This window comes from Paracoccus sp. (in: a-proteobacteria) (genome assembly GCF_030536915.1).
Classification (GTDB): domain Bacteria; phylum Pseudomonadota; class Alphaproteobacteria; order Rhodobacterales; family Rhodobacteraceae; genus Paracoccus.
In genome coordinates this window covers 8180-58152 of record NZ_JAUNPC010000006.1, presented here as the reverse complement: position 1 = coordinate 58152, position 49973 = coordinate 8180, and the positions used below count along the sequence as shown (strand labels likewise).

At 68.3% G+C, this 49973-nt stretch carries 49 protein-coding genes, 3 tRNA genes and 1 pseudogene; 29 read left to right on the top strand and 24 right to left on the bottom strand.

The features are described 5' to 3' along the window. Together xdhB and xdhA are read right to left on the bottom strand one after the other, a co-directional pair. Positions 1-1716 (bottom strand): xanthine dehydrogenase molybdopterin binding subunit (xdhB, locus tag Q4F04_RS02430; RefSeq protein WP_303368241.1); only part of this gene is annotated, 1716 nt, incomplete at its 3' end. A gap of 3 nt (positions 1717-1719) precedes the next feature. Next, complete coding sequence (gene xdhA / locus Q4F04_RS02425) at positions 1720-3159, bottom strand: xanthine dehydrogenase small subunit (RefSeq protein WP_303368240.1); 1440 nt, start codon at positions 3157-3159, stop codon at positions 1720-1722. A 108-nt stretch (positions 3160-3267) separates the two neighbouring features. Between xdhA and Q4F04_RS02420 the strand changes: the two genes are divergently transcribed. Continuing rightward, positions 3268-4164 carry a LysR family transcriptional regulator gene (locus Q4F04_RS02420; protein ID WP_303368239.1) on the top strand — a complete coding sequence of 299 codons (897 nt, stop codon included), beginning with the start codon at positions 3268-3270 and terminating at the stop codon, positions 4162-4164. A gap of 39 nt (positions 4165-4203) precedes the next feature. On the opposite strand, the gene Q4F04_RS02415 is transcribed toward Q4F04_RS02420, so the two are convergent. Beyond that, positions 4204-4277, bottom strand: a tRNA-Gly gene (locus Q4F04_RS02415). A gap of 40 nt (positions 4278-4317) precedes the next feature. Continuing rightward, positions 4318-4722 (bottom strand): DUF1489 family protein, encoded by a 405-nt coding sequence (locus tag Q4F04_RS02410; protein ID WP_303368238.1) that lies wholly within the window; start codon positions 4720-4722, stop codon positions 4318-4320. A gap of 121 nt (positions 4723-4843) precedes the next feature. On the opposite strand from Q4F04_RS02410, the gene Q4F04_RS02405 reads away from it, so the two are divergent. The 5 genes from Q4F04_RS02405 (at position 4844) to Q4F04_RS02385 (ending at position 8599) form a co-directional block, all read left to right on the top strand. Next, positions 4844-6082, top strand: a complete 1239-nt coding sequence (locus Q4F04_RS02405) for a multidrug effflux MFS transporter (RefSeq protein WP_303368237.1) — start codon at positions 4844-4846, stop codon at positions 6080-6082. Between the two features lie 124 nt (positions 6083-6206). Next, a complete protein-coding gene (rpsD, locus tag Q4F04_RS02400; protein WP_303368236.1) occupies positions 6207-6824 on the top strand; it encodes a 30S ribosomal protein S4 in 618 nt (205 codons plus the stop codon). A 153-nt stretch (positions 6825-6977) separates the two neighbouring features. After that, the gene (locus Q4F04_RS02395; RefSeq protein WP_303368235.1) at positions 6978-7742 is read left to right on the top strand and encodes a ScpA family protein; all 765 of its coding nucleotides are present in this window, start codon (positions 6978-6980) and stop codon (positions 7740-7742) included. Then, complete coding sequence (gene scpB / locus Q4F04_RS02390) at positions 7739-8368, top strand: SMC-Scp complex subunit ScpB (RefSeq protein WP_303368234.1); 630 nt, start codon at positions 7739-7741, stop codon at positions 8366-8368. Before Q4F04_RS02395 ends, scpB begins: the two co-directional genes overlap by 4 nt. 9 nt (positions 8369-8377) lie before the next feature. Then, complete coding sequence (locus Q4F04_RS02385; RefSeq protein WP_303368233.1) at positions 8378-8599, top strand: hypothetical protein; 222 nt, start codon at positions 8378-8380, stop codon at positions 8597-8599. A 3-nt stretch (positions 8600-8602) separates the two neighbouring features. On the opposite strand, the gene Q4F04_RS02380 is transcribed toward Q4F04_RS02385, so the two are convergent. From Q4F04_RS02380 to ihfA, 4 genes are all read right to left on the bottom strand, one after another. Then, on the bottom strand, positions 8603-9670 hold the full coding sequence (locus Q4F04_RS02380) for a 2'-deoxycytidine 5'-triphosphate deaminase (protein ID WP_303368232.1): 1068 nt from the start codon (positions 9668-9670) through the stop codon (positions 8603-8605). Positions 9671-9737: 67 nt separating this feature from the next. After that, positions 9738-9815: transfer RNA gene (locus tag Q4F04_RS02375), tRNA-Pro, on the bottom strand. Positions 9816-9882: 67 nt separating this feature from the next. After that, the gene (locus Q4F04_RS02370) at positions 9883-10452 is read right to left on the bottom strand and encodes a MerR family transcriptional regulator (RefSeq protein WP_303368231.1); all 570 of its coding nucleotides are present in this window, start codon (positions 10450-10452) and stop codon (positions 9883-9885) included. Between the two features lie 7 nt (positions 10453-10459). Beyond that, positions 10460-10759: an integration host factor subunit alpha gene (gene ihfA / locus Q4F04_RS02365; RefSeq protein WP_182793015.1), complete on the bottom strand. Its 300-nt coding sequence runs from the start codon at positions 10757-10759 to the stop codon at positions 10460-10462. A 160-nt stretch (positions 10760-10919) separates the two neighbouring features. Between ihfA and Q4F04_RS02360 the strand changes: the two genes are divergently transcribed. Continuing rightward, positions 10920-11189: a DksA/TraR family C4-type zinc finger protein gene (locus Q4F04_RS02360; RefSeq protein ID WP_303368230.1), complete on the top strand. Its 270-nt coding sequence runs from the start codon at positions 10920-10922 to the stop codon at positions 11187-11189. Between the two features lie 9 nt (positions 11190-11198). On the opposite strand, the gene Q4F04_RS02355 is transcribed toward Q4F04_RS02360, so the two are convergent. Further along, positions 11199-11933: a response regulator gene (locus Q4F04_RS02355; protein WP_303368229.1), complete on the bottom strand. Its 735-nt coding sequence runs from the start codon at positions 11931-11933 to the stop codon at positions 11199-11201. Between the two features lie 126 nt (positions 11934-12059). On the opposite strand from Q4F04_RS02355, the gene mce reads away from it, so the two are divergent. After that, positions 12060-12464, top strand: a complete 405-nt coding sequence (gene mce, locus Q4F04_RS02350) for a methylmalonyl-CoA epimerase (protein ID WP_303368228.1) — start codon at positions 12060-12062, stop codon at positions 12462-12464. Further along, a complete protein-coding gene (locus Q4F04_RS02345) occupies positions 12464-12733 on the top strand; it encodes a DUF1467 family protein (protein WP_182793011.1) in 270 nt (89 codons plus the stop codon). Before mce ends, Q4F04_RS02345 begins: the two co-directional genes overlap by 1 nt. On the opposite strand, the gene Q4F04_RS02340 is transcribed toward Q4F04_RS02345, so the two are convergent. Beyond that, positions 12714-13406: an EI24 domain-containing protein gene (locus Q4F04_RS02340; RefSeq protein WP_303368227.1), complete on the bottom strand. Its 693-nt coding sequence runs from the start codon at positions 13404-13406 to the stop codon at positions 12714-12716. The genes Q4F04_RS02345 and Q4F04_RS02340 overlap by 20 nt on opposite strands. Then, entirely contained in the window at positions 13403-13969 is a 567-nt protein-coding gene (locus tag Q4F04_RS02335) for a nitroreductase family protein (protein WP_303368226.1), read from the bottom strand. The genes Q4F04_RS02340 and Q4F04_RS02335 overlap by 4 nt, the downstream gene beginning before the upstream one ends. Positions 13970-14077: 108 nt before the next feature. Here Q4F04_RS02335 and Q4F04_RS02330 point away from each other — a divergent pair, with 108 nt between their 5' ends. Then, positions 14078-14338, top strand: coding sequence for a DUF167 domain-containing protein (locus Q4F04_RS02330; protein WP_303368225.1), 261 nt, complete (start codon positions 14078-14080; stop codon positions 14336-14338). Between the two features lie 2 nt (positions 14339-14340). Here the strand turns inward: Q4F04_RS02330 and Q4F04_RS02325 are convergent, their stop codons facing one another. Next, positions 14341-14583 carry a hypothetical protein gene (locus Q4F04_RS02325; protein WP_303368224.1) on the bottom strand — a complete coding sequence of 81 codons (243 nt, stop codon included), beginning with the start codon at positions 14581-14583 and terminating at the stop codon, positions 14341-14343. Positions 14584-14721: 138 nt separating this feature from the next. Between Q4F04_RS02325 and Q4F04_RS02320 the strand changes: the two genes are divergently transcribed. The 7 genes from Q4F04_RS02320 (at position 14722) to Q4F04_RS02290 (ending at position 20698) form a co-directional block, all read left to right on the top strand. Continuing rightward, entirely contained in the window at positions 14722-15528 is an 807-nt protein-coding gene (locus tag Q4F04_RS02320; protein ID WP_303368223.1) for a M48 family metallopeptidase, read from the top strand. Positions 15529-15610: 82 nt separating this feature from the next. Beyond that, the gene (locus Q4F04_RS02315) at positions 15611-16423 is read left to right on the top strand and encodes a glutamate racemase (protein ID WP_303368222.1); all 813 of its coding nucleotides are present in this window, start codon (positions 15611-15613) and stop codon (positions 16421-16423) included. Positions 16424-16441: 18 nt separating this feature from the next. After that, positions 16442-16885 carry a cytochrome c maturation protein CcmE gene (gene ccmE, locus Q4F04_RS02310; RefSeq protein ID WP_303368221.1) on the top strand — a complete coding sequence of 148 codons (444 nt, stop codon included), beginning with the start codon at positions 16442-16444 and terminating at the stop codon, positions 16883-16885. 75 nt (positions 16886-16960) lie between these two features. After that, positions 16961-17572: a holin-associated N-acetylmuramidase gene (locus Q4F04_RS02305; RefSeq protein WP_303368220.1), complete on the top strand. Its 612-nt coding sequence runs from the start codon at positions 16961-16963 to the stop codon at positions 17570-17572. After that, entirely contained in the window at positions 17569-18174 is a 606-nt protein-coding gene (locus tag Q4F04_RS15990) for a holin family protein (protein ID WP_368660693.1), read from the top strand. The genes Q4F04_RS02305 and Q4F04_RS15990 overlap by 4 nt, the downstream gene beginning before the upstream one ends. Before the next feature lie 92 nt (positions 18175-18266). Next, on the top strand, positions 18267-20228 hold the full coding sequence (locus tag Q4F04_RS02295) for a heme lyase CcmF/NrfE family subunit (protein WP_303368219.1): 1962 nt from the start codon (positions 18267-18269) through the stop codon (positions 20226-20228). 5 nt (positions 20229-20233) lie between these two features. Beyond that, positions 20234-20698: a cytochrome c-type biogenesis protein gene (locus Q4F04_RS02290; RefSeq protein ID WP_303368243.1), complete on the top strand. Its 465-nt coding sequence runs from the start codon at positions 20234-20236 to the stop codon at positions 20696-20698. Here Q4F04_RS02290 and Q4F04_RS02285 read toward each other — a convergent pair. The 5 genes from Q4F04_RS02285 to Q4F04_RS02265 form a co-directional block, all read right to left on the bottom strand. Continuing rightward, entirely contained in the window at positions 20686-21366 is a 681-nt protein-coding gene (locus Q4F04_RS02285; RefSeq protein ID WP_303368218.1) for an NUDIX hydrolase, read from the bottom strand. The genes Q4F04_RS02290 and Q4F04_RS02285 overlap by 13 nt on opposite strands. Beyond that, positions 21363-21776 carry a DUF983 domain-containing protein gene (locus Q4F04_RS02280; RefSeq protein WP_303368217.1) on the bottom strand — a complete coding sequence of 138 codons (414 nt, stop codon included), beginning with the start codon at positions 21774-21776 and terminating at the stop codon, positions 21363-21365. The genes Q4F04_RS02285 and Q4F04_RS02280 overlap by 4 nt, the downstream gene beginning before the upstream one ends. Positions 21777-22054: 278 nt before the next feature. Further along, a complete protein-coding gene (eno, locus tag Q4F04_RS02275) occupies positions 22055-23332 on the bottom strand; it encodes a phosphopyruvate hydratase (RefSeq protein ID WP_303368216.1) in 1278 nt (425 codons plus the stop codon). A 97-nt stretch (positions 23333-23429) separates the two neighbouring features. Continuing rightward, positions 23430-24122 (bottom strand): endonuclease/exonuclease/phosphatase family protein, encoded by a 693-nt coding sequence (locus Q4F04_RS02270; RefSeq protein ID WP_303368215.1) that lies wholly within the window; start codon positions 24120-24122, stop codon positions 23430-23432. A gap of 46 nt (positions 24123-24168) precedes the next feature. Then, on the bottom strand, positions 24169-25581 hold the full coding sequence (locus tag Q4F04_RS02265) for a YdiU family protein (protein WP_303368214.1): 1413 nt from the start codon (positions 25579-25581) through the stop codon (positions 24169-24171). Between the two features lie 168 nt (positions 25582-25749). Between Q4F04_RS02265 and obgE the strand changes: the two genes are divergently transcribed. The 12 genes from obgE to Q4F04_RS02205 all read left to right on the top strand — a co-directional run bounded on the left by obgE (position 25750) and on the right by Q4F04_RS02205 (position 42354). Then, entirely contained in the window at positions 25750-26778 is a 1029-nt protein-coding gene (gene obgE, locus Q4F04_RS02260; protein ID WP_303368213.1) for a GTPase ObgE, read from the top strand. Beyond that, a complete protein-coding gene (gene proB / locus Q4F04_RS02255) occupies positions 26766-27884 on the top strand; it encodes a glutamate 5-kinase (protein ID WP_303368212.1) in 1119 nt (372 codons plus the stop codon). Before obgE ends, proB begins: the two co-directional genes overlap by 13 nt. A gap of 334 nt (positions 27885-28218) precedes the next feature. After that, complete coding sequence (locus tag Q4F04_RS02250; RefSeq protein ID WP_303368211.1) at positions 28219-30813, top strand: calcium-binding protein; 2595 nt, start codon at positions 28219-28221, stop codon at positions 30811-30813. Between the two features lie 133 nt (positions 30814-30946). Beyond that, entirely contained in the window at positions 30947-34678 is a 3732-nt protein-coding gene (metH, locus tag Q4F04_RS02245; RefSeq protein ID WP_303368210.1) for a methionine synthase, read from the top strand. A 49-nt stretch (positions 34679-34727) separates the two neighbouring features. After that, a tRNA-Leu gene (locus tag Q4F04_RS02240) sits at positions 34728-34814 on the top strand. Positions 34815-35013: 199 nt separating this feature from the next. Continuing rightward, positions 35014-36114, top strand: coding sequence for an ABC transporter ATP-binding protein (locus tag Q4F04_RS02235; RefSeq protein ID WP_303368209.1), 1101 nt, complete (start codon positions 35014-35016; stop codon positions 36112-36114). Between the two features lie 27 nt (positions 36115-36141). After that, positions 36142-37224 carry an ABC transporter substrate-binding protein gene (locus Q4F04_RS02230; protein WP_303368208.1) on the top strand — a complete coding sequence of 361 codons (1083 nt, stop codon included), beginning with the start codon at positions 36142-36144 and terminating at the stop codon, positions 37222-37224. A gap of 62 nt (positions 37225-37286) precedes the next feature. Continuing rightward, entirely contained in the window at positions 37287-38366 is a 1080-nt protein-coding gene (locus Q4F04_RS02225; protein WP_303368207.1) for an ABC transporter substrate-binding protein, read from the top strand. Between the two features lie 54 nt (positions 38367-38420). Next, positions 38421-39494 (top strand): ABC transporter substrate-binding protein, encoded by a 1074-nt coding sequence (locus Q4F04_RS02220; protein ID WP_303368206.1) that lies wholly within the window; start codon positions 38421-38423, stop codon positions 39492-39494. A gap of 33 nt (positions 39495-39527) precedes the next feature. After that, positions 39528-40823, top strand: a complete 1296-nt coding sequence (locus Q4F04_RS02215) for an ABC transporter permease (protein ID WP_303368205.1) — start codon at positions 39528-39530, stop codon at positions 40821-40823. A gap of 5 nt (positions 40824-40828) precedes the next feature. After that, a complete protein-coding gene (locus tag Q4F04_RS02210) occupies positions 40829-41800 on the top strand; it encodes an ABC transporter permease (RefSeq protein WP_303368204.1) in 972 nt (323 codons plus the stop codon). Further along, positions 41797-42354, top strand: a complete 558-nt coding sequence (locus Q4F04_RS02205; protein ID WP_303368203.1) for a hemerythrin domain-containing protein — start codon at positions 41797-41799, stop codon at positions 42352-42354. The genes Q4F04_RS02210 and Q4F04_RS02205 overlap by 4 nt, the downstream gene beginning before the upstream one ends. Here the strand turns inward: Q4F04_RS02205 and Q4F04_RS02200 are convergent. The 7 genes and pseudogenes from Q4F04_RS02200 to Q4F04_RS02170 all read right to left on the bottom strand — a co-directional run bounded on the left by Q4F04_RS02200 (position 42351) and on the right by Q4F04_RS02170 (position 49411). Beyond that, positions 42351-43295: an AEC family transporter gene (locus Q4F04_RS02200; RefSeq protein WP_303368202.1), complete on the bottom strand. Its 945-nt coding sequence runs from the start codon at positions 43293-43295 to the stop codon at positions 42351-42353. The two genes, Q4F04_RS02205 and Q4F04_RS02200, sit on opposite strands and share 4 nt — an antisense overlap. After that, positions 43292-44092 carry an MBL fold metallo-hydrolase gene (locus tag Q4F04_RS02195; protein WP_303368201.1) on the bottom strand — a complete coding sequence of 267 codons (801 nt, stop codon included), beginning with the start codon at positions 44090-44092 and terminating at the stop codon, positions 43292-43294. The genes Q4F04_RS02200 and Q4F04_RS02195 overlap by 4 nt, the downstream gene beginning before the upstream one ends. Next, a complete protein-coding gene (locus tag Q4F04_RS02190) occupies positions 44089-44892 on the bottom strand; it encodes a TatD family hydrolase (protein WP_303368200.1) in 804 nt (267 codons plus the stop codon). Before Q4F04_RS02190 ends, Q4F04_RS02195 begins: the two co-directional genes overlap by 4 nt. 4 nt (positions 44893-44896) lie before the next feature. Further along, positions 44897-46000, bottom strand: coding sequence for a DNA polymerase III subunit delta' (locus tag Q4F04_RS02185; protein WP_303368199.1), 1104 nt, complete (start codon positions 45998-46000; stop codon positions 44897-44899). 320 nt (positions 46001-46320) lie between these two features. After that, positions 46321-46746, bottom strand: a pseudogene (gene tmk / locus Q4F04_RS02180) (dTMP kinase); the annotation flags it as partial. Positions 46747-46758: 12 nt separating this feature from the next. Beyond that, complete coding sequence (locus tag Q4F04_RS02175) at positions 46759-47925, bottom strand: D-alanyl-D-alanine carboxypeptidase family protein (protein ID WP_303368198.1); 1167 nt, start codon at positions 47923-47925, stop codon at positions 46759-46761. A gap of 250 nt (positions 47926-48175) precedes the next feature. After that, on the bottom strand, positions 48176-49411 hold the full coding sequence (locus Q4F04_RS02170) for a DEAD/DEAH box helicase (protein WP_303368242.1): 1236 nt from the start codon (positions 49409-49411) through the stop codon (positions 48176-48178). Positions 49412-49973 lie beyond the last annotated feature (562 nt).

Below are 49973 nucleotides of genomic sequence, written 5' to 3'. Positions count from 1 at the left end.
CGTCTCGTCGCGCACGACCACATGGTCGGGGACGAAGCGGATTTCCTCGGGCGCGGCGTCCTTGGCCGTGCAGAGGAAATCGACCAGCCGCGCCTTGATCTGGTTGGCGGCGTCCAAGGCCGCCATGCCGTTGAGGTCGGTCCCGGACGAGGCCGCCGTAGCCGAGGTGTTCGGCACCTTCTCGGTCGTGGTCTTGGTGACCTTGATCCGGTCCAGCCCCACGTTGAAGGCCTCGGCCACGATCTGGGCGATCTTGGTGTGCAGGCCCTGGCCCATCTCGCAGCCGCCGTGGTTCAGCTGGATCGAGCCGTCGGTGTAGATATGTACCAGCGCGCCTGCCTGGTTGAAATGCGTGGCGGTGAAGCTGATGCCGAACTTGACCGGGGTCAGGGCGACGCCCTTGCGGATCGGCCCGCCCGCCGCCTGCATCCGCGCGTTCCAGTCCAGCACCGCCTGCCGGCGCCGGGCATAGTCGCAGGACTCCTCCAGCTCCGCGAAGATGCGCGGCAGGATCATGTCCTCGACCGGCTGGTGATAGGGGGTGAGTTGCCCATTCCGGTAAAGGTTCGCCTTGCGGACGGCGAGCGTGTCTTGGCCGGTGGCATAGGCGATCTCCTCGATGATCCGCTCGGCCACGATCACGCCCTGCGGGCCGCCGAAGCCCCGGAAGGCGGTGTTCGACACCGTGTTCGTCCGAAGGGGATGCGAGCGGACCTCGACATCGGGGTAGAAATAGGCGTTGTCGGCATGGAACAGTGCCCGGTCGGTCACGGCCATGCTGAGGTCGGCCGAAAAGCCGCAGCGGGCATACCAGTCGCCCTGAACGGCGAGGATGCGGCCCGCGTCGTCGAAGCCGACGCTGTAGTCCACGACGAAGTCATGGCGCTTGCCGGTGGCGATCATGTCGTCGTCGCGGTCGGGGCGCAGCTTGACGGCGCGGTTCCATTTCTTGGCGGCGATGGCGGCCACGCAGCAGAAGAGGTTCATCTGCGTTTCCTTGCCGCCGAAGCCGCCGCCTATGCGGCGCACGTTCACGACGACCGCGTTCGCGGGCACACCCAGCGCATGGGCGACCATGTGCTGCACCTCGGTCGGGTGCTGGGTCGAGGTGAAGATCACCACCTCATCATCCTCGCCCGGGATCGCCAGCGCGATCTGGCCCTCAAGATAGAAATGGTCCTGCCCGCCGATGGTGAAGCGGCCGTCGATCCGGCGCGGCGCCTTCGGCAGCGCCGCCTGAGGGTCGCCCCGGCGCAGGGTCATGCCGGGGACGGCAAGCGCGCCGCCTGCGTCCAGCGCGGCAACTGGGTCCAGCACATGGGGCAGGGGCTCATAGTCGATCCTCGCCAGCCTTGCGGCGCGGCGGGCGTGTTCGCGCGTCTCGGCGATCACCGCAAAGACCGGCTGGCCATGAAACATTACCTTGCCGTCCGCGAGGATCGGGTCGTCGTTCCTGCTTATGGGACTCACGTCGTTCTTGCCGGGAATGTCGGCGGCGGTCAGCACGTCAATCACGCCCGGCGCGGCGCGCACTGCGTCGAGGTCCATCGACCGGATACGCCCGTGCGCGACGGTGGAGAGGCCAAGATAGGCGTGCAGAGCCCCCTGCGGCAGAACCAGATCGTCGGTGTAATCCGCCCGGCCGGTGACATGCTTTTCCGCCGATTCATGCGGCGTCTCGGGCGTGACGGGTGGGGCGAGCGTTTCGTGCTTCATGGCTTATTCCCCAACGGCGCGGTTCAGGCGGACGGGAACGTCGGTCCCCGAGTTTTCCAGCCAGAACCGGCGGAAGAAGTTGGCGGCGACCGCATGGCGATAGTCGGCACTCGCCCGGAAATCGGTGAGCGGGGTGAAGTCGTTCTTCACGGCACGGGCCGCAGTCTCGAAGCTTGCGGCGGTGAAGGGCTGGCCTTGCAGCGCGGCCTCGGCCTTGCGGGCACGGGCGGGTATGCCGGCCATGCCGCCGAAGGCGACGCGGGCGCTTGTGACGGTGCCGTTCTCGACCTCGATACGGAAGCCTGCCGAGATGGCCGAGATGTCGGCGGACTGGCGCTTGGACATCTTGTAGGCGGCGATCATCGCGTCCCCTTTCCGGGGGATGATCACGGTTTCCACGAACTCGCCCGGGCGGCGGTCCTGGCGGCCGTAGTCGAGGAAGAACTGCTCCAGCGGCAGTTCGCGCCGTTTGTCGCCCAAGCGCAGGACGATGTGCGCGCCCAGCGCGATCAGCAGGGGCGGCGTTTCCCCGATGGGCGAGCCGTTGGCGATGTTGCCGCCGAGGGTGCCGGCGTTCCTGATCTGCCAGCCGCCGATGCGGAGGAAATAGTCCTCGACCTCGGGGAAATGGTCGTCGATCACGGGGGCGAACTCGGAATATGTCACGCCCGCGCCGATGCGGATTTCCTCCGCGCCGACCTCGATCCCTTTCATCAGGTGGCCGATGAACACGCCGGGCGAGATCGGGCGTAATTGTTTCGTCACCCACAGCCCCACGTCGGTGGCCCCTGCGACGATGGTGGCTTGGGGATGCTGGACCAGCACGCGGGCCAGTTCGTCCGTGTCGGCGGGCAGGATGGTGCGTTCGTCGTCCCGGCTGACCTCGGCGCCTGCGGGCATGGCGGCAAGCTTCGCCACCACCTCGGCGCGTTCGAGGGTCAGGAAGTCCTGCAACTGCCCGCCCGCGCGGCCCGCGGCCAACGCCGCCTTGACGATCGGCTCATAGCCCGTGCAGCGGCAGAGGTTCCCCTGCAGCGCGGTCTCGATCTGCACCACATCGGGATTTTCGTGCGTCATCCACAGCCCGTAAAGCGCCATGACGAAGCCCGGCGTGCAGAAGCCGCACTGGCTGCCGTGGTGGTCCACCATCGCCGCCTGGAGGGGGTGCAGCCCGCCGTCCGGGCCGCGCAGATGCTCGATGGTGACGACATGGCAGCGGTGGCAGGCGGCGAGGAAGCGGATGCAGGCGTTCACCGGCTCATAGACCAGCGCGCCGTCGTGCAACCGGCCGACCAGCACCGTGCAGGCGCCGCAGTCGCCCTCGGCGCAGCCTTCCTTCGTGCCGGTGAGGCCCCGGCCGAGGCGCAAAAAGTCCAGCAGCGTGTCGCCGGGTCCGGCCTCGGTCAGCCGGATTTCGGTGTCGTTGAGAAGGAAACGGATCATGGGGGTGACGCCCTCGCCTGGGTGGCCCGCAGCATGACGCAACTTCGCGCTTGCACAAAACGCCGTGGCGCGTGAACAGTTTACGCCGTTTGTGAAGAATACGCCGTGATGTCCTATCTGGAAAGCCTCAGGGTCTTCGTGCGCGTGGTCGAGCTGGGCTCGATCACGGCCGGAGGGCGCGACATGCGGCTGTCGCCCGCCGCTGCCTCGACCCGCATCCGCGACCTGGAAGCGAAGTTCGGCGCGCGGCTTCTGAACCGCACCACCCGGACGCTGACGCCGACCGAGATCGGGCAGGTGCTTTACGAGAACGCCCGTCGGGTGCTGGCGACGCTGGACGAGGCCGAGGCCGCGGTGGCGAGCCTGTCGGGCACGCCGCAGGGGGCGCTTCGCGTGGCGGCCCCCCTGGGCGCGGGACGGCGGCTGGTCGCGCCGCTGGTGCCTCGCTTCGTGGCTGGGAACCCCGAGGTTCAGGTGCGCCTGCGCCTGTCCGACCGCGCGGTGAACATCGTCGAGGACGGGATCGACCTGGCCTTCTATCTGGGCCAGCCCGAGGACTCGACGCTGATCCGCCGCAAGATCGCGGATTGCCCGCGCGTGCTGGTGGCCGCGCCCGCCTATCTGGCGCAGCACGGCACGCCCGAGGCGCCCGAGGACCTCAAGCGTCATAACTGCCTGCTGCTGCGCTTTCCGCGCTCGCCCGAGTATTTCTGGATGCTCACGACTCCCGAGGGGCCGAGAAAGCTGGCCGTCGCCGGAGCCTTCGATTCCGATGATGGCGAGGTGCTGCTGAACTGGGCGCTGGACGGGACAGGGATCGCCAACCGGCCCCGCTACGAGGTGGCCGGGGCGCTGGCTGACGGGCGGCTGGCCGAGGTGCTGCCTGAAACGCCGCCAGTTGCCGCCGAGTTCGGCGTGCTGACGCCCCACCGCGAGTTGCAGGATCCCAAGGTGCGGCTCTTCATCGACTTCGCGGCGCGGGAACTGAAGGGCGCGCTGGGGTAAGTCGGTTCAACAGCCTGCAGCGACCGGGAAGAAGGGGATTGGAGCGGGTGAAGGGAATCGAACCCTCGTCGTAAGCTTGGGAAGCTTCTGCTCTACCATTGAGCTACACCCGCGACGCGTTTCCGATAGCGCGGGCCGCGCCGACGGTCAAGGCTAGAGCAGCCCCATCTCTGCCAGTTCGCGGGCGAGCCTAGGAGGCAGGGGGGACTCGGCCGCGCGGCCGGCGGGCAGGTCGGGGGGCGCGTCGGCGGGGGCAAGGTAGCGCCAGCCCTGGAAGGCGCGGCGGGGGACGGCCGAGACGCGCACGACCTCGCGGTCGAGGATCAGGGCGCAGCGGGTTATGCCGTCGGCCCCGACCCGCTGCTGCAGGTCCAGCAGGCGCTGGCGGGCCAGCATGGTGCCCTTGAAGACCCAGAAGATCGAGCCGCCCGCCAGCAGTTCCCCGGCCCGCTTGGGCCACATGCGGGTGACATGCTCGGCCGGGCCGTCGCCGAAGCGTTCGGCCTGCCAGCGTTCCAGCGCTTCGGGCGCGGGCGCGCCGACGCAAAGCTTCATCATGTGTAGGGATGGGGCCGTCATGGCGGCCATATAGGCGAGCGGCCGAAAGGTTAACAGGGGGCCGGCGCCGTCTTGCAGGGGCCGGGGCGAGGGCGTAGCAGGCTGGGGAAAGGAAGCCTCCATGACCACAGAAACCGTCACGGCACCCCGCCGGATGCCGCAGGGCGAACTGATCGCCATGCTGGCCTTCCTGTTCGCCACCGTTGCCTTCTCGATCGGCTCGATGCTGCCGGCGCTGCCGCAGATCGCGGCGGAACTGACGCCGGACGATGTGAACCGGGCGCAGCTGATCCTGACGAGCTTCATGGCGGGCATGGGGATCGGGACGCTGTTCGCGGGGCCGATCTCGGACGCGATCGGGCGCAAGCCCGCCATGGGGATCGGCTTTGCGGTCTATCTTGCGGCCTCGGCGGTGGCGCTGTTCGTGAACTCGCTGGAACTGCTGCTGCTGGCGCGGTTTGCGCAGGGCCTTGGCGCGGCCGCGCCGCGGATCGTCGGCACCGCGCTGGTGCGCGACCTTTATTCCGGGCGCGAGATGGCGCGGATCACCAGCTTCATCATGATGGTCTTCACGATCGTCCCGGCGCTTGCGCCGCTGATCGGGCAAGGCTTCATCATCGCCATGGACTGGCACGGGGTCTTCATCGGCTGCATCATCTTCGCCGCGGCGGGCTGGCTATGGCTGTCCCTGCGCCAGCCCGAGACCCTTGCCCCGGCGGCGCGCCGCCCGCTGCAGGTTGCGACGCTGCTGTCAGGGACGCGCGAGGTGCTGGGCGACCGCCAGGTCATGCTGAGCACGGTCACGATGACGCTGGGCTTCGGGCAGATGTTCGCGCTGATGTCCTCGGCCCAGCAGCTTTTCGGCGATGCCTATGGCAAGGGCGAGCAGTTTGCCCTGTGGTTCGCGGCAATGGCGACGCTGGCGGGGGCGGGCACCCTCATCAACACCTGGCTGGTCATGCGGATCGGGATGCGGCGGATCGCGCGCGCGGCTTATGCGGCGCAGATCTTCGTCTCGGGTGCCTTCCTGCTGGCGCTCGTGACGGGCGCCCTGCCGGAAAGCCTGCGCTTCCCAGCCTTCTTCCTGTGGGCCGTCGGCATCTACATGATGGCGGGGCTGACCTTCGGGAACCTCAACGCGCTGGCGCTGCAGGGGATGGGGCATATCGCGGGGCTGACGGCCTCGGTCGTGGCAGCGATTTCCACCGTGGGGTCGGTGGTGATCGCGGCGCCGGTGGGGCTGGCCTATGACGGCACGGCGGTGCCGGTGGCCAGCGCGGCGGTGATCTGCTCGATCCTCGCCTGGGTCATCATGGGCTGGATGCGCGATCCCGGCCGGCAGAAGCAAGCGCCGCGTTGACTTCGGCGCCGCGGCGGCTATAAGCGCCGCTTCCATTGGTGTTGGTGGACCCCGCAAGGGGAAGCCTGTCGGCCCATCCGGGCAAAGGACAACGCCCTTCATACACGCACGAAGGAGATCAGCGGTGACGAAACGCACCTCTGCCAAGTACAAGATCGACCGCCGCATGGGCGAAAACATCTGGGGCCGCGCCAAGTCCCCGGTGAACAAGCGGGAATACGGCCCCGGCCAGCACGGCCAGCGCCGCAAGAACAAGCTGTCGGACTTTGGCACCCAGCTGCGCGCCAAGCAGAAGCTCAAGGGCTACTACGGCGACCTGACCGAAAAGCAGTTCAAGCGCATCTATGCCGAGGCCGTCCGCCTGCGCGGCGACACCGGCGAGATGCTGATCGGCCTGCTGGAGCGCCGTCTGGACGCGGTCGTCTACCGCGCCAAGTTCGTGCCGACCATCTGGGCCGCCCGCCAGTTCGTGAATCACGGCCATGTCACCGTGAACGGCCAGCGCGTGAACATCGCCTCCTACCGCGTCAAGGAAGGCGACGTGATCGCCGTCCGCGAGCGTTCGCGCCAGCTGGCCATCGTGCTGGAAGCCGTGGGCCTGGCCGAGCGTGACGTCCCCGACTACCTGGACGTGGACCACAACAAGATGACCGCCACCTTCGTCCGCAGCCCGGCGCTGGGCGATGTGCCCTATCCGGTGCAGATGGAACCGAACCTGGTGGTCGAATTCTATTCGCGCTGATCCGGGTTTTCCCGACCTTGGAAGGCCGTCCTGTCGGGGCGGCCTTTTTCTTTCTGGGCTGCCGAACCGGGGCGCTGCCCCGGACCCCGGGATATTTGAGGCCGAAAGACAGGATAGTTGACACCGCTGGCCATGGGTGCCGACTGTGACGCCATGAAGGACAGTGCACAGATTTCCGTTCCCTCTCATCCCGACGAGGCGCTGATCGTGGACGTGCCGGGCTATGATGGCCCGCTGGACCTGCTGCTGACGCTGGCGCGGACGCAGAAGGTCGATCTGCTGCAGATCAGCGTGCTGGCGCTGGCCGAGCAATACCTGGACTTCATCGACCGCGCCCCCGGCCTGCGGATCGAGCTTGCCGCCGATTACCTCGTGATGGCCGCCTGGCTTGCCTATCTCAAGTCGCGGCTGCTGCTGCCCCCCGACCCGCAGGCCGAAGGTCCGCCCGCCGACGAGCTTGCGGCGCACTTGGCCTTCCAACTTGAACGGCTGAACGCCATGCGCCAGGCCGCGTCGCGGCTGATGGGGCGGGCGCGGCTGGGTCAGGACCGCTTTGCCCGCGGCGCACCCGAGATGGTGGCGCGGTCGCGCTCGGTCCAGTGGCGGGCGGAACTGATCGATCTGCTGCAGGCCTATGCCCGGCTGCGGACCCGCGACGAGTTCCGGCCCTACGCCTATGACCGCCGCGACGTCTTCACGCTGGAGGAGGCGCTGGAACGGATGCGCGGGCTGATCGGCCATGCCGGAAGCTGGACCGACCTGATGCGCTTTCTGCCCGAGGGCTGGTCGGCAACCTCTGCTCGCCGCCGCTCGGCCACGGCGGCCACCTTCGCCGCCTCGCTGGAACTGGCGCGGCAGGGGCGTGTCGAGTTGCGGCAGGACGGCAGCTTCGCCCCCCTCGCGGTGCGCCTGCGATGAGGCCGGTCTTTGCGCCGCCTTCGCTGGACGAGCAGGAGCGGATGGTCGAGGCGCTGCTGTTCGCCTCGGCCGGGCCGCTGAGCCTGCGGGACCTTTCGGCGCGGCTGCCTGCCGGCTGCGACCCGGCCGAGGCGGTCCGGCGCCTGCGGACGCGCTATGAGGGCCGGGGCGTCCAGCTTGAACGCCTGGGCGATGCCTGGGCCTTCCGCACCGCCGCCGACCTGTCCTTTCTGATGCAGGAGCAGGTGGTCGAAACCCGCCGCCTGTCGCGCGCCGCGACCGAGACGCTGGCGATCGTCGCCTATCACCAGCCCGTCACCCGCGCCGAGATCGAGGAGATCCGCGGCGTCGCCGTCAGCCGCGGCACGCTGGACCAGTTGATCGGGATGGGCTGGGTGCGGCTCGGCCGCCGCCGCGAGACGCCCGGCCGCCCCGTCACCTTTGTGGTGACCGAGGCGTTTCTGGATCATTTCGGCCTTGCCGGTACCCGCGACCTGCCGGGGCTGGCGGAACTGCGGGCGGCCGGGCTGCTGGACAGCCGCCCCCTGCATCCGGGGCTTGCGGGATCCGGCCGCGATGCCGATATTCGCAGCGACGAGCCGGGGGATGATCTTTTCGGCGACTGAGGGACGTGCATGAACTGGAATTCGCTGCTGAACGGCCCGCTGGGCCGGATGCTGACCCGCCGCCTGATGAGCTGGGGGATGAACAAGGGCATCGACGTCGCGACCCGCCGGACGGGCGGCACCACGGCGGACGGCAAGCCCTCGGCCGCGGCCTCCAAGCAGGCTAAAACCGCGCGTGAGGCGGTCAAGCGCGCCCGCCAGGCGGCCCGGATCACCCGCCGGCTGCGCTGAGCCTCAGCGGAACTGCTTGGCCAGCTTCAGCCCCTGCCCCTGGTAGTTCGAGGCGATGCCGCTGCCGTAAAGCCGCTCGGGCGGTTCGGCCATGCGTTCATAGACCAGCCGGCCGACGACCTGCCCGTGTTCCAGCGCAAAGGGCGCCTCGTGGCAGCGCACCTCCAGCACGCCGCGGGCGCCGCTGCCAGCCGGCCCGTGACCGAAGCCGGGGTCGAAGAAGCCCGCGTAATGGACCCGGAACTCGCCGACCATGGCCAGATAGGGTGACATCTCGGCCGCGTGGTCGGGCGGGATCGACACCGCCTCGCGGCTGACGAGGATGTAGAAGGCGCCGGGATCGAGGATCAGGCGCCCCTGCTCGGCGCGCAGCTCGTCCCAGAAATTGCGCGCCTCGTAGCCGCCGATGCGGTCGAGGTCGATGACGCCGGTATGGGGCCGGGCGCGATAGCCCACAAGTTCGCTTGTGGCGGGGCGCAGGTCGACCGAGAAGCCCAGGCCCCCGTCGATCAGCGGCTCGCCGCCGACCAGCGGCTCGGCGGCATGCAGCGCGGCGAGGGCGTCGTCGTCCAGAACCGTGTGGCCCCGGCGCAGGCGCAACTGGTTCAGCCGCATCCCCGGCCGGACCAGAACCGAAAAGCTGCGCGGGCAGATCTCGGCGTAAAGCGGGCCGTCGTAGCCGGGTGGAAGCCGGTCGAACTCGGTCCCGTCATCGGTGACGAGCCGGGTCAGCAGGTCGAGGCGGCCGGTCGAGGACTTGGCGTTCGCCACGGCCTCGATCCCGTCGGGCAGGGTGATGCGTTCGAGCAGCGGGACCAGATAGACGCAGCCCTTTTCCAGCACCGCGCCTTGGGTCAGGTCCATGCGGTGCATCTCGAAATCGGCCAGCCGGTCCGCGACGCTGCACCCCCGGCCCGCAAGGAACGAGGCCCGCAGCCGCCAGGCGGCGGTACCCAGCCGCAGGTCGAGGCTGGCGGGCTGGATTTGGTCCGGGGTGATGTCGGTAGCGGCGCGGATCGCGCCTTCGTCGATCAGGCGGCGCAGGGCGCTGTCGGGAAGAACGCCGTTCATCTCAACAAGTCCTTAGGCCGGTTTCCTGATTGTCGAACGCCCACCCCGAAGGGTGGGCGTTTCGTGATGGTCGGGCCGGCGAGATTCGAACTCGCGGCCTTCCGCCCCCCAGACGGACGCGCTAACCAGACTGCGCCACGGCCCGACGCGAGCCGTATAGATCGAAGCCGCGGGGCTGCACAAGGGGCCGCCGGGCGATTTCCGCGCTGCCGTCAGGATTGCCTCTCCGTCCGGCCCGCATGCAGCGCCTGCGCGAGATCGCGGGCCGCGTCGGGCAGGGCGATGGTCCCGCCGCGCAGCACCGCGGCAGTGGCGTTCAGCCGCGCAAGCCAGCCGGCGTGCATGGCGACATGGTCCTGCGCATCGCCAGTCCCGTCCGCCGTTGTCGGCAAGCCTTTTTCCTGGGGATGGGTGGCATCGGAAGGCTCCTGTTGCGGCGATGAGTGCGGTTTCCCGCCGTTCGTCCCGTGCTGGCTGCGGTCTTCCATATCCGGGGACAGCACGCCCTGCAGGCGCTGGCGTCCGCGCTGGCGGATGGCGGCGCCCTTGTCCCTCTCGATCAGTCGCCGCGCGCCCCGGATGGTCAGGCCATCCTCGCGCATGACCTCGCAAAGACCTGCGGCCAAGAACAGGTCGTCCGGCCGGTAATAGCGCCGCCCGTCGGGGCGGCGGACCGGGGCAAGCGCGGGGAACTGCGTTTCCCAGTAGCGCAGGACATGGGTCGCCACGCCAACCAGCCCCGCCACCTCGCCGATGCTGCGGAAGGCCTGCGGCGATTTCATGGGCGGCCTATCTGTTGCCCGCCGCGACGCGTTCCTTCATCAGGTGCGACGGGCGGAACGACAGGACGCGGCGGGGCGTGATCGGCACCTCTTCCCCGGTCTTGGGGTTGCGGCCGACGCGTTCGTTCTTGTCGCGCACCGAAAAGGTGCCGAAAGACGAGATCTTGACCTGCTCGCCGCGCACCAGCGCGTCCGAGACATGGCCCAGCACGCTTTCGACAAGCTGCGCGCTTTCATGGCGGGACAGGCCGACCTCGCGGAAAACCGCTTCGGCCAGATCCATTCGGGTCAGCGTCTTGTCGCTCATGCCGGGACCTTTCGTTTCTAACACACTGTTGTCGCATGTAATCGAAGTCAACGACCACAAGGGCGCTTCGTTCCGGCCGGCGCGGGCCAATGCGCTGCTGCCTTGCCCCACATGCCCCGCCTGCCTATCATCCATGAAAACAGGGGATGGACCGTGCGCGATGGCAGGCGGCTGGGCAACGGATGACGCAGTCAATCAGCAGATCGAGGTCAGCACCGCCGAGGCGCTGGCGCGGATGCGGCTGCGCAACCGCAAGGGCGGCGAGAGCCTGGCGGAATGCGCCGACTGCGGCGAGCCGATCCCCGAGGCGCGCCGCCGCGCCCAGCCCGGCGTGACCCTTTGCGTCGCCTGCCAGTCCGAGGCCGACCGCGCCCGGCGTCCGTCCGGCGGGATGAACCGCCGCGCGTCCAAGGACAGCCTGCTCAAGTAACGGCGGGGCTCAGGCGCCCTTCGCGGCCGAAAGCCGGTCCTGCACCAGCCCGCTGATCCGGGCCAGATCCGCCGCGACCGCTCGTCCCGCCGAATGGTCGCGGGCCAGCGCCGCCGCCGCCTGTTCCAGCGGCTCGTCGCGGGCGGATCGCGCCACGCCCGCAAGGAAGCGCGCAATATAATCGATGGCGCCGGTGTCGGCTGACGAGGCCAGCACCTCGGCCACATGGGCCAGGTCGTCGCGCAGCGCGCCCTGGTCGGGGGACACCATCTCGTCGCTGACAACCCTCAGCCCGGTCGGCCGCGCCCCAGGCGGCAGCACCGACAGGATCGCGTGCTGGAACAGCGCAAGACTTTCGATCGGCTTCGACATGAATCCGTCCGCGCCGGCGGCAAGCGCCACGGGTCCGTTGTCGGGATCGCCCGACATCCCCAGCACGACCGGCACCCGCGGCGCCATCGCGGCCATCTGCGCAATTAGTTGCGCCCCGTTTCCGTCCGGCAGCCCGAGATCCACGATCACCACCGCCGGACGATACATCTGCAGATGCCGTGCGGCCGTCCGCAGGCAGTCGGCCCGGCGGATGCGCGCGCCCGAACGCAGGCAGAGCAGCCGCACTGCCTCGGACGCGAAGCGCGAATCCTCGACCACCAGCACGGTCAAGCCGGTCAGCGGGCGGCCCGGCGGCGCACCCCGCCACAGCGGAGTGGACTCGTCGTGAACAGCGGCAACCTGTCGTTCCATGGCGTCGTCCTTTCGAATCGCGCATGATCGAAGGCTAGCCCCCTGTCCCTAACGCATGGTTAACCCCAAGGGTCTTTCCCTTGCGGGGACCAGCGACTAATGAAGGCGAAACAGCCGGAGGCCCCCATGATCGGACGTCTGAACCATGTCGCCATCGCCGTCCCCGACCTTGAGGCGGCATCGGCGCAGTATCGTGACACGCTGGGCGCGACCGTCGGCCCGCCGCAGGACGAACCCGATCATGGCGTGACCGTCGTCTTCATCGAGCTGCCGAACACCAAGATCGAGCTGCTCTATCCGCTGGGCGAGAACAGCCCGATCAAGGGCTTCCTCGACAAGAACCCCTCGGGCGGCATCCATCACATGTGCTTCGAGGTCGAGGACATCCTGTCCGCCCGCGACACGCTGAAGGCGCAGGGCGCCCGCGTTCTGGGCGACGGGGAACCGAAGATCGGCGCCCATGGCAAGCCGGTGCTGTTCCTGCATCCCAAGGACTTCAACGGCTGCCTGATCGAGCTGGAGCAGGTCTGATGACGATCACCGGGGGCCTTGTCCTGTTCGCCTCGCTGTTTTTCGTGGTCATGTTCCTGCTGCTGCCGATCGGGCACCAGAGCCAGGCCGAGGCAGGCCACATAGTCCCCGGCACGCCGGAAGGGGCGCCGATGCGGCCGATGCTGGGGAAAAAGGCGCTTTGGGCGCTGGCGATCTCGGCGCTGCTGGTGGGCGGGATCTGGCTTTTCCTCGACGCGGGCATCATCACCCGGCAGGACATGATGGATTTCAACCGCGTCTCGCGCTGACGATGTGGAACAGGTGCGTATAGGCCGCGGCGGCCAGCACCGGCACCAGGATGTTCAGCAGCGGCACCGTCAGCAGCAGGGCGACGCCGATCCCAAGCGTGACCACCGCGCCCGGGCGGCGCTTGCGCAGCCGGTCCGCCTGCTCGGCCGGCAGGTGGCGGCGGGCGACCATCTGGAAGAACTCGCGCCCCAGCAGCCAGCCGTTCGCGGCGTAGAACAGGATCGGCGCCAGGGGACCGACAAAGGGTGTCAGGATCAGCACGGCGATGCTGACGACCACCACGGCGCCGATCACCAGCAGCGATTCCGCCAGCCCGTCCAGCAGCCCGAGGCTGGTCCCGCGGGGATAGCCATGGGCGGCTTCGACGGTTTCCGACACCTGTTCCGAAAAGAGCCCCGCAAAGCCTGCCGCGACCGGCGCGGCGAGAAACAGGCTCATGAGCGGGAACAGCGCCAGCGAGCCCCAGGACAGCGCCTCGCCGATGGGAAGGCTGCCGATCCAGGGCAGGGCGATGGATTCAGGACCCCAGGCGCGCAGCGCCCAGAAGGCCAGCGCCTGAAGCAGGATGAACAGCCCCAGCGTCAGCGCCACGCCCATGGCCAGCACGGCAAAGACGCGCGGGCGGAACAGGTCCGCCACGCCAAGCGCCAGCGCGCGCAGGGCCGGGATCACAGAAAGCTCGTCCGCGCGGCCACGTCGGGACGGGGCCGGTCCGGCACCTCGCCCGTGCGGCTGCCGATATGGACCAGCCCGACGATGCGTTCGGGCGCCCGGACGCCCAGATGCGCGGCCGCGAAATCCGCGTCGGTCGCGGGGCCGGACAGCCAGGCGGCGCCCCAGCCGGCGGCGAGCGCCGCGTTCAGCAGCGACAGGCAGACCGCGCCGGCCGACATCTCCTGTTCCCATTGCGGGATCTTCGGGCTCTCGGCCGGGCAGGATACCACCGCCACGATGACCGGAGAGGCAAAGGCGCTGGCGGCCTTGTCCGCCGCCGCCGCGTCGCCGCCCTTGTCGCGGACATAGGCGGCGAGCGTGGGCGCGAGCCGGTCCAGCGTCCCGCGTTCCAGCACGACGAAGCGCCAGGGTTCCAGCTTGCCGTGGTCGGGCACCCGCGCGGCGATGGTCAGCAGATCCATCAGTTGCGCGCGGTCCGGTCCCGGCGCAGCCAGCGTCTTCGGCGGGTGCGAACGGCGGCGGCCAAGGAATTCAAGAGCCTGGGGGTTCTGATGCTGCATCGCGATGCCTCCTGTGCTGCCCTGGCCCGAGCCATAGCGGCGCAGGCCCGGTTTTGAAAGCCATGCGGCCGGGTTGACGCGCGGCCCGCCGGCGCTGCAAGGACGGGCATGGCCCGGCTGCCCGACCTTTCCCCGCTTGCCGTTCCGGGCGCCCGGATCGCGGTGCGCGTGACCCCGCGCGGCGGGCGCGACGCGGTGACGCTGGATGAGGCAGGCGGCATCCATGTCCGCGTGACCGCACCGCCTGAAAACGGCAAGGCCAATGCCGCCACCCGCAAGCTGCTGGCCCGCGCGCTGGGGATCGCGCCCTCGCGGCTGACGCTGACCGGCGGGGCCACCTCGCGCGACAAGGTCTTCCGGATCGACTGACCTCAGCCGCGCGCCAGGCGATAGTTGCCCTCGGGCAGGTTCAGGGCGGCGCGCAATTCGTTCAACTGCTCCATCGACAGGACGATGCGGGACACGCCCGAGCCTTCACGCTCCATCTGCTCGATCACCACCTGGTCGTCAAAGGACCGGATTACCACGTCCTCGTTCAGCGGCCGGGCGCCGGGATCGGCCTCGTCGACCAGGGTGATGACGGTCGAATCGAAATCGTGCTCGATAGTGAACATGGCCGGCCCCGCGCGGATGAAGCAGAAGGGCAACATTCGCGTGAGAGCGCGGCAGGGGCAACCCCGCCGCTTTGCAGCAGCCGGGATTAGCCTGTAGGTTGGCGCGCGACAGCGATGCCTCGATACAGCAGGAACGACATGACGACACTGCCGACGCCCCGGGCCTGCCGCCTTCACCCTTGTGGCGGTGCGCGGACCGTGAAGTGGATGGCGCTGGCAGTCATCGCCGCCGCGCTGGCCGGCTGCGCGGTGCAGGAGGGGATGCCGCTGCCCTCCGATCCCGTTATCTCCGCCCCCGTCGTCCGGAATGTCAGCCCCGACATCCCGCGCACTCCGCAGGGCACGGCGATGAGCTTCACGGCGGTGATCCGCTCGATGGAACCCGTGGTCGAGCGTGAATGCATCCAGCGCCGCCAGGCCCAGATCAACTGCGACTTCCAGTTCGTCGTGGACGACCGGCCGGGGCTGGAACCCAACGCCTTCCAGACGCTGGACAACACCGGGCGCCCGATCATCGGCTTCACATTGTCGCTGATCGCCGAGGCGCGGAACGCCGATGAGCTGGCCTTCGTGGTCGGGCACGAGGCCTCGCATCACATCCTCAACCACATCGACCAGCGCACGGGGGCGGCGACGGCGGGGGCGGTGATCCTGTCGGGGATCGTCGCGGCCTCGGGCGCGGACCCTGCGACGATCCGGGCGGCGCAGCAGATGGGGGCCAATGTGGGCGCGCGCTATTATTCCCGCGATTGGGAACTGCAGGCCGATTACCTCGGCGCCATCATCGCCCTGAACGCGGGCTACGACCCGGTGCGCGGGGCCGAGTTCTTCACCCGCATCCCCGATCCGGGCGACAAGATCCTGGGCACGCATCCGTCCCGCGCCCAGCGGCAGGCGCGGGTGGCGCAGGCGGTGGCGGACGTGTCCTCGGGGCGTGCGCGGTAAGTCGGACGCGACAAGATGACCAAGGTCATGGAACTTGCCCCTTGCGGGGCCTAGATGTGACCCACGCTTCACGGAGGTTCGGATGGCAGTCGGCGTCTTCGATTCGGGTCTGGGCGGCCTGACCGTCCATCAGGCGATCGCCAACCGGATGCCGGACCTGCCGCTGGTCTACTTGGGCGACAACGCCCATACGCCTTACGGGGTCCGCACCCATGACGACATCTTCGACCTGACCTGCAAAGGGGTGGAACGGCTGTGGGCCGAGGGCTGCGACCTCGTGATCCTCGCCTGCAACACCGCCAGCGCCGCCGCGCTGAAGCGGATGCAGGAAAGCTGGCTGCCCCAGGACAAGCGCGTCCTCGGCGTCTTCGTCCCGCTGATCGAGGCGCTGACCGAACGTCATTGGGGCGACAACAGCCCCCCGCGCGAGGTCGCGGTCAAGCACGTCGCCCTGTTCGCCACCCCCGCCACCGTCGTCAGCCGCGCCTTTCAGCGGGAACTGGCCTTCCGCGCCATCGGCGTCGATGTCGAGGCGCAGCCCTGCGGCGGGGTCGTGGACGCCATCGAGGACGGCGACGAGATGCTGGCCGAGGCCCTCGTGCGCAGCCATGTCGAGGCGCTCAAGCGCCGGATGCCGCATCCCGAGGCCGCGATCCTCGGCTGCACCCATTATCCGCTGATGGAAAAGGCCTTCCGCGAGGCGCTGGGGTCGGATGTCGATGTCTATTCGCAAGCCGGGCTGGTCGCTGAAAGCCTGGAAGACTACCTGCGCCGCAGGCCCGAGTTCCTGGGGTCGGGCACCCGTTCCCGCTATCTGACCACCGGCGACCCGGACCGGGTCGGCAACAAGGCCACGCAATTCCTGCGCCATCCGATCCGCTTTGAAGCGGCCTGAGTAAGCAAGGGCAGTATCATGAAATCTCTCAAGAAGAAGCGGCGCATCCAGGTCCTGATCGCGGCGGCTGTCGCGCTGGTCATGGCGACCGTGCTGATCGGCTACGGCTTCCGCGACGGCATCAACCTTTACCGCTCGCCCAGCCAGCTGGCCGAGGCGCCGCCGCCCGCGGGCGAGGTCTTCCGCCTGGGCGGGCTGGTCGAGGAAGGCTCGATCACGCGGGGCGAGGGCGAGACCGTCACCTTTGCCGTCACCGACGGGGGAGAGGTCGTGCCGGTCAGCTTCCGCGGCGTGCTGCCGGACCTGTTCGCCGAGAATGCCGGCATGATCGGGACCGGGCAGATGGTCGATGGCGTCTTTGTCGCCGACGAGATCCTGGCCAAGCATGACGAGAACTACATGCCCCGCGAGGTCGCCGATTCACTGAAGGAGCAGGGCGTCTACAAGGAACCGACTTCCTGAGCGCAGCGCGCGGTGGGTTAACGCAAGGTTAACGCCGCCGCGCCACCCTGCCTGCCTTGGAAAAAGGGGGCAGGGATGCAGACAGTGGAACAGATCGCCGCGGCCATCGTGGCGCGCGAAGGGGGTTACGTGGACGACCCCGACGACCCCGGCGGGGCGACGAACCACGGCGTCACCATCGCAACCATGCGGTCCCTGGGGCTGGACCTCGACGGCAATGGCCGGGTGGACAAGGCGGATGTCCGCAGGCTGGACCCCGCGCAGGCGGCCCGCATCTATGTCGAGCATTACTTCCGCCGCCCGCGCCTGGACCGCCTGCCGCAAGCGCTGCAGGCCAGCGTCTTCGACATGCAGGTGAACGCGGGCGCCAATGCGGTGAAGATCCTGCAGCGCCTGGTGTCGCGCATGGGATTTCCCTGCGCGGATGACGGGCTTGTCGGGCCAAGGACCGAGGCCGCCGTCCGGGCCGCTGCTGCTGCGGCTCCGGCGCATCTGACCGACGCCTACGGCATCGCGCGGCGCAATTACTACTATGCGCTGGCCGATGGCCGCCCGGCCAGCCGCAAGTTCGCGCGCCGCAAGGACGGCGGCAAGGGCGGCTGGATCATCCGGGCCGAGGAATTCATCGCCCCCCGCCATCACCTGACCGACGCGCAGCACCGGGAAAGGACCGCCCGATGGGCATGATCGACCGCCTTCTGACCCGTTCCGGCGGGTTCGCCGCCGCCGCCGAGGCCGCCGGCAGCGTGGCCGAGATCTTCACCCCCAACGTCACCCGGCGGATGGAGCTGGACGAGGAGGCCTATGCCCGCGCCATCGGCCAGGCGCAGGCCGAGTTCGCCCAAGCTCCGCATACATGGTGGGACAGCCTGATGAACGGGCTGAACCGCCTGCCGCGGCCCTTGCTGACGCTGGGGACCATCGGGCTGTTTGCCTATGCGATGGTCGATCCGCCCGGCTTCTCGATGCGGATGGAGGGACTGGCGCTGGTGCCGGAACCCCTGTGGTGGCTGATGGGCGCCATCGTCAGCTTCTATTTCGGTGCGCGCGAGGCGCATTATTTCCGCCGCCGAGTCTGGCCCTCGGCCAAGATCCGCGCCACGGTCGCGGGCGATGCGGGTTGGGTCGCGCCGCAGGTTCCCGTGGACGAGGGCTGGCGCGCGCCCGTCGTCCCGACCGCCCCGGACGCGGCGGCGGAGGCATCCCCGGCCGCGTCCTTCAGGCTGCCCGAGGATGACTTCGCCGACAACGCGGCGCTGCGGGACTGGGCGCGGTCGCTGCGGGGCTGACAGCCCTGTGACAACCCGGCGCGGCCTTGGGGCTGGTGGCGGGGCGCGTCAGACCTTACTGTAACCCCCGGGCTTCATCCGGGGGTTTTTCCATGATTGCCGAGCTTGGGCATTTCGCGCTGATCCTCGCCTTCGGCGTCGCGCTGTTCCAGGCGGTCGTGCCGATGGCCGGCGCCGCGCGCGGCTGGCCCGCCTGGATGGACAGCGCCCGTCCCGCCGCGGTGGCGCAGTTCGGGCTTCTGGGCATCGCCTTCGCGGCGCTGACGGTGTCCTTCATCACCTCGGATTTCAGCGTGGCGCTGGTCTACGAGAACAGCCACTCGGCCAAGCCGATGATCTACAAGATCACCGGCGTCTGGGGGAACCACGAAGGGTCCATGCTGATGTGGGTGCTGATCCTCGCCCTGTTCGGCGCCGCCGCCGCCAGCTTCGGCGAGCATCTGCCGCCCGGATTGCGCGCCCGCGTGCTGTCGGTGCAAGGCGCGATCGGGGCCTCGTTCCTGGCCTTCATCATCTTCACCTCGAACCCCTTTGCGCGGATGAGCCCGCCCGCCTTCGACGGCCGCGACCTCAACCCGCTGCTGCAGGATCCGGGCCTTGCCTTCCATCCGCCGTTCCTCTACCTCGGCTATGTCGGGCTTTCGATGTCCTTCAGCTTCGCCGTCGCCGCCCTGATCGAGGGGCGGGTGGACGCCGCCTGGGCGCGCTGGGTGCGGCCCTGGACGCTAGCCGCCTGGATGTTCCTGACCGTCGGCATCGCGCTGGGGTCCTGGTGGGCTTACTACGAACTCGGCTGGGGCGGCTTCTGGTTCTGGGACCCGGTGGAAAACGCCAGCTTCATGCCCTGGCTGATCGCCGCCGCGCTGCTGCATTCCGCCATCGTCGTCGAAAAGCGCGAGGCGCTGAAAAGCTGGACGATCCTCTTGGCGATCCTCGCCTTCGGCTTCTCGCTGGTCGGGACCTTCATCGTGCGCTCGGGCGTCATCACCTCGGTCCACAGCTTCGCCAGTGACCCGGCCCGGGGGGTCTTCATCCTCGGGATCACCGCCTTCTTCGTGGGCGGGGCGCTGACGCTTTACGCAGCAAGGGCAGGGGCCATGACGGCGCGCGGGGTCTTTGCCCCCGTGTCGCGGGAAGGGGCCTTGCTGCTCAACAACCTGCTGCTGGCGGTCGCCTGCTTCGTGGTCTTCATCGGCACGATCTGGCCGCTGGTGGCCGAGATGCTGTGGGACCGCCGCCTGTCGGTGGGCGCGCCGTTCTTCGAAAAGGCCTTCACGCCCTTCATGATCGCGCTGGCCGTGGCGCTGCCCATCGGGTCCATCCTGCCATGGAAGCGGGGGCGGATCACCCGCGCCAACCGCACGCTGATGCCCGCCGCGATCCTGACGCTGGCGGTCGCCGCGCTGGTCTATGCGGTATCCACCGGCAACAGCGGGCTTGCCGTGATCGGCACGGCGCTGGGCACCTGGATCATCGCGGGCGCGGGCCTGGACATCTGGCAGCGCGCGGGCGGACAGGCAGGGCGCCTGCTGCGGCTGCCGCGCGCCGACTGGGGCCGGGTCGTGGCCCATGCGGGCCTGGGCGTCACCTTTGTCGGGATCAGCCTGCTGATGGCCTGGTCGGTCGAGGATATCCGCGTCGCCCGCGAGGGCGAAACCTTCGAGGTCGCGGGCTACCAGATCACCCTTGAGGACGTGTCCGAGGTCGAGGGTCCGAACTACGTCTCGACCACCGCCGCCTTGCGGGTGATGCGCGACGGGCGCGAGATCGGCGTGCTGCATCCCGAAAAGCGCGTCTATCCGGTGCAGGCGATGCCGACCACCGAGGCCGCGATCCGCACCTCCTTCGTCGGTGACATCTACCTTGTCATCGGCGATCCCCAGGCCGGCGGGGGATGGGCCGTCCGCAGCTATATCAAGCCCTTCGCCTTCTGGATCTGGATGGGATCGGGGCTGATGGCGCTGGGGGGCCTCATCAGCCTGACCGACCGGCGCTGGCGGGTGGCCGCGACCGCGCCGCGGAAGGTCGCACCCCGTCCGGTGGCCGCGGAATGAGGGGGCTGCGGGCGATCGCCGCCGTGCTGGCGCTGGTTGCGGCGCAGGCGGCTTGGGCGGTGCAGCCGGACGAGGTGCTGGCCGATTCGGCGCTGGAATCCCGCGCGCGAGAGATCGGGCAGATGCTGCGCTGCCCCGTCTGCCAGGGCGAGAACATCGACGAATCGAACGCCCCCATCAGCCGCGACCTGCGGCTGTATGTGCGCGAGCGGCTGGTAGCGGGCGACAGCGATGCGGCTGTGATCGACGCCGTGACCGACCGCTTCGGCGAGTTCGTCCTGTTCCAGCCGCGGGCCGAGGGCGGGAACCTGATCCTCTACTGGGCCGGGCCGCTGATGGCGCTGGTCGCCGCCGTGGGCGCATTCCTGTTCCTGCGCGGACGCCGGCCTGATGCGGCGCCTGCGCCTGCGGGGCTTACGGCCGAGGAACGGGCGCGGCTCGACGCGCTGATGCGCGATCAGGAAAGCTGAAGAAAACGCGGCTCGGACCCGCGATTGTCAAAGAAGGGCACGGTCCTAGGCACATGCAGCGGGCCGTCCGCCGCTGCGCGGACCAGCGCCTCGACCTCGGCCAGCACGACCTCGGTGATGAAGGGCAGGTCAAGGGCGCGGGCCTCGGTCAGCGGGACCCAGTGCAGATGGCTCAACTCGTCGCAGGCGCCGGAAAAGTCGTCGCGGTCGCCGACGATATTGCGCGCGTCGATCAGGAAGAAGCGGGCGTCGAAGCGGCGCGGCCGGCCGGGCGGCGTGATCGCGCGGAACACGAACAGCAGCGGGTCGTCGGCCGAGGGCGCAAGGGTCAGGCCGGTTTCCTCGACCATCTCGCGCAGGGCCGCGCAGGCAAGAGCGTCGGGCGTGACGCCGGCCCCCGCCAGCGGCTCGGCGGCAAGCCGGGCACGGCACTGGTCGGACAGCGCGTCGGGGCAGGGCGTGTCATCCTCGGCATCCACCGCACCGCCGGGAAAGACGTATTTCGAGGGCATGAAGGCCGCGCCCGCCCCCCGCATCCCCATCAGGACGGAAGGTCCGCCGGCCCGGTCCCGGTCGATCAGGATCACCGTCGCCGCGTCGCGGATGCGGTCCGCCGCCGGCTTGCCGGAGGACGCGGGATCGGGGGCAAGGGGCGAAGGGGTGGTCACGGCTGCGGGGGCCGATCCTCGGCGACGCCGTCAAAGCCATGCATCCGCTTGGCCCATTGCATCCCGACCCATGCGCCCTTGATGATCGGCAGCAGGATCAGCGAGGCCACCAGAGAGCCGCCGAGGAACACCGCCATCAGCACCTCGGACGAGGGACGGTAGAGCAGGTAGACCGACAGCAGCAGGACGGTCGCCACATGCCCGACGATGAGGATCGTCACATAGGCCGGGCCGTCGTCGGCCCGGTGGTGGTGCAGTTCCTCGTTGCAGTTGGGGCAGTGGTCCTTGACCCGCAGGTAGCCGGTGAAGATCCGCGCCTGCCCGCAGTTGGGACAGCGCCCGAGCGCGCCACGCCGCACCGCCTCGCCCAGGACGCGTTCCGCGGGTGCATGTTCGGTCCTCAGAGTCATGTCGATCCTTGGAATGTCTTTCGTCGGAAGATAGGGGCTGGCCGGCGCGAATGCCACCATGGCGGGCAAGATTCCGCCCGTCAACCAACCAAGGCCCGGCGGCCGTGCCAGGGGATCGGGCTGACGCTGGGCCGCGGGTGATGGAAGGCCTGGGATTTCCAATATCCGTGCGGAAAACAGCCGTCACGGCTGCTTTCCCGTCGCATGGGGCCTGAGGGGCCGTTTTCAGCAAGGTAGGCCGCCGAGACAGAGGCAGTCGGCTCCGGCGGTCCGGGAGTTCAGCCCCGCAGGATCGAGCGGCCCGCGTATTCGGCGGTTGCGCCCAGCATTTCCTCGATGCGGATGAGCTGGTTGTATTTCGCCAGCCGGTCGGACCGGGCAAGGCTGCCGGTCTTGATCTGCCCGCAATTGGTGGCAACGGCGAGATCGGCGATGGTGGCGTCCTCGGTCTCGCCCGAGCGGTGCGACATGACCGAGGTGTAGCCCGCCCGATCCGCCATCCGCACCGCGTCCAGCGTTTCCGACAGGGTGCCGATCTGGTTCACCTTGACCAGCAGCGAGTTGCCGCAGCCTTGGGCGATCCCTTCCGCCAGCCGCGCCGGGTTGGTCACGAACAGGTCGTCACCCACAAGCTGGACCGAGCCGCCCAGCTTCTCGGTCAGCAGCTTCCAGCCGTCCCAGTCGTCCTCGGCGCAGCCGTCCTCGATCGACAGGATCGGGTAATCGGCGCAGAGGGCTGCGAGGTAATCCACATTCTCGGCCGAGGTCAGCGACTTGCCCTCGCCGACCATCTCGTACTTGCCGCCCTTGAAATATTCGGTCGAGGCGCAGTCCAGCGCCAGCATGATGTCGTCGCCCGGCTTGTAGCCCGCCTTCTCGATGGACCGCAGGATGAAGTCGAGCGCGTCGCGGGTGCTGGACAGGTTCGGCGCGAAGCCGCCCTCGTCGCCCACGCCGGTGGCGAGGCCGGCTGCCGAAAGTTCCTTCTTCAGCGTGTGGAAGACCTCGGCGCCCATGCGAACGGCCTCGCGGATGTTCTCTGCCGAAACCGGCATTACCATGAACTCCTGGATGTCGATGGGGTTGTCGGCGTGTTCGCCGCCGTTGATGATGTTCATCATCGGCACCGGCAGGATGCGTGCGCCCGTGCCGCCGACATAGCGGTAAAGCGGCTGGCTGGTCGCCTCGGCCGCGGCCTTGGCCACCGCGAGGCTGACGCCAAGGATCGCGTTGGCGCCCAGCCGGCCCTTGTTCGGGGTGCCGTCCAGCTCACACATCATGCGGTCGATGGCCAGCTGCTCGGTCGCGTCCTCGCCGATCAGCGCCTCGGAGAGTTCGCCGTTGACGGACGCCACCGCCTCCAGCACGCCCTTGCCCATGTAGCGCGACGTGTCGCCGTCGCGCTTTTCCACCGCCTCATGCGCCCCGGTAGACGCCCCCGAGGGCACCGCCGCCCGGCCCATCGTGCCGTCTTCCAGCGTCACATCGACCTCGACGGTCGGGTTGCCGCGGCTGTCGAGGATCTCGCGCGCGAAGATGTCGATGATGGCGGTCATGGGGCGGTTCCTGTCCTTTGGGGCGGGTTCGCGCGTCTTCTAGCCCCGGAAGCCGCGCGGCGAAAGCCGCGAGCGCGCTGTTTGCGCCACCAGTCCCTCAGCCCTGTCCGCGCACCCAGAGATCGGCCCAGATCGGCAGGTGGTCCGAGGCGATGCGGGCCAGCGGCGTGTCCATCACCCCGCAGTCCAGCACCTCGATGCCGGGCGAAACCGCGATGCGGTCATAGCGCAGTTGCGGTGCGGCAGCGGGCCAGCTTTCCCCCGGCGCGATCACGTCAAGGTCGGTCAGCGCCTCGAGCCCGCGCTCGCCCCGCCATTCGTTGAAGTCGCCCGTCAGCACCACCGGGTTGCCGCCGGCCCGCCCGACCTTGGCGGCCAGCCGCGCAAGCTGCGCGCGGCGCGACGAGCGCATCAGCCCCAGGTGGGTGGCGATCACCGTCAGTTCCGGCAGCCGCAGCATGACCGCGCCGCGCGGTTCCACCCCCGGCAGCGCCAAAGGCTGGGAACGCGCGTGTTCGACCAGGTCCGGGCGCAGCAGGATCGTCTGCCCGTGCCAGCCCAGCGACTGGTCCGAGGTGCGGCGGTGTTCGACCGGGACCAGCCCCGTCGCCGATTCGATCATGTTGCGGGGCAGGGCCTCGGGGCGCTGGCCCATGCGGAAATCGACCTCCTGCAAGGCCACCACGTCGGCGCCGAGGCCGGCGATGACCTCGAGGTTCCGCTCGGGCGCATAGGGGCCGAAGGTGCCCCGGCACTTGTGCAGGTTGTAGCTGGCAAGGCGCAGGCGCATGGTCAGTCCGTCCGGGTCCGGGTCGAAGGGGTTGTCCGACGAACGCTCAGGTGCCGCAATAGGTCACGCGCACTTCCTCACCCATGGCCGGGGGCAGGGCAAGGTCGTCCCAGTCCTCGCGGTCGTCGCGGGGATGGGTGACGGCGAGGGCGAGCCGGTGGAAGGGCGCGAAGTCGCCCGCGACACCCGCGTCGATGGCCTGCTGGATGCGGTGGTTGCGCGGGATGCGGGCCGGGTTCGCCCGCGCCGCAAGGTCCAGATCGGGACCCCGCATGCGCCAGACGCGTTCCCAAGCCTGGAAAGGCTCGGGGTCGGCGAACTCGGCCGCCGCATTGCCCGTGACCAGCCCGCGGAAGGTGCGGGTGAAGTCGGCCTCCTGCTGGGCCATCATCGTCAGCAGGCGCTCGACCAGCGGGCGGTCCTCCATCGTGGCGTCAGTCAGCCCCAGCTTGTCGGCGAAGCGCCTGAGCCATGCGGCCTGATAGAGCGCGGGGAAGCCGTGGACGATCCGCGTGGCCTCGGGCACCGCACCCTCGGGGTCGGGCATCAGGGGCAGCAGGCACGAGGCAAGCTGCGCAAGGTTCCAGACGGCGACCTGCGGCTGCTGCGACCAGGCGTAGCGGCCATGCCGGTCGATCGAGGAAAAGACGGTATCCGGGTGATAAGCGTCCATGAAGGCGCAGGGGCCGTAGTCGATGGTCTCGCCCGACACGGCCATGTTGTCGGTGTTCATCACGCCATGGACGAAGCCCAGCGCCATCCAATGGGAAATGGTTTCCGCCTGCCGCGCGACCACCTGGCCCAGAAGGTCCATGGGCGAAGCCGCATCCGGGTAGTGGCGGGCGATGACATGATCGGCCAGCGCCCGCAGGCGGTCGGTGTCGCCGCGGATGGCGAAGAACTCGAAGGTGCCGACGCGGATGTGGCTCGCGGCCACGCGCGTCAGGACCGCGCCGGGCAGGGCGGATTCGCGCCAGACGATCTCTCCGGTCGTGGCGGCGGCAAGTGCACGGGTGGTAGGGACGCCCATCGCGTGCATGAACTCGCTGACCGCGTATTCGCGCACGACCGGGCCGAGCCAGGCGCGCCCATCGCCCCGGCGCGAGAAGGGGGTAGGGCCGGAACCCTTCAACTGGATGTCGAAGCGGGCGCCGTCGGGGGCCACGACCTCGCCCAGCAGCACCGCGCGACCGTCGCCCAGTTGCGGGGACAACCCGCCGAACTGGTGGCCCGCATAGGCCTGGGCGATGGGCTCGGCGCCCTCGGGGGCCTTGTTCCCGGCGATCATCGCCAGCCCGGCATCGCTGCGCAGCCAGTCCGGGTCGATGCCGAGGCGCTGGGCCAGGCCGTCGTTGACGGCGATCAGGCCAGGCTGGGCGACCGGCGTGGGCGGCGTCCGCGTGTAGAAGCCGGGACCGAGGCGGGCATAGGAGTTGTCGAAGGCGATGCTCTGGGTCATGCCGCCGATTTGGGGAAGCGCGGCGGCGATTGTAAGAGAGGGGCGCTGCCCCTCGGGCCTGCGGCCCTCACCCCGGGATATTTGCGACCGTCCGAACGGGCAGGCCGCCCTGCTTGCGTGGGTGGGGCAGGGCGCGTATCCCGGCAGGATCACGCCGGAGAAAGCCCCATGAAGTTCCTCGATCTTGCCAAGGTCTACATCCGCTCGGGCGGCGGCGGCGCGGGGGCGGTATCCTTCCGGCGCGAGAAGTTCATCGAATACGGCGGGCCGGATGGCGGCGACGGCGGACGCGGCGGCGATGTCTGGGCCGAGGCGGTGGACGGGCTGAACACGCTGATCGACTTCCGCTATCAGCAGCATTTCTTCGCCAAATCGGGCCAGCACGGGATGGGGGCGCAGCGCACCGGGGCCTCGGGCGATGACATCGTGCTGAAGGTGCCGGTGGGAACCGAGATCCTCGACGAGGACGGGGAGACGGTGATCGCCGACCTGACCGGGCCGGGGCAGCGGGTGCTGCTGGCCAAGGGGGGCAACGGCGGCTTCGGGAACCTGCATTTCAAGACCTCGACCAACCGCGCGCCGCGTCATGCGAACCCCGGCCAGCCGGGGGTGGAACGGACGCTGTGGCTGCGGCTGAAGCTGATCGCCGATGCGGGGCTGGTGGGGCTGCCCAACGCGGGCAAGTCCACCTTTCTGGCGGCCGTGTCGAACGCGCGGCCCAAGATCGCGGATTATCCCTTCACCACGCTGGTCCCGAACCTCGGCGTCGTCGGCATCGACGGGCATGAGTTCGTGATGGCCGACATTCCCGGCCTGATCGAAGGGGCGAGCGAAGGCAAGGGGCTGGGCGACCAGTTCCTAGGCCATGTGGAACGCTCGAACGTGCTGCTGCATCTCGTGGACGGCACCTCCGAGGACGTGGCGGCGGACGCCCGCACCATCCTGACCGAGTTGGAAGCCTATTCGCCGGTTCTGGCCGAGAAGCCGCGCATCACGGTCCTGAACAAGATCGACGCGCTGGACGAGGAGACCCGGACCGAGCGTCTCGCCGCCCTGCAGTCCGAGGTCGGCGGGCAGGTGCTGTCCATGTCCGGCGTCTCGCGCGAGGGGCTGACCGAGGTGCTGCGCGCCTTGTGGGAGAAGATTGCGCCCACCCGTGCGCCGAAGGTCGAGAAAACGACCACATGGCAGCCGTGACGCCCGCCATCGCCAAGGCCCGCCGGCTGGTCGTCAAGATCGGCAGCGCGCTGCTGGTCGGGGATCAGGGGCTGCGCGCCGACTGGCTGCGCGGCCTGTGCGAGGACGTGGCGCTGTGGCGCAAGCGCGGGTCGGACGTGGTGCTGGTCTCCTCGGGGTCCATCGCGCTGGGACGGCGGGTGCTGGGCCTGCCTTCGGGCGCGTTGACGCTGGAGCAGTCGCAGGCCGCCGCCGCCGTGGGCCAGATCCGGCTGGCCCGCGCCTATGAGGAAATGCTGGCCCCGCATGGCGTGACCACCGCGCAGATCCTCGTGACGCTGGAGGATACCGAGAACCGCCGCCGCTATCTCAACAGCCGCGCGACGATGGAGACACTGCTGGGCTTGGGCGTCGTGCCGATCGTCAACGAGAACGACACCGTGGCGACGGACGAGATTCGTTACGGCGACAACGACCGGCTGGCCGCGCAGATCGCCGTCACCTGCGGGGCGGACCAGCTTCTGCTGCTGTCGGACGTGGACGGGCTTTACACGGCGAATCCCCGGATCGACCCTTCGGCCCGGCACCTGCCCGTGGTCGAGGCGCTGACGCCCGAGATCGAGGCTATGGGCGGCGATCCCGTGTCCGGGCTGTCCAAGGGCGGCATGAAGACCAAGCTGATGGCAGCCCGCACCGCCGTGTCCGGCGGCTGCGCCATGGCGATTGCCGAAGGCTCGGTCATGCGGCCGCTGTCGGCTGTGGCGGGTGGCGCGCGGGTGACGTGGTTCCTGGCGGAAGGCGATCCGCAGGCCGCGCGCAAGCGCTGGATCGCGGCGATGAAGCCGCGGGGCGAGGTCATCGTGGACGAGGGCGCGGCGCGGGCCTTGGCGGATGGCCGTTCGCTGCTGCCCGCCGGGGTGCGTCAGGTCACCGGCGTCTTTCATCGCGGCGATCCGGTGCTGATCCGCGGGCCGTCCGGCTCCGCGCTGGGGCAGGGACTGGCGCGCTACGATTCAACCGATGCCGTGCAGATCGCGGGCAAGCGCAGCGACGAGATCGCCGCGCTTCTCGGCGAACAGGTCCGCGCGGCCCTTGTTCACCGCGACGACATGGCCGTGAATCGCTGAGGCGCGGTTCCCGGCCAGCCTGCCGCTGAACGGCGCGGCATTGTTCTGCCTAAAATCCCATGCACTTCTGTCCGGCTTCGTCTGGCGCCGCGGGGCAGGCCATCGTTCCTCCTGCGCATGGCTGCAGGAATGATTGAGATACATCAATGATTTGAGGCCGGATACCTGCATTCGGAACCGCCTCTGCGGCGGCATACAGCAGCTTGCTCGGTCTATACAACTTAAAGTTGTTTATTGGAGTTTTAACTATCCATTAACGTGTTCTATCCAGTCTCAACAACTATAAGAACGAGAGAGTCGGACCAATCAACCTGAAGTAGAAAAGAGGCTGTCCATGTCAGCTACTGCCCATATCAACATGATCAACCTGCAGGTCATGGCCGAAGAGGTCATGTGGGCGGACAGGGCCGACGGCACATACGCGGGCAATATCGCCAGCAACGAAAAATACTATATCTGGCAGTCGCAGTTCCAGACCCGGCCCATGGGGATGGAAAACCAGCCCGAGGCCTATGCCCGGCTGCTGCGGCAGAGCCTTCCGGACGTGAACACCCTGCGGCTTCCCTTCAACGCCTATTCGTTCAACGCCGATGGCAGCCTTGAACCCATGTATGAACGCTTCCTTGTCGAAGCCGCGCGGCAGGGGTTCGGGATCGTCATGGTCTATGCCGACGGCGGGACGCAGCAACTGGGCGAGAATAACAGCGCCGATCTGGCGCAGATGCGCGACGCGTTGGGCGGATCGGTCCATGACCGGATGATCGGGACATGGGAAAGGATGCTCGCCTGGCTGGACCGCCACCCCGTCGTGGACGCGGCCATCTACGCGCTTGAGGCCGCGAACGAGCCCGCCGCCTACGGGCGCGCGGAAAACCTCGCCGGGGGCAGCGGCGAGTTCGTCCGCCTTTACGGCGACCACATGGCCGAGTTCGCCGCCTTGGTCGGGGCGCATTCCGACGCGAAGATCATGATCGGCGGGTGGATGTATTCCGCCCAGTTCGACGTTCTGGCCGGAACCGCCTCCAGCGAAGGCGGGCGCAGCGTCCTTGACCAGATCCGGCAGGCGGCAGGCGGGGATCTGGTCTGGTCGGCGCATCTCTATCCCCACTGGACCCGCTCGGCCGGGCAGGAGATCGAGGGCTTCGAGTCCTTCATCCGTCAGCAGTATGCGGCCCTGGGCGATGATGACGTGATCCTGACCGAGACGAACGCGCTCGGCTCGGCCGTCAACGATGCCCGCTCGGGTGACGTGTCTTTCTGGATGGCGCGCGCCTATGAGGTGTTCGCCGATGCCGGGATCGGCCTCGGCTGGTTCCCCGGCGCCGAGACCGGCGGCTCGTCCTTTGTCACCATCAACAACGGCCGCTTCATCAACTTCCAGCATCCCGACAGCTATGCCCACGGGATGAACGGCTTTCTGCTGGATGAGAATGATCCGGCCCGCGCCGGCAACGACCGGATCACCGCCGCGCTGCTGCCGGGCAACGTCTATGCCGAGGATGGGACCTGGCTGAACCTGGACGGCCTTGGCTATGCCGCCGGCCATGGCGGCAACGACACGCTGACGGCCATCGATCACGCGATGAACATGCTTTACGGGGGGCAGGGGAACGATGTCCTGACCGGCACCTCTGGCCGCGACTACCTGTTCGGGCAGGGCGATGACGACACGCTGCATGGCGGCGCGGGGGATGACGTGCTGTCGGGCGGCGACGGCGACGACGTGCTGCACGATGGCGCGGGCAGCGACATCCTGACCGGCGGACGCGGGGCCGATCATTTCATCCTGTCGGCCGGCAAGGCCGTGATCACCGATATGCGCCATGACCAGGGGGACCGGCTGACGCTGGGCGGGCAGCTCTGGGGCACCGACCGCATCATGGAAGCAGGGCAATACCTGGACCATGACGGCGATGGCGTCGTCGATGACATGATGCTGGACTGGGGCGCCGGGCAGGTGATCCTGATGAACCACCGCCGGCCGGACGGGATCATCCAGGGCACAGAGGACGCGGACAGCATCGCGGTCGGCTACCAGGACATCCAAGGCGAGCGTTTCACCCGCGACGGCGGGCGCGTGCATGGCCTCGGGGGCGACGACACCATCACCGGCGGCACCGGCAACGACTGGCTGGAAGGCGGCGCAGGCGATGACAGCATCGCCGCGGGCGCCGGCAACGATACGCTCTGGGGGAATGACGGCGCGGATACGCTTGACGGCGGCAACGGCAACGACCTGATCCGCGGAGGGACGGGGAACGACCGGCTTCTGGGCGCGGTCGGGAACGACACCATTCATGGCGACGCTGGCGATGACGAACTGCTCGGCGGCGGCGGGCATGACAGCTTGGATGGTGGCGACGGCGCGGATGTGATCGACGGAAACGCCGATAACGACACGATCACCGGCGGCGACGGCGACGACCGGCTGATCGGCAATGGCGGTCACGACCTGCTGCTTGGCGGCAATCATGCCGACACGCTGCATGGCGGCGAGGGCAACGACACCCTGCATGGCCAGTCGGGCGATGACACGCTTTACGGCAACAACGGCAATGATGTGCTGAACGGCGGGGACGGCGACGACTATCTCGACGGTGGCGCGGGGACCGACTACCTGGATGGCGGCAACGGAAACGACCAGTTCGTCTGCAACATGAACGGCACCAGCACCAGTTTCCTGACCGGGGGCGCGGGGGCCGATCACTTCGTCTTTCTCAATATCCATTCCTCGGGGCAGAGCAGGGCGACCTTTACCGATTTCGAGATCGGCGTGGACAGTATCAGCATCGGCGGCAACGTCGGGATGAAGGCGATCATGGAGATGCGGGTATTCGGGGGTCTTCATGCTGCCGGTCCCGACACGGTGATGAAGGTCGGCGACGACGTTTATGTCTTCAAGAACCACGATCCGCTTGATTTCGCATAGGCCCGCGACGCGGGAAGGCTGGTCTGGCACAATGATTTATCATGAGCTGATTTCATGTCTTATCTGCAAGACATGAGTTTCACCTTTCCTTCTTTGCCCGCTATACCGGACCGGTAATTGCCCGAGGTCCGTCATGCCCAAGCTGTCCCCTGTGTTCGATGCCATCCGCACCGCCGCCCAGGCGCGCATCCTGATCCTCGACGGGGCGATGGGCACGCAGATCCAGCAGCTCGGGCTGTCCGAGGATGACTTTCAGGGGCAGACGAACCGGGCAGGGGGATGCGCCTGCCATCTTCATTCGGACCACCCGCAGAAGGGCAACAACGACCTTCTGAACCTGACCCAGCCCGAGGCGATCGAGGAAATCCATTTCCGATACGCGGTCGCGGGCGCGGATATCGTCGAGACGAACACCTTTTCCTCGACCTCGATCGCGCAGGCCGATTACGGGATGCAGGAACGCGTCTTCGCCCTGAACCGCGAGGGCGCGGCGCTGGCGCGGCGGGCGCTGGACCGTGCGACCGCGCAGGACGGACGGGCGCGCTGGGTCGCAGGGGCGCTGGGGCCGACGAACAGGACGGCCTCGCTCAGCCCCGACGTGAACAACCCCGGTTTCCGCGCCGTCAGCTTCGACCAGTTGCGCCTGGCCTATGCCGAGCAGATCCGGGGGCTGATCGCAGGCGGGGCCGATCTGATCCTGATCGAGACAATCTTCGACACCCTGAACGCCAAGGCCGCGATCTTCGCCGCCGAGGAGGTGTTCGAGGACACCGGCCTGATCCTGCCGGTGATGATCTCGGGCACGATCACCGACCTGTCGGGGCGGACGCTCTCGGGGCAGACGCCGACGGCCTTCTGGCACTCGATCCGCCATGCGCGCCCGTTGACCGTGGGTTTGAACTGCGCGCTGGGCGCGGATGCGATGCGCCCGCATCTGGCGGAACTGTCCGAGGTCGCGGACACGCTGGTCTGCGCCTATCCGAACGCAGGGCTGCCCAACGAGATGGGCGCCTATGACGAGACGCCCGCGCTGATGGCCGCCCAGATCGGCGGCTTTGCCGAGGAAGGACTGGTCAACATCGTCGGCGGCTGCTGCGGGTCCACGCCCGAGCATATCGCCGCGATTGCCGAGGCGGTGGCGGGCAAGGCTCCCCGTGCCGTGCCCGAGATCGCGCCGCAACTGCGGCTGTCGGGGCTGGAGCCTTTCGTCAAGACCGACGAGATCCCCTTCGTGAACGTGGGGGAACGCACGAACGTCACCGGCTCGGCCCGTTTCCGCAAGCTCATCACGGCGGGCGACTATCCGGCGGCGCTGGAGGTCGCGCGGGATCAGGTGGAAAACGGCGCACAGATCATCGACGTGAACATGGATGAGGGGCTGATCGATTCCGCCGCCGTCATGACCGCCTTCCTGAACCTGATCGCGGCGGAACCCGACATCGCCCGCGTGCCGCTGATGATCGATTCCTCGAAATGGGAGGTGATCGAGGCCGGGCTGAAATGCACGCAAGGCAAGCCGGTCGTGAACTCGATCAGCCTGAAGGAAGGCGAGGAGGCGTTTCTGCACCATGCCCGGCTCTGCCGCCGCTATGGCGCGGCGGTGGTGGTCATGGCCTTTGACGAGACGGGGCAGGCCGACACGGAAAACCGCAAGGTGGAAATCTGCGCCCGCGCCTATGACCTGCTGGTGAACGAGGTGGGCTTCCCGCCCGAGGACATCATCTTCGACCCCAACATCTTCGCCGTGGCGACGGGGATCGAGGAGCATGACAACTACGGCGTCGATTTCATCAATGCCACGCGTCGCATCCGCCAGCAACTGCCGCATGTTCATGTCTCGGGCGGCGTCTCGAACCTGTCCTTCAGCTTCCGCGGCAACGAGCCGGTGCGCGAGGCGATGCACGCGGTCTTCCTGTATCACGCGATCCAGGCCGGCATGGACATGGGGATCGTGAACGCGGGGCAACTCGCCGTCTACGACCAGATCGACCCGGAACTGCGCGAAGCCTGCGAGGACGTGGTCCTGAACCGCCGCGACGACGCCACCGAGCGGCTGTTGGACCTCGCCCAACGCTACAAGGGCGAGGGCGGGGCCAAGGCGCGCGAAAAGGACCTGCGCTGGCGCGACTGGCCGGTGGACAAGCGGCTGGAACACGCGCTGGTCAACGGCATCACCGAGTTCATCACCGAGGACACCGAGGAAGCGCGGCTGGCCGCCGCCCGCCCGCTGCATGTCATCGAGGGTCCGCTGATGGCGGGGATGAACGTCGTCGGCGATCTGTTCGGCGCGGGAAAGATGTTCCTGCCGCAGGTGGTGAAATCCGCCCGCGTCATGAAGCAGGCCGTGGCGCATCTGCTGCCCTACATGGAGGCCGAGAAGTCCGAAGGCGCTTCAAGTTCCGCCGGCAAGGTATTGATGGCGACCGTGAAGGGCGACGTTCATGACATCGGCAAGAACATCGTCGGCGTGGTCCTCGCCTGCAATAACTACGAGATCATCGACCTCGGCGTGATGGTGCCCGCGCAGAAGATCCTTGAGACCGCCAAGGCCGAGAAGGTTGACATCATCGGTCTGTCCGGCCTCATCACGCCCAGTCTGGATGAAATGGTGCATGTCGCCGCGGAAATGGAACGCGAGGGCTTCGACATTCCGCTGCTGATCGGCGGTGCGACCACCAGCCGGGTGCATACGGCGGTCAAGATCGACCCGCGCTATCACAAGGGCCAGACCGTCTATGTCACCGATGCAAGCCGTGCCGTGGGTGTCGTCTCGAACCTGCTTTCGGATGAAAAGATCAGCTACATCAGCAATGTAAGAAATGAATATCAGGAGGTCGCGACCCGCTACAACCGTGGCGACGACAAGCGTGCCCGGCTGTCGATCGAGGATGCGCGGGCGAATGCGGTGAAGGTTGACTGGTCGGCCTACGAGGCGACGCCGCCGCAGTTCGTCGGCACGAAGACCCTTGATGGCTGGGAACTGGCCGAGGTCGCCCGCTACATCGACTGGACGCCGTTCTTTCAGACCTGGGAGATGAAGGGCGTATATCCCAAGCTGCTGGATGACCCCGCGCAAGGCGAGGCGGCCCGCGCGCTGTTCGCCGACGCGCAGGCGATGCTGGCGCAGATCGTCGAGGAAGGTTGGCTCAACCCTAGGGCGGTGATCGGTTTCTGGCCTGCAAACCGGATTGGCGACGACATCCGCTTGTGGACGGACGACACCCGCACGGCTGAACTGGCCACCATGCACACCCTGCGCCAGCAGGTGACCAAGCGCGACGGCCGCCCGAACGTGGCGATGGCGGACTTCGTGGCGCCCGAGGGCCAGCCCGACTGGATTGGGGGCTTTGTTGTGACCGCAGGCGACGAATCGGCCCGCGTGCAGGCCTTCAAGGACGCGCATGACGATTTCTCGGCGATCCTGCTGCAGGCGCTCGCCGACCGCTTCGCCGAGGCACTGGCAGAGATGGTCCATGAGCAGGTGCGGCGCGAGTTCTGGGGCTATGCGCCGGGCGAATCCTTCTCGCCCGCGGAACTGATCCCGGAACCCTACCGCGGCATCCGCCCCGCGCCCGGCTATCCCGCCCAGCCTGACCATACCGAGAAGCGCACGCTTTTCGACCTGCTGGATGCCACCGCTGCCACGGGGGTCGAACTGACCGAGTCGATGGCGATGTGGCCTGGGTCATCCGTCTCGGGCCTCTATATCGCGCACCCGGATGCCTATTACTTCGGGGTCGCCAAGGTCGAGGCCGACCAGGTCGCCGATTATGCCGCCCGCAAGGGGATGAGCCTGACCGAGGCGGAACGCTGGCTCGCGCCCGTGCTGAATTATGTGCCGGGCGCAGCGGTTGCCGCCGAATGACCCCTTTTCAAACGCGGCGGGCGCGGCTATGTCACGCCCACCACGGAATGCGGTCGTGGCGGAATTGGTAGACGCGCAGCGTTGAGGTCGCTGTTCCTTAACCGGAGTGAAAGTTCGAGTCTTTTCGACCGCACCAAGACAAGGGCGCCCCTCGGGGCGCCTTTTTCATGTCGCGAGCATGGAATGCCGTGCTGTCCGGCAGGATGCCCTTGCATCCAGCAAGTTCCCGGTCCGTGCCGCGCCCCGTAAAACCTGCCGCATTATCACGTTGCAGCTTTGCGTTTCCGTTGCATAGAGTGACGCAACAAAGAACAGGAAGACAGGGAGCAGACGCCTTGACCCCGACCGGCAATGACGGATTCGTCGTCTTCGACCACGTCCAGAAAAGTTACGACGGCCAGACGCTTGTGGTGAAGGACCTCAATCTGTCGATCGGCAAGGGCGAGTTCCTGACGATGCTGGGGCCGTCGGGGTCCGGCAAGACCACCTGCCTGATGATGCTGGCGGGCTTCGAGACGGCGACCCATGGCGAGATCAGGCTGGGGGATCGCAACATCAACGACGTGCCGCCGCACAAGCGCGGCATCGGCATGGTGTTCCAGAACTACGCGCTGTTTCCGCACATGACGGTGGGCGAGAACCTGTCCTTTCCGCTGGAAGTGCGCGGCATGGGCAAGGCTGAACGCGAAAGCCGGATCATCCGGGCACTGGACATGGTGCAGATGGGCCGCTTCCGCAACCGCCGCCCGGCGCAGCTTTCGGGCGGCCAGCAGCAGCGGATCGCGCTGGCCCGTGCGCTGGTCTTCGACCCGCAGCTTGTGCTGATGGATGAACCTTTGGGCGCGCTGGACAAGCAGCTTCGCGAGCATATGCAGTATGAGATCAAGTCGCTGCACGACAATCTCGGGATTACGGTCGTCTATGTGACCCATGACCAGGGCGAGGCGCTGACGATGTCGGACCGCATCGCCGTCTTCAACGACGGGCGCATCCAGCAGCTTGCGCCGCCCGCGGTTCTGTATGAGCAGCCGGAAAACAGCTTTGTCGCGGGTTTCATCGGCGAGAACAACAAGCTGTCCGGCACCATCGAGAAGCTGGATGGCACCCGCGCCGAAGTGCGCTTGGCGAATGGCGAGCTGATCGACGCCACCGCCGTCAACATCCGCGAGGTGGGGCAGCAGACGCTGGTCTCGATCCGCCCCGAACGGGTCGAGTTCAAGCCCGACCTGATGCCCGCGGGCACCCATACGATCGACGCCGAGGTGCGCGACGTGATCTACATGGGCGACATCCTGCGGGCGCGGATGAAGGTCGCAGGCAGCGAGGACTTCGTGATGAAGTTCCGCAACACGCTGGGCCAGACGCGCCTGCAGCCCGGCCAGCATATCCGGATCGGCTGGAACCCGCAGGACGCACGGGCGCTCGACCCGGTCTGAGAAATCAACGATAAAGGGAGGAAAGACATGAAGAAATTTCTGATCGCGACCACGGCGCTGGTCGGATTCGGCTCGGCAGCCTTCGCCCAAGGCGGCGGGGTGCTGAACGTTCTGGACTGGGGCGGGGCCTACGGCCAGTCGCACGCCATCGCCTATAACGCGCCCTTCGAGGCCGAGACCGGCATCCGCATCACCGTGGCCGACGCCGACAACCCGGCGACCCCGATCAAGGCGATGGTCGAGGCGGGCAATGTCACCGCCGACGTGGCCTCGGTCGAGTATGCGGATGCCGTGCGGCTCTGCGACGAGGGTGCGCTGGAAGAGATCGATCCGTCGATCCTCAGCGCGGCGGCGGATGGCACCTCGGCCGAGGATGACTTCATCGAGGGCGCGCTGACGGATTGCTTTGTGGCGACCGACGTCTACTCGATGGTGCTGGCCTATGACGACAGCAAGTTCCCCGACGCCAAGCCGGCATCCCCGGCCGATTTCTTCGACACCGCCGCCTTCCCCGGCAAGCGCACCATGCGGAAAGGGGCCAAGTTCAACCTGGAACTGGCGCTGATGGCCGATGGCGTGGTGCCGGCCGAGGTCTATGACGTGCTGGCGACGCCCGAGGGCGTGGATCGCGCCTTTGCCAAGCTGGACACGATCAAGAACGACGTGATCTGGTGGGAAGCCGGCGCCCAGCCGCCGCAACTGCTGGCGGATGGCGAGGTCACGATGGCCTTTGCCTTCAACGGCCGGATATTCAACGCCGCCATCGGCGAGAACAAGCCCTTCAACATCATCTGGAACGGACAGATCTACGAGATGGAAGGCTGGGTCATCCCCAAGGGCGCGCCCAACATGGAAAACGCGCTGAAATACATCGAGTTCTCGACCCGCCCCGAGCAGCTTGCCAAGGCGGCCGAGCACATCAGCTACGGCCCTCCGCGCCGGTCGTCGTCGTCGCTGGTCGGCAATGTCGCGGGCACCGAAACCCCGATGTCGCCGCATCTGCCGACCTCGCCCGAGAACCTCGAACAGGGGATCGCCTCGAACCTCGATTTCTGGGTCGATCACGACGGCGAGCTGAGCGAGCGTTTCAACGCCTGGCTGGCCGGCTGACGGTCCGGCGGCGGCGCCCGGCGTGGCGCCGCCTTCACCCTTATGGTTGCGAAAGAGCGGACATGGCACGACAGCTGATCGCGGGAACAGCTTTGGCGCTTGCCGTCGCAGGTGCGGCGCAGGCGCAGGATTCGATCAACATCACCACCTATGGCGGCGCCTTCGGCGAGGCGGTGAACCAGGCCTTCGCCCGGCCCTTTTCCGAGGCGACGGGCATCCAGGCCAACATGGTCGACAACTCGGACCCCCCGGCCAAGCTGAAGGCCGAGGTCGAGGCCGGCAACGTCACCAGCGACGTTTATGATGTCGAGCAGTCGGACGTGATCCGCCTGTGCGACGAGGGGCTGATCGAGCCGATCGACCCCGCGACGCTGCCTGCCGCGGCGGACGGGACCCCGGCTGCCGACGACTATCTGCCGCAGGCGCTGCATGACTGTGCGACCGCCATCATGGTCTGGTCCACGGTGATCGCCTATGACACCTCGGCCTTCCCGGACGGGGCTCCGACGACGGTCGCGGATTTCTTCGACACGGCGCAGTTCCCCGGCAAGCGCGGCATCATCAAGCGCCCGAAATACGCGCTGGAATTCGCCCTGCTGGGCGACGGGGTGCCGGCCGACCAGGTCTATGACGTGCTGGCGACGCCCGAGGGCGTGGACCGCGCCTTTGCCAAGCTGGACAGCATCAAGGACCAGGTGGTCTGGTGGGAAGCGGGCGCCCAGGCCCCGCAACTGCTTGCCGACAAGGAGGTCTCGATGACCCTGGCCTATAACGGTCGGATCTTCGACGCCATTGTCGAGGAAGGAAAGCCCTTCGCCTTCGTCTGGGACGGCGCGAACCTCGACATGGACTACTGGGTGGTGCCAAGGGGCGCGCCCGATGTCGAGAAGTCGATGCAGTTCATCGCCTTCGCCTCGGACCCGACGCGACAGGCGGACCTGTCGAAATACATCGCCTATGGTCCGCCGCGGAAATCGGCGGCGGCCAGCGTCGGCACCTACAAGGACGGGACGACCGGGATGGCGCCCTATCTGCCGACCACGCCCGAGAATGCCGAAAGCGCGCTGGTCAACGATGCCGGCTTCTGGGCCGACCACGGCACCGAACTGACCGAACGTTTCAACGCCTGGCTTGCCGGCTGAGATGATGGCGGGGGCGTCCGCGCCCCGGCTGCCCCCTGCAACCCGGACAGTCCGATGCACAGACCGCTGATCCTTGCCGCCATGATGCTTGCCGCGCCTGCCTGGGCGCAGCAGACGCCTTTGGTGATCGTCTCGTGGGGCGGCGACTTCGCGGCGCTGCAGGATGCCGCGATGGCCCGTCCCTTTACCGAGCGGACCGGTCGTCCGGTGCGCTTCGTCGATACCGATGACCCCGCGGGCATGGTCAAGGCGCAGGTCGAGGCCGGCAACGTTTCCGCCGATGTCGCCAGCGTCGGGCAAGGGGCGGGGATGCGGCTCTGCGAGGAAGGCGACGCCGAACCGATCGATCCCTCCCGCCTCGCGCCCGCGCCGGGCGGCTCGGTGGCCGAGGATTTCCTGCCCGGCACCCTGACCGAGTGCTTCGTCGCCACAGACATCTATTCGACCGTGATCGCCTATGACGCAGGGCGGCTTGAGACGCCCCCCGCCACGGCCGCCGACTTCTTCGACCTGCAGCGCTTTCCCGGCCGCCGGGGTCTGGGCCGCACGCCCCAGTTCACGATGGAACTTGCGCTGGTCGGCGACGGCGTGCCGCTGGATCAGGTTTATGACGTGCTCGCCACACCCGAAGGGGTGGATCGCGCCCTGGCCAAGCTGGACACGATCCGCGACCAGATCGTCTGGTGGGAAGCCGGGGCGCAGCCGATCCAGCTTCTTGCCGATGGCGAGGTCGCGCTGGCCCATGCCTATAACGGCCGCGTCTTCAAGGCCGCGCAGGTGGACGGGCTGCCGCTGGCGATCCTCTGGGACGCCCAGATGCTGGAGGTCGAGGGCTGGGTGATCCCCAAGGGTGCGCCCAACCCGGATGCCGCGCGGGATTTCGTCGCCTTCTCGACTTCGCCCGAGGTTCTGGCTCATGCCGCCGAGATCCTGCCCTATGGCCCGCCGCGCCGGTCGGCGCAGGCGATGGTGGGCAATTTCACGGGCGACGGCACCACGCCGATGGGCCCGCACCTGCCGACCGCGCCCGACAACATGACCAACGCCCTGTTCGTGGACCCGTCCTTCTGGGCCGACCACGAGACCGAGTTGCGCGCCCGCTTTACCGCGTGGCTGGGCAGCGAATGACGACCGGCCCCTGGCCAAGCTCATAGGACCGACATGGCAACTGCTCTTGATCCCCATGCAGCCATCGTCGCCAAGGCCGGCGGCGCTCCCGGCGCGCTGACGACCGCCGACGGGCGGCCGCTGGCCCGCGCCTTGGCCCGCAGTTCGGCCCGCGCGCGCCGGCGGGCCTTTCTGCTGGTCGCGCCGCTTTTGCTGTTCGTGGTCGTGACCTTTGTGATCCCGATCGGGCAGATGCTGCACCGCTCGATGTACAACGACGGCTTTGCGGCCAACATGCCGCAGATCTCCGCATGGTTCGCCGAGAACGCGCCCGGAACGCAGCCGGACGAGACGGCCTTCGCCGCGCTGGCCGCCGACCTGACGGCGGCGGCCGAGGCCCGCACCATCGGCATCGTGGGCACCCGGATGAACTATGACGTGCCGGGGACGCGGTCGCTGTTCACCTCGACCGGCAGGCAGGCGCGCGGCGGGTTCGAGCCGCCTTACCGCGAGGCGCTGACCGGGGTCGATGCGCGCTGGCAGGACCCGACCCTGTGGCGGGCCATGCGTTCGGCCTCGACGGCCTATACGGCGAACTTCTATCTCGCCGCGATGGACCGGACCCGCAACGACCAGAACGAGATCGTCAGCGTCCCCGAGCGCCAGCAGGTCTATGGCATGCTGTTCATGCGGACCTTCTGGCTGTCGCTGCTGATCACCGGGCTGACCTTTGTGCTGGGTTTCCCCATCGCGCATCTGCTGGCGACGCTGCCGACGCGGCGGTCGAACCTGCTGATGATCCTGGTGCTGCTGCCCTTCTGGACCTCGCTGCTGGTGCGGACCACCGCTTGGATGGTGCTGCTGCAGCAGCAGGGCGTCGTGAACGACATTCTCGTCTGGCTGGGGGTGATCGGGCAGGACGGCCGGCTGCAGATGATCTACAACCGCACCGGCACGATCATTGCCATGACGCATATCCTGCTGCCCTTCATGATCCTGCCGCTGTATTCGGTGATGCGGACGATCAACCCCAGCTATGTGCGCGCCGCCCGGTCTTTGGGGGCGACAAGCTGGACGGCGTTCCGCCGGGTCTATTTCCCGCAGACGCTGCCGGGTCTGGGGGCGGGGGCGCTGCTCGTGTTCATCCTCGCGGTCGGCTACTACATCACGCCGGCGCTGGTGGGCGGCTCGTCGGGGCAGCTGATTTCCAACATGATCGCCATGCACATGACGGAAACGCTGAACTGGTCCATGGCCGCGGCGCTGGCCGCGCTGCTGCTGGCGGGCGTCCTCATCCTCTACTGGGTCTACGACCGCATGGTCGGGATCGACAATCTCAAGCTGGGGTGAACCGAATGGCGCTGCCAACCTATGCCTCGCCGCTGGAACGGATCTGGCACTGGATCTACATCGCGATCTGCGTGGCGATCTTTTTCTTCCTGATCGCGCCGATCGTGGTGGTGATCCCCCTCAGCTTCAACGCCGAGCCCTATTTCACCTTTACTGACAAGATGCGTTCCTTCGACGCCGAGGGCTATTCGCTGCGCTGGTATGACACGCTGCTGACCTTCGGCATGGCGAACCCGGATGCACCGCGCAGTACGAGCTGGTGGGCGGATGCGTGGAACAACGCGCGCTGGATCAACGCGGCCAAGAACTCGATCATCATCGGGATCTTCTCGACGATCCTTGCCACCGTGCTGGGAACGCTGGCGGCGCTGGGGCTGGCGCGGAAAGAGATGCCGTTTCGCCGGATCATCATGGCGGTGCTGATCTCGCCCATGATTGTGCCGATCATCATCACGGCGACGGGGATGTTCTTCTTCTATTCGTCCGCCTGCGTGGACACGACCTCGGCCTTCGGGCAGCTGCTGGCGCCGGTGCTGTCGAACTCGGGATGCTTGGCGAACACCTATCTGGGCGTGATCCTCGCCCATGCGACGCTGGGGATCCCCTTTGTCATCATCACGGTGACCGCGACGCTGATCGGCTTCGACCAGTCGCTGAACCGAGCGGCGGCGTCCCTAGGGGCGAACCCGAGGACGACCTTCTTCAAGGTCACGATGCCGCTGATCCTGCCCGGCGTGATCTCGGGGGCGCTGTTCGCCTTCGTGACCTCCTTCGACGAGGTGGTGGCGGTGCTGTTCATCGCCGGTCCCGACCAGCAGACAATCCCGCGCCAGATGTGGAACGGCATCCGCGAACAGATCAGCCCCGCGATCCTCGCCGTCGCCACGCTGCTGGTGATCTTCTCGATCGCACTGCTGGCGACCGTGGAACTGCTGCGCCGCCGGGGCGAGCGGCTGCGCGGGCTGACCCCCTCATGACGCCCGAGGAGATCGACGACGAGGCGGCGCGTCCCAAGGCGCCCGCCTTCACCCTGACACCGTTTCAGGAACTGAACGGCCGGGGACTGGCGGCGATCCACCGTCTTTATCTGCGCGACCTGTCCGCCATCGCCGCGCTGATGGGCGACATCCGGGCGGGGCTGGCGCAGCCGGGCGAACTTGCGCCCGCCGTGCGCGGGATGCCGATGGCGCAGAACCTGCGGCTGTTCGGGACGGCCTGCGGGGCTTCCTGCCGGGCAATCACCACGCATCACCAGATCGAGGATTTCCACCTGTATCCCCAGCTTGAGGTGCAGGGGAACACGGCCCTGAACGCCGTGCTGTTCCGGCTGCGGCAGGAGCATCGCGGACTCGAGCATCTGATCGAGGTTCTGGCCGAGGCTGCCGATGAACTGGCCTTGGCCCCGGAACCGGCCCAGTTCGATGCCTGCGCCGAGGGTTTCGCAGCCCTCGACCGCGCCGTGCGGTCGCATTTCCGCTATGAGGAAGACGAGATCGGCCCCGCCCTCGGCTATTACGAGGTGCGGGTCTAGGGCAGGATCTCGAGCCAGCCCCAGACGGTCAGGATCGACAGCGCCGTGGCGATCAGCACCGCCGAGGCCGCGCTGCGGATGGCCGCGCCGTAAAGATTGGCAAAGAGATAGGCATTCACCCCCGGCGCCATCGCCGCCGTCACCACTGCCGAGCGCAGCCCGCCCGTGTCCAGCCCGAAGGCCAGCCCCAGCCCATAGGTCAGGCTGGGATGCAGGATCAGCGAGCAGCCGCAGATCAGCGCGATGGACGCCGCGTCACCCTGGGGCTTGTAGCGCAGCAGGACGCCCCCCAGCGCGAACAGCGCGGCGGGCAGGGCCGAGCGCGCGATCATCTCGACCGCCGCCCAGAAGCCTTCCGGCAGGACCAGCCCGCCTTGCGTCAGCAGGTTCATCGCCAGCCCGGCAAGGATGCCGATGACCAGCGGTGTCCTTAGCACCCCGTTCAGCGCCCGCACCGCGACCCGGCCGGGCGAGACGCCGGTGCCATGGGCGCGCGTGAACTCCATCACCGTGATCCCCAGCGTGTAGAGCAGGGGCGAATGCAGGGCGATGATGGTGAAGTTGCCCGCCAGCGACTGCGGCCCGTAGGCCCGTTCCATGATCGGCACGCCAAGCAGCAGCGAGTTCGAGAAGAGGCAGGCGAAGCCGATGGCGACGGCGTCCTCGGGCGACCGCCCGATCACCCGCCGCGAGACGATCCAGCCGACGAGGAAGGAACTCAGCGCGCCGATGTAGAAGGCCAGAAGCAGCCAGGGATCGAAGTCGGCCGACAGGTCCAGCGCCGCCATCGAACTGAACAGCAGCACCGGAACCGCGAAGTTCTGCGCATAGCGCTGCAGCCCGTCCACCCCCGCCGGGCTGAACCAGCCGCGCCAGGAGACGAGATAGCCCGCGCCGATCACCAGGAAAACCGGCAGGATGACGTCGAAAAGGGCGCTCAAAGCTCGACGACCATCCCGTCATGGGCCGGGATGACGTGGTCGGGCGTCTCTGCCATCACCGCGTCGTGGTCGAGGTCGATGTGCATGTTGGTCAGGATGCCGCGCTTGGTCCTGGACCGTTCGATCCAGTCCAGCGCCAGCGCCAGATGCGCGTGGCTCGGGTGCGGCGTGCGGCGCAGGGCGTCGCAGATGAAGACCTCTGCGTCCATGATCGCGGGCCAGGCGTCATCGGGGATCGCCAGCACGTCGGGCAGATAGACCAGCGCCGGGGCGTCCTCACCCTCGGAAATGCGCAGTCCCAGCGCGGGAATGCCGTGGTCCACGGTGAAGGGGGTGACATGGATCGCGCCGCCCTCGCCCTGGATCGTGAAGGGGCCGCCGATCAGATGCAGTTCAAGGATCGGAGGGTAGGGCGATCCGGGCGGCGTCTCGAAGGCATAGCCGAAGCGGCTCATCAGCGCCGCAGTGGTGGGCCGGTCGGCCCAGCCCGGCAGGATGGATCGCCGGTTATGGACGATCTGGCGCAGGTCGTCGATGCCGTGGATATGGTCGGCATGCGGATGGGTCCAGACCACGCCGTCCAGCAGCCCCACGCCCGCATCCAGTAGTTGCGGCACCATGTCCGGCCCGGTGTCGATCAGCATGCGGGTCGTCCCCCCGGCGCCCCGCCGTTCGACCAGCAGCGAGCAGCGCCGGCGCCGGTTCCTGGGGTTCGCCGGATCGCAGGCACCCCAGTTCCCGCCCAGCCGCGGCACACCCCCCGACGACCCGCAGCCGAGGATCGTCGCGCGGATCATGCGGCGGCCTTGGAGAACAGGCGGTCGAAATTGGCGCTGGTCAGCGCCGCGAACTCAGGGAAGGTCATGCCGAAAAGCTCGGCGCCGACACGGGCGGTATGGGCGACATAGGCCGGCTCGTTGCGCTTGCCGCGATGGGGCGGGGGCGCAAGAAAAGGCGCGTCGGTTTCCACCAGAACCCGGTCGCGCGGGGCGGCCGCGAAGATCTCGCGGATCTCGGTGGAACGCGGGAAGGCCGCGATCCCCGACATGGACAGGTAGAAGCCGAGGTCCAGCGCCGTGCGCGCCAGTTGCGGCCCCGAGGTATAGCAGTGCATAACCGCCGAGAACGGCCCCGCGGCATGTTCGCGCGTCAGGATCGCGGCCATGTCACCGTCGGCATCGCGCGAATGGATGATCAGTGGCAGCCCGGTCTGCCGCGCGGCCTGGATGTGGATCACGAGGCTCTCGGCCTGAGTGGCGGCGCTCTCGGCGGTATAGTGGTAATCCAGCCCGGTTTCGCCGATACCGACGCACTTGGGATGCGCTGACAGGGTAACCAGTTCGTCCACCGTCGCCAGCGGCTCCTCGGCCGCCTGCATCGGGTGGGTGCCGGCGGCGTAGAAGACGCCCTCATGCGCCTCGGCGATGGCGCGGACCTGCGGTTCCAGCCGCAGGCGGGTGCAGATCGTGACCATGCGGGTGACGCCGGCGGCACGGGCGCGGGCGACCAGATCGGCCTGCTGCCCGTCGAAATCGGGAAAGTCCAGGTGGCAGTGGCTGTCAACCAATGCCGGCGCAAGATTGTCGGTCGGGGTCATCGCGTCATCCTCGGCCCCGCGCCTCGGTGGCACCGGGGGCCTGCGCCAGGGTCAGGAGCATATCCATCACCAGCGCCACAGGGTCAAGGTTGACCGCCCGCCCGGCGCGGGCGCGCGCCGAGAGTTCGGCCTGCGCAGAGGCCCAGTGCCGGGCGGCGCGGTCGTCGGGCGAGATGCGGGCCAGCACGGCGCTTTCGCCGTCTGCTGCCTCGGGCAGCGGCGCGCCCATCAGCCCGGTGCGCGCGGCGCGGGACAGAAAGCGGTCAAGCAGCGTCATGGTCAGGTCGAAGGGATCGCCCCCGGCCCCCGGACGGCCCGCCGCGTCCTGCGCGAAGGCAGCGGCGGCCTGCCGGTCCATCTCGGGCCGGGCAAACAGCGCGACGAGATCGGCATAGCGGTCCAGCCCGTCCTGGCCCGAAAGCCGCAGCGCCTCGCCCACCGAACCGCCGGCAAGCGCCGCCAGTCGCGCCGGATCGCCCCCCACCTCAAGCGGCGCGAGCGCCGTCGCCATGTCCTCGGGCGACAAGGGCATCAGTCGCAGCTCGCGGCAGCGCGAGCGGATCGTCGGCAGAAGCCGCGCGGGCTGGTGCGCGACCAGCAGCAGGACCGCGCCCTCGGGCGGTTCCTCCAGCATCTTCAGCACGGCATTGGCGGCGGCGGTGTTCATGTCGTCGGCGGCGTCGATGATGGCGATGCGGCGGCCGCCCTCGGCCGCGCTCATGTGGAAGAAGGACAGCAGCTTGCGGATGTCCTCGACCACGATCTCGGCCCGCAGGCGGCCCTTGTCGTCAAGCGAACGGCGGACCAGATGCAGGCGCGGCTCGGACATGGCGCGCAGGCGGCGGGCGACGGGGTGATCCTCGGGCACCGACAGGTCGGGCGAGCCTGTTTCGGCCAGAAGCCAGCGGGCGATGACCCAGGCCAGCGTCGCCTTGCCAGTGCCGCGGGGGCCGGTGATGAGCCAGCCGTGATGCATCCGGCCCGAGGCGGCGGCGGTCCGGAAGGCGGCAAGGGCTGGGTCCTGACCGACCAGCCGGCGCGTCTCGCGCGGGTGCGGCGCGCCGGGAACGCGGTCGGATTCGACCGGAAGATCGGGATCGTCGCTCATATCGCGGCCCTGACGCGGGCGGCCACGGCTTCGGCTGGGCCGCTGCCGTCGATCAGCCGGAAGCGGGTGAGATGGGCGCGGGCGAGATCGCGGAAGCCGTGGCGCAGCGCGGTCTGGAAGCCGAGGCCCATCGCCTCGAAGCGGTCTTCGGCGGCAAGATCCATGGCCCGAGGGAGTGAGGGATCAGGTTGCTGGTCTGCATCCGCAGGCGTGACAGTCCCGACGGAAACCGGCGATGCGACACCCTCGGCCAAAGGGGGCAGCGAGGCCCCGGCGGAATCATGCGCAACGGGGGAGGGTGAGGCGGGCATCCGGCCTGTCGCCCTTGCAAGCGCCTCGGCGGGGTCGAGGTCGATCACGAAGGTCCGGTCCGGCTCGATCCCGATCAGCAGGCGATGCAGGTCCTCGACGGCTTGCGCCAGATCGGCGCGGGCGACGCCCTGATAGACCCGGGTGGAATCCGCGAAGCGGTCGGTCACCACCCAGGCGCCGCGATCCAGCGCGGGAAGGATGGTGCGTTCCAGGTGGTCGCGGCGGGCGGCGGTGAACAGCAGAAGCTCGGTTTCCGGGGACCAGCGGTCGGCACGGCCCTCGACCAGCAGGCGGCGGATCTGTTCCGCCCCCGGCGAGCCGCCCGGCTCGCGGGTCAGAACGACCTCGCGGCCCTCGGCCCGCAGGCTTTCGGCCAGCAGCCGCGCCTGCGTGGACTTGCCCGACCCGTCGATGCCTTCGAAGCTGATGAACACCGTGGCGCCGTCTCAGCCGCCGACAGCGGCCACGGCGCGCTCGCCCAGCCGGAAGGCGGCGTTCTGCAGCCGCCCGACAAAGCCCGCGCGGGGCACCTCGGTCGCGGCGACCAGCGGCAGGCGGGATTCGACCGAGCCAGGGACCGAGACGACCAGATCGCCCACCCGCTGCCCGGCGGCGATCGGGGCCTCGATGGGACCGTCGAAGACCGCTTCGGCAGTCACGCCGGATGCGGCGCCGGCGGGGATCAGCACGTTCACGCCCTCGGGCGCCGTCAGGGCGACGCGGCGCGACTGGCCCAGCCAGACCGGCGCCCAGGCGACCGTCTCGCCCTTGGGGATGACGGTCTTCATGGTGAACTGGCGGAAGGCCCAGTTGACGATCCGTTCCGATTCCTCGGCCCGCGCGCGTTCCGAGGGCAGGCCGTTGACCACGAAGATCACCCGCCGCCCGTCCTGCACCGCCGAGCCGACAAGACCGTAGCCCGCCTCTTGCGTGTGCCCGGTCTTCAGCCCGTCCGCCCCGATGCCAAGCCCGAGGATCGGGTTGCGGTTGCGGGTATTGGCCGGGGCGCGGCCGTCATACTCAAAGCTGTTCAGGGCGAAGTTCCTGTAAAGCTCGGGGAAATCCTCGACCAGATGCTGGGCGAGCTTGCCCAGGTCGCTGGCCGACATGACATGGCCCGGTGCGGGCCAGCCCGAGGAATTGACAAGATGCGTGTCCTCGAGGCCGAGTTCCTGCGCGCGGGCGTTCATCTCGCGGGCGAATGCTTCCTCGGTTCCCGCCAGCCCTTCGGCCACCACGACGCAGGCGTCGTTGCCCGACAGCACGATGATGCCCTTGATGAGTTCATCCACCGTGGGCCGGTCGAGTTCGTTCAGGAACATCGTCGAGCCGCCCATCTGCCGCGCCTTGGTGGATACGGGAAAGCGCGTGTCCAGCGTCACGCGGCCCTGATCCACCGCCTCGAACAGCATGTAGACGGTCATCAGCTTGGACATCGAGGCGGGCGGCATGGGCTCATGCGCGTTCTTTTCCATCAGCACGCTGCCGGTCGCGACGTCATAGACCCAGGCCGACTGGGCATTGGTGTCAAAGGATTGCGCCGCCACCCCGAGCGGGCCGAGGGCGACCACAGCAACGATTCCGGCGAGAACACGGGACCAGAGCGCGCGCATGAGGTTTCCTTTCCCAGTTTCGGCCCAGCGTTAGCCCAGCCGGTTCCGCCCCGCAACGCTGCCCATCCCCACAGTCATTGCATCCGGAGGTAAAGATTCGCTGAATGCCGTTCTCGCGGGAAGCGCAGGGATAAGGCAGCCCGACCGCCACTCTCTGGGTCGACGGAATGTTCGCCAGCGGCCTGCGACGAGGCCTCAATGTGAAAAACGCGCCGGTGGCGCGTTTTCCAGATGGTTCTCAGAGCCGTAATCAGCCGTCGCGCTGCTGCGATTTCGGCGCGCGAGAGGGGCGGCGGGCGGGACGCTTGTGCTGGCCCTCGGGGCGGCCCGGCCTGGCAGGGCGGCCCGAAGGGCGCGGCGCGGCGGGGATGCCGACCGGCGGCTCGCCCCCGATCACCGGGATTGCGGCCTTCATCGCCTTTTCGATCGCCCGCAGTTCCCCCGCCTCGGCCGGGGCGCAGAAGGCCACCGCACGGCCATCGCGTCCCGCCCGCGCGGTGCGGCCGATGCGGTGGACGTAGTTTTCCGGCACGTTCGGCAGATCGTAGTTGTAGATATGCGCCACCTGCGGGATGTCGAGCCCGCGCGCCGCCACGTCGGTCGCCACCAGCACTTGCGTGTCGCCGGCCCGGAACGAGGCAAGCGCGCGTTCCCGCTGGCCCTGCGACTTGTTGCCGTGGATCGCGGCGACCTTGAAGCCCCATTTCTCCAGCAGCTTGGCCAGCTTTTCGGACCCGTGCTTGGTGCGGCCGAAGACGATGGCAAGCTCGCCCGGATGCTTCGCCAGATACTCGGCCAGCAGCGCCGCCTTGTCGCCCTGGTTCACGAAATGCACGCCCTGGTCGATCTTTTCGGCGGGCTTGCCGGGCGGGTTCACCGCCACGCGGACCGGGTCGGTCAGGTAGCTTTCGGCCAGTTCCTCCATCAGCTTGGGCATGGTGGCGGAAAACAGCATCGTCTGGCGGTCGCGCGGCAGCAGCTTGGCGATCCTGCGCAGCGCGTGGATGAAGCCGATGTCCAGCATCTGGTCAGCCTCGTCCAGCACCAGATAGCGGGTCTGGTCGAAGCGGACGGCCTTGCGCTCGATCAGGTCGATCAGGCGGCCGGGCGTGGCGATCAGCACGTCGACGCCGCGTGACAGGCGGTCGATCTGCACGTTGATCGAGGCGCCCCCGACCACGCGGAAGCTGCGGATGCCGGTGCCGCGGGCAAAGCCCTCGACGTTCTGGGCGATCTGGGTCGCGAGTTCCCGCGTGGGGGCCAGGATCAGCGCCTTGCAGCTGTGCGGCTCGGCCCGCTCGCCCTTGATGACAAGGCGGGACAGCATGGGCAGGCTGAAGGCCGCCGTCTTGCCGGTGCCGGTCTGGGCGAGGCCCAGCAGGTCGCGGCCCGCGACCAGTGCCGGGATCGCCTCGGTCTGGATCGGGGTGGGTTCGTTCAGGCCGAGTTCCGGCAGGTTGACCGCCACCCGCGGGTCGATGCCCATGCGGGTGAAGGGCGTGTCCATGTCCGGGATGGCGCGGCGGATGAAGGGCTCGGGTTCGGTACGGGCCTTCTTGGCGCGGCCGGGACCGCGACGGGCGTCGAAGCCGGCCGAGCGCGGCTTTTCGTGGTCGTGCTGGTTGCGGTCGGTCCGGGCGCGGGCCGGGCGGGTGGTGGTGTCGGTCATCTCATGTCCTTGGTCGCCGCCCCTCGTACCGGAACGCGCGGAAGGCCGCGGCGCGGGGCTGCGGCAGGCAAGGGGGCGCGGGTCAGATACGAAACCCGCCGGCAACCCTGCGTGACATGGGGAACCAGTCTGATCGTCGGCCCTGGCGGGAACAAGATGCCCTGCGGCTGCTCACGCGGCAGCGGGTGGCGACCGGGGCAACATGGCCAGTTTGCGGGAAAAGTCAAGGACCGAGGGTTGCCGCCCCTGAAAACGCCGCGGCAATCGGGGCGCGGCCTGCCGGTTGATTGCGGCCTCGACCAGTTTTGCCAGCGCCCCGCCCGTCCCGGCTTCCTCGATGGGCGTCTGGTCCGGCTATCGGGGGCGTCATTCAGGCCCG

Coding starts and splice junctions, on each gene's coding strand:
- Q4F04_RS02185 (WP_303368199.1), bottom strand. CDS start 46,000: ATGAGCGACGATCCCGATCTTCCGGTCGAATCCGACCGCGTTCCCGGC.
- Q4F04_RS02385 (WP_303368233.1), top strand. CDS start 8,378: ATGAACTGGAATTCGCTGCTGAACGGCCCGCTGGGCCGGATGCTGACC.
- Q4F04_RS02345 (WP_182793011.1), top strand. CDS start 12,464: ATGACGATCACCGGGGGCCTTGTCCTGTTCGCCTCGCTGTTTTTCGTG.
- Q4F04_RS02225 (WP_303368207.1), top strand. CDS start 37,287: ATGGCACGACAGCTGATCGCGGGAACAGCTTTGGCGCTTGCCGTCGCA.
- Q4F04_RS02175 (WP_303368198.1), bottom strand. CDS start 47,925: ATGCGCGCGCTCTGGTCCCGTGTTCTCGCCGGAATCGTTGCTGTGGTC.
- metH (WP_303368210.1), top strand. CDS start 30,947: ATGCCCAAGCTGTCCCCTGTGTTCGATGCCATCCGCACCGCCGCCCAG.
- ihfA (WP_182793015.1), bottom strand. CDS start 10,759: ATGAGCGACAAGACGCTGACCCGAATGGATCTGGCCGAAGCGGTTTTC.
- Q4F04_RS02270 (WP_303368215.1), bottom strand. CDS start 24,122: ATGCGCCTGCGCCTTGCCAGCTACAACCTGCACAAGTGCCGGGGCACC.
- Q4F04_RS02315 (WP_303368222.1), top strand. CDS start 15,611: ATGGCAGTCGGCGTCTTCGATTCGGGTCTGGGCGGCCTGACCGTCCAT.
- Q4F04_RS02360 (WP_303368230.1), top strand. CDS start 10,920: ATGGCAGGCGGCTGGGCAACGGATGACGCAGTCAATCAGCAGATCGAG.
- Q4F04_RS02335 (WP_303368226.1), bottom strand. CDS start 13,969: ATGCAGCATCAGAACCCCCAGGCTCTTGAATTCCTTGGCCGCCGCCGT.
- proB (WP_303368212.1), top strand. CDS start 26,766: ATGGCAGCCGTGACGCCCGCCATCGCCAAGGCCCGCCGGCTGGTCGTC.
- Q4F04_RS02265 (WP_303368214.1), bottom strand. CDS start 25,581: ATGACCCAGAGCATCGCCTTCGACAACTCCTATGCCCGCCTCGGTCCC.
- Q4F04_RS02305 (WP_303368220.1), top strand. CDS start 16,961: ATGCAGACAGTGGAACAGATCGCCGCGGCCATCGTGGCGCGCGAAGGG.
- Q4F04_RS02355 (WP_303368229.1), bottom strand. CDS start 11,933: ATGGAACGACAGGTTGCCGCTGTTCACGACGAGTCCACTCCGCTGTGG.
- Q4F04_RS02280 (WP_303368217.1), bottom strand. CDS start 21,776: ATGACTCTGAGGACCGAACATGCACCCGCGGAACGCGTCCTGGGCGAG.
- Q4F04_RS02195 (WP_303368201.1), bottom strand. CDS start 44,092: ATGATCCGCGCGACGATCCTCGGCTGCGGGTCGTCGGGGGGTGTGCCG.
- Q4F04_RS02295 (WP_303368219.1), top strand. CDS start 18,267: ATGATTGCCGAGCTTGGGCATTTCGCGCTGATCCTCGCCTTCGGCGTC.
- obgE (WP_303368213.1), top strand. CDS start 25,750: ATGAAGTTCCTCGATCTTGCCAAGGTCTACATCCGCTCGGGCGGCGGC.
- Q4F04_RS02420 (WP_303368239.1), top strand. CDS start 3,268: ATGTCCTATCTGGAAAGCCTCAGGGTCTTCGTGCGCGTGGTCGAGCTG.
- Q4F04_RS02320 (WP_303368223.1), top strand. CDS start 14,722: ATGACGACACTGCCGACGCCCCGGGCCTGCCGCCTTCACCCTTGTGGC.
- Q4F04_RS02205 (WP_303368203.1), top strand. CDS start 41,797: ATGACGCCCGAGGAGATCGACGACGAGGCGGCGCGTCCCAAGGCGCCC.
- Q4F04_RS02330 (WP_303368225.1), top strand. CDS start 14,078: ATGGCCCGGCTGCCCGACCTTTCCCCGCTTGCCGTTCCGGGCGCCCGG.
- ccmE (WP_303368221.1), top strand. CDS start 16,442: ATGAAATCTCTCAAGAAGAAGCGGCGCATCCAGGTCCTGATCGCGGCG.
- xdhA (WP_303368240.1), bottom strand. CDS start 3,159: ATGATCCGTTTCCTTCTCAACGACACCGAAATCCGGCTGACCGAGGCC.
- Q4F04_RS02405 (WP_303368237.1), top strand. CDS start 4,844: ATGACCACAGAAACCGTCACGGCACCCCGCCGGATGCCGCAGGGCGAA.
- Q4F04_RS02410 (WP_303368238.1), bottom strand. CDS start 4,722: ATGATGAAGCTTTGCGTCGGCGCGCCCGCGCCCGAAGCGCTGGAACGC.
- mce (WP_303368228.1), top strand. CDS start 12,060: ATGATCGGACGTCTGAACCATGTCGCCATCGCCGTCCCCGACCTTGAG.
- Q4F04_RS02220 (WP_303368206.1), top strand. CDS start 38,421: ATGCACAGACCGCTGATCCTTGCCGCCATGATGCTTGCCGCGCCTGCC.
- Q4F04_RS02190 (WP_303368200.1), bottom strand. CDS start 44,892: ATGACCCCGACCGACAATCTTGCGCCGGCATTGGTTGACAGCCACTGC.
- Q4F04_RS02230 (WP_303368208.1), top strand. CDS start 36,142: ATGAAGAAATTTCTGATCGCGACCACGGCGCTGGTCGGATTCGGCTCG.
- Q4F04_RS02170 (WP_303368242.1), bottom strand. CDS start 49,411: ATGGGCATCGACCCGCGGGTGGCGGTCAACCTGCCGGAACTCGGCCTG.
- Q4F04_RS02250 (WP_303368211.1), top strand. CDS start 28,219: ATGTCAGCTACTGCCCATATCAACATGATCAACCTGCAGGTCATGGCC.
- Q4F04_RS02380 (WP_303368232.1), bottom strand. CDS start 9,670: ATGAACGGCGTTCTTCCCGACAGCGCCCTGCGCCGCCTGATCGACGAA.
- Q4F04_RS02215 (WP_303368205.1), top strand. CDS start 39,528: ATGGCAACTGCTCTTGATCCCCATGCAGCCATCGTCGCCAAGGCCGGC.
- Q4F04_RS15990 (WP_368660693.1), top strand. CDS start 17,569: ATGATCGACCGCCTTCTGACCCGTTCCGGCGGGTTCGCCGCCGCCGCC.
- Q4F04_RS02210 (WP_303368204.1), top strand. CDS start 40,829: ATGGCGCTGCCAACCTATGCCTCGCCGCTGGAACGGATCTGGCACTGG.
- Q4F04_RS02370 (WP_303368231.1), bottom strand. CDS start 10,452: ATGAAATCGCCGCAGGCCTTCCGCAGCATCGGCGAGGTGGCGGGGCTG.
- Q4F04_RS02395 (WP_303368235.1), top strand. CDS start 6,978: ATGAAGGACAGTGCACAGATTTCCGTTCCCTCTCATCCCGACGAGGCG.
- scpB (WP_303368234.1), top strand. CDS start 7,739: ATGAGGCCGGTCTTTGCGCCGCCTTCGCTGGACGAGCAGGAGCGGATG.
- Q4F04_RS02325 (WP_303368224.1), bottom strand. CDS start 14,583: ATGTTCACTATCGAGCACGATTTCGATTCGACCGTCATCACCCTGGTC.
- eno (WP_303368216.1), bottom strand. CDS start 23,332: ATGACCGCCATCATCGACATCTTCGCGCGCGAGATCCTCGACAGCCGC.